The 57671-nt window shown below is 52.4% G+C and carries 49 protein-coding genes, 1 tRNA gene and 2 pseudogenes (2 of these 52 cut by a window edge); 12 read left to right on the plus strand and 40 right to left on the minus strand.

Going from position 1 to position 57671, the window contains the following annotated elements; genetic code table 11:
- A protein-coding gene (locus WKJ03_RS00255; protein WP_337840145.1) for a TIGR02647 family protein crosses the window boundary here: on the minus strand, positions 1-65 show its beginning. 169 nt of this gene lie to the left of the window's left edge; only the first 65 of its 234 coding nucleotides appear in the window; the start codon lies at positions 63-65; its stop codon lies off the left edge, out of view.
- A 162-nt stretch (positions 66-227) separates the two neighbouring features.
- On the opposite strand from WKJ03_RS00255, the gene WKJ03_RS00260 reads away from it, so the two are divergent.
- Positions 228-1160, plus strand: a complete 933-nt coding sequence (locus WKJ03_RS00260; RefSeq protein WP_337840146.1) for a GGDEF domain-containing protein — start codon at positions 228-230, stop codon at positions 1158-1160.
- Positions 1161-1201: 41 nt separating this feature from the next.
- Here WKJ03_RS00260 and htpX read toward each other — a convergent pair whose 3' ends face one another.
- From htpX to bioB, 5 genes are all read right to left on the minus strand, one after another.
- Positions 1202-2071 (minus strand): protease HtpX, encoded by an 870-nt coding sequence (htpX, locus tag WKJ03_RS00265; RefSeq protein WP_337840147.1) that lies wholly within the window; start codon positions 2069-2071, stop codon positions 1202-1204.
- Positions 2072-2229: 158 nt separating this feature from the next.
- The gene (gene bioD / locus WKJ03_RS00270) at positions 2230-2913 is read right to left on the minus strand and encodes a dethiobiotin synthase (protein WP_337840148.1); all 684 of its coding nucleotides are present in this window, start codon (positions 2911-2913) and stop codon (positions 2230-2232) included.
- Positions 2910-3683, minus strand: a complete 774-nt coding sequence (locus WKJ03_RS00275; protein WP_337840149.1) for a methyltransferase domain-containing protein — start codon at positions 3681-3683, stop codon at positions 2910-2912. The genes bioD and WKJ03_RS00275 overlap by 4 nt, the downstream gene beginning before the upstream one ends.
- Positions 3684-3688: 5 nt before the next feature.
- Complete coding sequence (locus WKJ03_RS00280; RefSeq protein ID WP_337840150.1) at positions 3689-4840, minus strand: 8-amino-7-oxononanoate synthase; 1152 nt, start codon at positions 4838-4840, stop codon at positions 3689-3691.
- On the minus strand, positions 4840-5886 hold the full coding sequence (gene bioB / locus WKJ03_RS00285) for a biotin synthase BioB (protein ID WP_337840151.1): 1047 nt from the start codon (positions 5884-5886) through the stop codon (positions 4840-4842). The genes WKJ03_RS00280 and bioB overlap by 1 nt, the downstream gene beginning before the upstream one ends.
- A gap of 117 nt (positions 5887-6003) precedes the next feature.
- Here bioB and bioA point away from each other — a divergent pair, with 117 nt between their 5' ends.
- Complete coding sequence (gene bioA, locus WKJ03_RS00290) at positions 6004-7311, plus strand: adenosylmethionine--8-amino-7-oxononanoate transaminase (RefSeq protein ID WP_337840152.1); 1308 nt, start codon at positions 6004-6006, stop codon at positions 7309-7311.
- Here bioA and WKJ03_RS00295 read toward each other — a convergent pair.
- Positions 7297-7677 (minus strand): hypothetical protein, encoded by a 381-nt coding sequence (locus WKJ03_RS00295; protein ID WP_337840153.1) that lies wholly within the window; start codon positions 7675-7677, stop codon positions 7297-7299. The genes bioA and WKJ03_RS00295 overlap by 15 nt on opposite strands.
- 97 nt (positions 7678-7774) lie before the next feature.
- On the opposite strand from WKJ03_RS00295, the gene asnS reads away from it, so the two are divergent.
- Both asnS and WKJ03_RS00305 read left to right on the plus strand, forming a co-directional pair.
- On the plus strand, positions 7775-9175 hold the full coding sequence (gene asnS, locus WKJ03_RS00300; protein WP_337840154.1) for an asparagine--tRNA ligase: 1401 nt from the start codon (positions 7775-7777) through the stop codon (positions 9173-9175).
- 161 nt (positions 9176-9336) lie between these two features.
- Positions 9337-9690, plus strand: coding sequence for a hypothetical protein (locus WKJ03_RS00305; RefSeq protein ID WP_337840155.1), 354 nt, complete (start codon positions 9337-9339; stop codon positions 9688-9690).
- A gap of 37 nt (positions 9691-9727) precedes the next feature.
- Here WKJ03_RS00305 and WKJ03_RS00310 read toward each other — a convergent pair whose 3' ends face one another.
- From WKJ03_RS00310 to WKJ03_RS00325, 4 genes are all read right to left on the minus strand, one after another.
- The gene (locus WKJ03_RS00310) at positions 9728-10291 is read right to left on the minus strand and encodes an NAD(P)H nitroreductase (RefSeq protein ID WP_337840156.1); all 564 of its coding nucleotides are present in this window, start codon (positions 10289-10291) and stop codon (positions 9728-9730) included.
- A 106-nt stretch (positions 10292-10397) separates the two neighbouring features.
- Entirely contained in the window at positions 10398-11801 is a 1404-nt protein-coding gene (locus tag WKJ03_RS00315) for a glycogen synthase (protein ID WP_337840157.1), read from the minus strand.
- Complete coding sequence (glgC, locus tag WKJ03_RS00320) at positions 11801-13033, minus strand: glucose-1-phosphate adenylyltransferase (protein ID WP_337840158.1); 1233 nt, start codon at positions 13031-13033, stop codon at positions 11801-11803. The genes WKJ03_RS00315 and glgC overlap by 1 nt, the downstream gene beginning before the upstream one ends.
- 304 nt (positions 13034-13337) lie before the next feature.
- Positions 13338-15374, minus strand: coding sequence for an NADPH-dependent 2,4-dienoyl-CoA reductase (locus tag WKJ03_RS00325; RefSeq protein ID WP_337840159.1), 2037 nt, complete (start codon positions 15372-15374; stop codon positions 13338-13340).
- 177 nt (positions 15375-15551) lie between these two features.
- Here WKJ03_RS00325 and sppA point away from each other — a divergent pair, with 177 nt between their 5' ends.
- Entirely contained in the window at positions 15552-17435 is a 1884-nt protein-coding gene (gene sppA / locus WKJ03_RS00330; protein ID WP_337840160.1) for a signal peptide peptidase SppA, read from the plus strand.
- A 100-nt stretch (positions 17436-17535) separates the two neighbouring features.
- Here the strand turns inward: sppA and WKJ03_RS00335 are convergent.
- Positions 17536-17626, minus strand: a tRNA-Ser gene (locus WKJ03_RS00335).
- A 170-nt stretch (positions 17627-17796) separates the two neighbouring features.
- Between WKJ03_RS00335 and WKJ03_RS00340 the strand changes: the two genes are divergently transcribed.
- The 5 genes from WKJ03_RS00340 to WKJ03_RS00360 all read left to right on the plus strand — a co-directional run bounded on the left by WKJ03_RS00340 (position 17797) and on the right by WKJ03_RS00360 (position 19810).
- A complete protein-coding gene (locus WKJ03_RS00340) occupies positions 17797-18465 on the plus strand; it encodes a Bax inhibitor-1/YccA family protein (RefSeq protein WP_337840161.1) in 669 nt (222 codons plus the stop codon).
- 71 nt (positions 18466-18536) lie between these two features.
- Positions 18537-18881: a DsrE family protein gene (locus WKJ03_RS00345; protein ID WP_337840162.1), complete on the plus strand. Its 345-nt coding sequence runs from the start codon at positions 18537-18539 to the stop codon at positions 18879-18881.
- Positions 18881-19234, plus strand: coding sequence for a sulfurtransferase complex subunit TusC (tusC, locus tag WKJ03_RS00350; RefSeq protein WP_337840163.1), 354 nt, complete (start codon positions 18881-18883; stop codon positions 19232-19234). The genes WKJ03_RS00345 and tusC overlap by 1 nt, the downstream gene beginning before the upstream one ends.
- Before the next feature lies 1 nt (position 19235).
- Positions 19236-19487: a DsrH/TusB family sulfur metabolism protein gene (locus WKJ03_RS00355; RefSeq protein ID WP_337840164.1), complete on the plus strand. Its 252-nt coding sequence runs from the start codon at positions 19236-19238 to the stop codon at positions 19485-19487.
- Positions 19475-19810, plus strand: coding sequence for a TusE/DsrC/DsvC family sulfur relay protein (locus WKJ03_RS00360; RefSeq protein WP_337840165.1), 336 nt, complete (start codon positions 19475-19477; stop codon positions 19808-19810). The genes WKJ03_RS00355 and WKJ03_RS00360 overlap by 13 nt, the downstream gene beginning before the upstream one ends.
- A gap of 109 nt (positions 19811-19919) precedes the next feature.
- On the opposite strand, the gene WKJ03_RS00365 is transcribed toward WKJ03_RS00360, so the two are convergent.
- The 8 genes and pseudogenes from WKJ03_RS00365 to lrp all read right to left on the minus strand — a co-directional run bounded on the left by WKJ03_RS00365 (position 19920) and on the right by lrp (position 27086).
- Complete coding sequence (locus tag WKJ03_RS00365; RefSeq protein WP_337840166.1) at positions 19920-20123, minus strand: hypothetical protein; 204 nt, start codon at positions 20121-20123, stop codon at positions 19920-19922.
- Complete coding sequence (gene serS, locus WKJ03_RS00370) at positions 20123-21427, minus strand: serine--tRNA ligase (protein ID WP_337840167.1); 1305 nt, start codon at positions 21425-21427, stop codon at positions 20123-20125. The genes WKJ03_RS00365 and serS overlap by 1 nt, the downstream gene beginning before the upstream one ends.
- 6 nt (positions 21428-21433) lie before the next feature.
- Positions 21434-21808 (minus strand): fluoride efflux transporter CrcB, encoded by a 375-nt coding sequence (gene crcB / locus WKJ03_RS00375; protein ID WP_337840168.1) that lies wholly within the window; start codon positions 21806-21808, stop codon positions 21434-21436.
- Positions 21801-23132, minus strand: coding sequence for a replication-associated recombination protein A (locus tag WKJ03_RS00380; RefSeq protein WP_337840169.1), 1332 nt, complete (start codon positions 23130-23132; stop codon positions 21801-21803). The genes crcB and WKJ03_RS00380 overlap by 8 nt, the downstream gene beginning before the upstream one ends.
- Positions 23129-23740: an outer membrane lipoprotein chaperone LolA gene (lolA, locus tag WKJ03_RS00385; RefSeq protein WP_337840170.1), complete on the minus strand. Its 612-nt coding sequence runs from the start codon at positions 23738-23740 to the stop codon at positions 23129-23131. The genes WKJ03_RS00380 and lolA overlap by 4 nt, the downstream gene beginning before the upstream one ends.
- 30 nt (positions 23741-23770) lie before the next feature.
- Positions 23771-25267, minus strand: a pseudogene (locus tag WKJ03_RS00390) (DNA translocase FtsK); the annotation flags it as partial.
- A 702-nt stretch (positions 25268-25969) separates the two neighbouring features.
- A pseudogene (locus WKJ03_RS00395) lies at positions 25970-26476 on the minus strand (DNA translocase FtsK 4TM domain-containing protein); the annotation flags it as partial.
- A 124-nt stretch (positions 26477-26600) separates the two neighbouring features.
- Positions 26601-27086 carry a leucine-responsive transcriptional regulator Lrp gene (gene lrp / locus WKJ03_RS00400; RefSeq protein WP_337840171.1) on the minus strand — a complete coding sequence of 162 codons (486 nt, stop codon included), beginning with the start codon at positions 27084-27086 and terminating at the stop codon, positions 26601-26603.
- A 135-nt stretch (positions 27087-27221) separates the two neighbouring features.
- Between lrp and ald the strand changes: the two genes are divergently transcribed.
- Positions 27222-28343 carry an alanine dehydrogenase gene (gene ald / locus WKJ03_RS00405; RefSeq protein ID WP_337840172.1) on the plus strand — a complete coding sequence of 374 codons (1122 nt, stop codon included), beginning with the start codon at positions 27222-27224 and terminating at the stop codon, positions 28341-28343.
- A 64-nt stretch (positions 28344-28407) separates the two neighbouring features.
- Positions 28408-28866 carry a DUF192 domain-containing protein gene (locus tag WKJ03_RS00410; protein ID WP_337840173.1) on the plus strand — a complete coding sequence of 153 codons (459 nt, stop codon included), beginning with the start codon at positions 28408-28410 and terminating at the stop codon, positions 28864-28866.
- Here the strand turns inward: WKJ03_RS00410 and WKJ03_RS00415 are convergent.
- From WKJ03_RS00415 to WKJ03_RS00510, 20 genes are all read right to left on the minus strand, one after another.
- Entirely contained in the window at positions 28857-29108 is a 252-nt protein-coding gene (locus WKJ03_RS00415; RefSeq protein ID WP_337840174.1) for a DUF2960 family protein, read from the minus strand. The genes WKJ03_RS00410 and WKJ03_RS00415 overlap by 10 nt on opposite strands.
- Positions 29086-30219, minus strand: a complete 1134-nt coding sequence (locus WKJ03_RS00420; RefSeq protein ID WP_337840175.1) for a 1-acyl-sn-glycerol-3-phosphate acyltransferase — start codon at positions 30217-30219, stop codon at positions 29086-29088. Before WKJ03_RS00420 ends, WKJ03_RS00415 begins: the two co-directional genes overlap by 23 nt.
- Positions 30220-30306: 87 nt before the next feature.
- Positions 30307-30837, minus strand: coding sequence for a hypothetical protein (locus WKJ03_RS00425; RefSeq protein ID WP_337840176.1), 531 nt, complete (start codon positions 30835-30837; stop codon positions 30307-30309).
- A gap of 101 nt (positions 30838-30938) precedes the next feature.
- Positions 30939-31949, minus strand: a complete 1011-nt coding sequence (gene pyrD / locus WKJ03_RS00430; RefSeq protein WP_337840177.1) for a quinone-dependent dihydroorotate dehydrogenase — start codon at positions 31947-31949, stop codon at positions 30939-30941.
- A gap of 102 nt (positions 31950-32051) precedes the next feature.
- The gene (locus WKJ03_RS00435) at positions 32052-36890 is read right to left on the minus strand and encodes an NAD-glutamate dehydrogenase (RefSeq protein ID WP_337840178.1); all 4839 of its coding nucleotides are present in this window, start codon (positions 36888-36890) and stop codon (positions 32052-32054) included.
- A gap of 237 nt (positions 36891-37127) precedes the next feature.
- Positions 37128-39455 (minus strand): MMPL family transporter, encoded by a 2328-nt coding sequence (locus tag WKJ03_RS00440; RefSeq protein WP_337840179.1) that lies wholly within the window; start codon positions 39453-39455, stop codon positions 37128-37130.
- Between the two features lie 5 nt (positions 39456-39460).
- Positions 39461-40483, minus strand: coding sequence for a YCF48-related protein (locus WKJ03_RS00445; protein ID WP_337840180.1), 1023 nt, complete (start codon positions 40481-40483; stop codon positions 39461-39463).
- A 75-nt stretch (positions 40484-40558) separates the two neighbouring features.
- Positions 40559-41920 (minus strand): DUF1329 domain-containing protein, encoded by a 1362-nt coding sequence (locus WKJ03_RS00450; RefSeq protein WP_337840181.1) that lies wholly within the window; start codon positions 41918-41920, stop codon positions 40559-40561.
- A 19-nt stretch (positions 41921-41939) separates the two neighbouring features.
- Positions 41940-44072: a DUF1302 domain-containing protein gene (locus WKJ03_RS00455; protein ID WP_337840182.1), complete on the minus strand. Its 2133-nt coding sequence runs from the start codon at positions 44070-44072 to the stop codon at positions 41940-41942.
- A gap of 304 nt (positions 44073-44376) precedes the next feature.
- Entirely contained in the window at positions 44377-44598 is a 222-nt protein-coding gene (locus WKJ03_RS00460) for a DUF2835 family protein (RefSeq protein ID WP_337840183.1), read from the minus strand.
- Positions 44599-47178, minus strand: a complete 2580-nt coding sequence (gene pepN / locus WKJ03_RS00465; RefSeq protein WP_337840184.1) for an aminopeptidase N — start codon at positions 47176-47178, stop codon at positions 44599-44601.
- An 88-nt stretch (positions 47179-47266) separates the two neighbouring features.
- Positions 47267-48748 (minus strand): Na+/H+ antiporter NhaC, encoded by a 1482-nt coding sequence (gene nhaC, locus WKJ03_RS00470; protein WP_337840185.1) that lies wholly within the window; start codon positions 48746-48748, stop codon positions 47267-47269.
- 82 nt (positions 48749-48830) lie between these two features.
- A complete protein-coding gene (prc, locus tag WKJ03_RS00475) occupies positions 48831-50858 on the minus strand; it encodes a carboxy terminal-processing peptidase (RefSeq protein ID WP_337840186.1) in 2028 nt (675 codons plus the stop codon).
- 17 nt (positions 50859-50875) lie between these two features.
- Positions 50876-51589: an RNA chaperone ProQ gene (gene proQ, locus WKJ03_RS00480; RefSeq protein WP_337840187.1), complete on the minus strand. Its 714-nt coding sequence runs from the start codon at positions 51587-51589 to the stop codon at positions 50876-50878.
- A 6-nt stretch (positions 51590-51595) separates the two neighbouring features.
- Entirely contained in the window at positions 51596-51910 is a 315-nt protein-coding gene (locus WKJ03_RS00485) for a hypothetical protein (RefSeq protein WP_337840188.1), read from the minus strand.
- Positions 51907-52380: a GAF domain-containing protein gene (locus WKJ03_RS00490; protein WP_337840189.1), complete on the minus strand. Its 474-nt coding sequence runs from the start codon at positions 52378-52380 to the stop codon at positions 51907-51909. Before WKJ03_RS00490 ends, WKJ03_RS00485 begins: the two co-directional genes overlap by 4 nt.
- Before the next feature lie 103 nt (positions 52381-52483).
- Positions 52484-53164, minus strand: a complete 681-nt coding sequence (locus WKJ03_RS00495; protein WP_337840190.1) for an SIMPL domain-containing protein — start codon at positions 53162-53164, stop codon at positions 52484-52486.
- 62 nt (positions 53165-53226) lie between these two features.
- Positions 53227-55047 (minus strand): M1 family metallopeptidase, encoded by a 1821-nt coding sequence (locus tag WKJ03_RS00500; protein WP_337840191.1) that lies wholly within the window; start codon positions 55045-55047, stop codon positions 53227-53229.
- Complete coding sequence (locus tag WKJ03_RS00505; RefSeq protein ID WP_337840192.1) at positions 55047-56882, minus strand: protein kinase; 1836 nt, start codon at positions 56880-56882, stop codon at positions 55047-55049. Before WKJ03_RS00505 ends, WKJ03_RS00500 begins: the two co-directional genes overlap by 1 nt.
- A 77-nt stretch (positions 56883-56959) precedes the next feature.
- On the minus strand, positions 56960-57671 hold the 3' portion of the coding sequence (locus WKJ03_RS00510) for a dihydrolipoyllysine-residue acetyltransferase (protein WP_337840193.1). It continues 830 nt past the right edge of the window; 712 of the gene's 1542 nt are visible here — the last part of the coding sequence; the start codon falls outside the window, past its right edge — the gene reads right to left on this strand; the stop codon is at positions 56960-56962.

Raw genomic sequence — 57671 nt, forward strand, 5'->3', positions numbered from 1 at the left:
GAGGTGTCGAGATTAAACAAATTCAAAATGCGGATTTCGTCATTCAGTTCTGCGCTGACAGCCATAGTCGTCTCCTTGTTATTCTGGTTTGAAGTTAGCCCAGACCGCACGAAAGTGCCAGTGCCTGTCCCCTTGCGACCAGTTACAACACAATATGGTTTACTTATTTTCATTTTGCGGTATTTTTAACCACCTTCTATAGTTGCAGGGCAAGGAGGCTCGCAACAGTGGCCAGTACTTTTCAATTCAGCCAGCAACAATGGCTGGTCAGTTTCTTTCAGCACCTGTCCAATCCGGCATTTATTTTGCTGGACGATTCAGCACATCAATTGCAATTGGTGTCAGCAAATCCGGCGTTCCTGCAACTGCTGCCCGAACCTGTCAGTTTACCTGCTTCGCTGGCTGATATCCGTCTGCCATCCGACTGGGCGGACGATCTGAAAAAGCAACTTTCAGAGCTGGCTGAAGGCTGCAGCTGCACATTGCAATTGAAGATCCGCCAGCATGAGCTTGAACGCTGCTTTGTGCTGTCGTTACAGCTCAGTATCATTGAGCAGCAACGTCTGTATTTTGCTTTGCTCACCGACATCACCCAGTGGCAGCAGCAGTGCCGCCAACTGCAGCAAAAGCTCTCGGACATTGAACGACTGAAAAACAGGATCCGTGAGCAGGCCATACGGGATCCGCTGACAAACCTGTTTAACCGCCGTTTCCTCAACGAATTTATGGAGCGCGAACTGGCTTTGGCCCGGCGAAATCAAAAACCGCTGAGTTTGGTGATGCTGGATTTGGATCACTTTAAGCAACTGAATGACCAGTTTGGTCACCAGACAGGCGACCAGATCATTGAGTTGGTTGCCCGGCATTTACTGCGTCAAAGCAGACGCAGCGATATCCTGTTCCGTTATGGTGGTGAGGAATTTTTAATTTTGTTGCCCAATACCACCGAAGTTCAGGCAGGTCACCTGGCGGAAAGCTGGCGGGCCCAGATTGAACAGTCGCAGATTTTTGCCGCTGAGCAGCCGCTCACAGTGACCATTTCTGCCGGCGTGGCTTGTTACCCTGAACATGGCACTACGGCTTTTAACCTTATTCAGGCGGCGGATCAGGCACTCTATCAGGCCAAAGCCGCAGGCCGAAACCGAGTGATCACCCTCTAGACCAGAAGGCTCAATAGCCGCCTTCTGATCCGGACCAGGCATTAAGCGATGTACTGGCCACGTAAAGCTGCAATGCGCTTTTCCAGTGGTGGGTGGCTTAAAAACAGCTCAGAAGCCGCAGGTTTACTGGCAATACCAAAGGCCATCATCGACCCTTCCAACCGGCTTTCGTGGTTGTTCCGCAGACGCTCCAGTGCCGCAATCATTTTGCCTGTGCCGGCCAGGCGGGCAGCACCAGCGTCAGCTCTGTATTCCCGCTGGCGGGAAAACCACATCACAATCAGGCTGGCCAGCACCCCAAAGGCCATTTCCAGTACCAATACCGTCAGCATGTAGACCACACCGTTGCTGCTTTGGCCTTCCCCTCTGTTGCCAGAAATAGCGCCAGCTATCAAGCGGGCAAAGAAAATCACAAAAGTGTTAACCACGCCCTGAATTAAGGTCAGCGTCACCATATCACCATTAGCAATATGAGAAACTTCATGCGCCAGCACAGCCTCAACTTCGTCTTCACGCATATTGCGTAACAACCCTGTGCTGACCGCCACCAGCGCATTGTTGCGGCTTGGGCCTGTGGCAAAGGCATTCATTTCCGGGGAATCGTACAGAGCGACTTCTGGCATAGCGATGCCGGCCTGTTGTGCCTGGCGGCGCACCGTTTGCAGCAGCCATTGTTCAGTCGCATTCCGTGGCTGTGTTATCACCATGGCTCCCGTCGAGCGTTTGGCCATCCACTTCGACATCAAAAGTGAGATAAAGGATCCACCAAAACCAAACACAGCGGCAAACACCAACAAACCACTGATACTGCGGCTGTCGATGCCCAACAGGGCGAAGACGATGCTCAGTACCACACTCAGTACCAGCATCACCGCCAGGTTCGTGGCTAAAAACAACATAATCCGTTTCATACTCACCTCGTTTACTCAGCTACAACTTTGAGTCAGGCAGGGCCGAAACCCGCATTCAGGTCCCGGGCTGTCACTGCTACTATAGGGGTTAAAGAGGCGAATTCAATGGCGATGCGGCAGGCATTTGTAAGAAAAGATAACTGGTGAAAAAACCAAGTTTAACGACAAGACTGACGATAGTTCAGCACTGCATCAGCCAGTTGTAGTTGCAAATCCGGGCTGACACCAGTGGCAGCATAAGGCAACACCGCCAGACAAGGGGCCAGAATTCGTTGCTGTAATGTCGCAATATTTTCGTCCAGACATAACATATCCGGGTCAATGCAGTTGGCTATCCAGCCCAGCAGTGGCACGCCGGCTTGTTGCAACGCATTCACCGTCAGCAGCGCGTGATTCAGACACCCCAGCTTCATGCCAACCACCAGGATCACCGGCCAGCCCTGCGCTGCAACCCAATCCGACAGACAGGCATCAGCAGTCACCGGCAACATCCAGCCTCCCGCGCCTTCTATCAGCATCAGATCCGCCTGATAAGCATCCACTCGGGCGACTGCATCCGTCAGCTGTTTCTTGCTCAGTTGCTGCCCCAGATGAGCAGCCGCCAGATGCGGCGCTATCGCCTCAGGTAAACAAACCGGATTCACCTCGTGATAACTCAGTGGCACAGTGCTGGCCTGCTGCAGCGCCAGGGCGTCGGTATTCTGCCCCTGACTATTTACCCCGGCCGCAAAAGGTTTTAAGCCCAAGGCTTTCAGCTGGCGTTGCTGCAATCCGCCCAATAAAGCGGTGGTGCAATAGGTCTTACCGGCATCTGTGTCCGTGCCTGTGACAAAAATTTTCATAAGCGCCGCATCCTGAGATAGAGCAACTGATAACTGGCCAGCAGCAGGCCCTGTTGCCGCGGATACTGCAACTCCAGTTGCTGCCAGAAGCCTTTGCCAGTCAGGCCCTGCCGCTTCTGCCCCAGTACCGTATTGGCGCCCAGACCTTTCAGCTCCCGGGCCAAAGCCCGCACATCCGGGTAAGGCAACTGCACCAGCTCAGCAACCAGTTCCAGCTCTATGCCTGAATCACGAAAACCTGGCTGCAAGGCGGAAAAATACGCCAAAGGTAAAAACTCATTGGTATGGCGATAGGGATCAAGCCCCGCCCAGGCATGCTCCAACTCAGCCAAGGTGCCCTGCAGCAAAGTGCTCAGCACAGCGACCGCACCAGGTTTTAACGCCTGCGCCACTTGCTGCAACACCAGTTCAGGCTTGGGGCACCACTGCAGCATCAGGCTGGAATAAAGCCCGTCCAGGCTGCCGTGTTGAAAAGGCAGTTGGCTGGCATCGGCCTGCACCGCATCCACGCCCTGAGCTCTTGCCTGCGCCAGCATGGGCCAGCTTAAATCGAGCGCTAACAATTGGCTGCAACGTTGCTGCAACAGCGCTTTGTACCACAAGGGGCCAGTGCCTAAATCAACCAACAGCGACTGATACTCCGGTAACAAAGCCAGCAGCTGATGAGCGGCGTGGCGTTGCAGCCGGGCGTGTTGGGTGTAACTGGTCACAGCGCTCCCAAACTGCGCCGCGACGAGTTCGGCTTTACTGAACGCAGAAAGTTTTGGCATTGCCGTCACCACAAACTCCTTAACGTCTTGATCAAATGATAAATATCCTCAGTCTGATGCAAGGCAGATAAAGTCACACGTAACCTGGCGCCGTGCCGTGGCACCGTCGGAGGCCGGATGGCTGATAACCAAATCCCCCGCTGCTTTAGCTGCTCACTGAGCATTAAAGCTTTTTCAGTGTCACCAACCAGCACAGGCTGAATGGCGGTAGCCGATGGCAGCAGCGGCAATTCAGCCTCAGTGGCCAGTCGGCGGAATAACTCACTATGCTGTTGCAGCTTGTCACGGCGCCACTGCTCTTTTCTGCACAGATCAATGGCGGTGCACAGGGCCCAACACAAAGCCGGCGATAAGGATGTACTGTAAATATAATGCCGGCCAAACTGGCGCAGATAATCAATCAGCAGTGTTGAGCCCGCCACAAAAGCCCCCTGTCCAGCCAACGCCTTGCCAAAATTTGCCATCAGCGCACTGATCCCGGCCACGTTGCCGCCCTGAGCCGCCCAGCTGCCACGACCTTCGGGCCCTGACTGACCCAGACCGTGAGCGTCATCCAGAATCAGTTCCGCCTGATGCGACGCACAGAGCGCTGTCAGCCGACTCCAGTCCGGACTGTCACCATCCATGCTGAACACCCCTTCAGTGACCACCCAACTGTTGCTGTGCTGACGAAGTTTGCTGTCAAGGGCGGACCAGTCCTGATGCGAAAAGCGGCTGTAGCTGCAGGGTGCTGTCAGGGCCGCATCAATCAGTGAGGCATGGCAGAGCTTGTCCAGCAACAGATGGTCTTGTTTGTCTGGCAAGGTATGCAGTAACAGCTGGTTGGCAGCAAAACCTGAGGAAAGTAACAGCACATCCTCGACCTGCAACCAGTCACACAGCTTATCCGTCAGCGCCTGATGGGCATAATGAAAACCGGTCAGCACAGGTGAACCTGAACTGCCACTGCCAAACCGCAACGCGCCTTCAGACAGCGCCGCTTTTAGCTGGTCAGATTGTGCCAGCCCCAGGTAATCATTGCCGGAAAAGTTCAGGTATTGCTGACCAGCCACCTGCACCAGCCGCCCCTGATACTGTTCAATCAGGGTTGGCTGGCGGTACAGTTGCTGTTGTCTGCGCTGTTCAATCGCCTGACGAAAACGGCGGCTGGCGTGCATCAGAGTGCTGCGTGAAACAAAGACGGCGTCTGCTGCTCTTTAATGGCGTCAGCCAGCGCCGCTTCATGCGCCTCATCCGACACATCATGGCGCTGCTCCGGCACCAGTCCCAGCTTGGCGAATAACAGCCTATCGGCATCCGCTTCCGGGTTTTCTGTGGTCAGCAGCTTATCACCGTAAAAAATAGAGTTGGCACCAGCCATAAAACACAAAGCCTGCATTTGTTCATTCATCCGAGAGCGGCCAGCCGATAAACGTACATGGCTTTTCGGCAGTAAAATTCGGGCTACCGCTATGGTGCGGATAAAGACAAATGGGTCCAGATCGTCCACATTATCCAGCGGAGTGCCCTGCACTTTGACCAGCATATTGATGGGCACACTTTCGGGGTGTTCCGGCAAATTCGCCAGCTGCCGTAACAGACCGGCTCTGTCGGTGGCACTCTCGCCCATACCGACAATACCACCACAGCAGACTTTCATCCCGGCATCCCGCACATGCTGCAAGGTGTCCAGCCGGTCCTGGTAAGTACGGGTGGTAATAATTTCGCCATAGAACTCTGGTGAGGTGTCGAGGTTATGGTTGTAATAATCCAGACCCGCCTGCTTTAACTCCACCGCCTGGCTGGCATCCAGTTTACCCAGCGTCATGCAGGTCTCCAGCCCCATCTCTTTGACGCCTTTGACCATTTCCATCAGAAAGGGCATGTCCCTTTGTTTTGGGTTACTCCAGGCGGCCCCCATACAAAAACGGGTCGCCCCTTTGTCTTTGGCGGCTCTGGCCTGAGTCAGCACCTTTTCCACTTCCAGCAGCCGCTCGCGTTCCAGACCCGTATTGTAATGGCCGCTCTGCGGACAGTATTTACAGTCTTCGGCGCAGGCACCGGTTTTGATCGATAACAAGGTGCTGACCTGGACTTCATTAGGTTTGAAGTGTTGACGGTGCACCGTCTGCGCCTGAAACAACAGATCATTAAAAGGCAATGCAAATAAAGCCTGCACCTCGGCCAAAGACCAATCGTGACGTACGGAAGCGACAGCTGACATAAGTTTCCCTGACTGAAAAAAGGCCTGTTTGTCGGGCCTGAAATTTTCCGTTAGTCTATAGACCCCGCTTACCCTGTCAACGCCAACCAGTTTACAAAGTTTACTTCAGGTTATTTTATGAGCAACACTATCGAATTCGACCGCGAACACCTGTGGCACCCTTACACCTCGCTGGCCAGCCCCTTGCCTGTCTACCCGGTCGCCAAAGCGTCCGGCGTCCGGATCCAGCTGGAGGATGGCCGAAGTCTGATCGATGGCACCAGCTCCTGGTGGGCCGCTGTGCACGGTTACAATCACCCGACGCTGAATGCCGCGTTAACGGCGCAGGCCAGCCAGTTCAGCCACGTGATGTTTGGAGGTTTTACCCATCAAAGTGCAGTGCAGCTTGGCCGTTTGTTGCTGTCGATGGTCCCCCAGGGTTTAACGAAAATTTTTTACGCTGACAGTGGTTCCATTGCCGTGGAAGTGGCGCTGAAAATGGCGCTGCAGTTCTGGCTGGGGCAAGGCCAACCCGAAAAAACGCGTATCCTGGCACTGCGTAAGGCCTACCACGGCGATACCTTCGCCGCCATGTCAGTGTGTGATCCTGTGGATGGCATGCATAGCCTGTTTCAGGGCCAACTGGCCAAACAACTCTTTGCACCCGCTCCACAAAGCCGCTTTGACGGCCCTTTTCTGGAACAGGATGCTGCGGCGCTGCGTCAATTGTTTGCTGCACACCATCAAGAACTGGCGGCCTTTATTCTGGAACCTGTGCTGCAGGGCGCCGGTGGTATGCGTTTTTATCATCCCGACTACCTGCGGCTGGCCCGTCAACTCTGTGACCAGTACCAGGTGTTGCTGATAGCCGATGAAATAGCCACAGGCTTTGGCCGCACCGGTCGGCTGTTTGCCTGCCATCACGCCAACATCAGTCCGGATATTTTATGTTTGGGCAAGGCGCTGTCCGGCGGTTACCTGAGCCTCGCCGCCACCCTGTGCAATGACAAGGTGGCCCAGGGCATCAGCCATGGTGAGGTACCCGCGCTGATGCATGGCCCCACTTATATGGCCAATGCCCTGGCTTGTGCTGTCGCCTGTGCCAGCGTCAGCCTTATTCAGCAGGGTCAGTGGCAGGCGCAGGTGCAGGCTATCGAGAACCAGCTGAAAAGCGGACTGGCGCCCTGCACTTCGTACCCAGGGGTCCGGGAAGTGCGGGTACTGGGTGCAATTGGGGTGGTGGAAATGCTGCATCCGCTGGATGTGGCTCTGGTGCAAAAACGTTGTGTGGCGCTGGGTGTCTGGGTACGGCCTTTTGGCAATCTGTTGTACCTGATGCCTCCTTTTGTGATCCAGCCGGACGAACTGGCGATCCTGACAGACGCCGTCTGCCAGTTGAGCAAAGCACCAGACTGGAGCCAGTCCGTGGTGTTACCTGGTGCTTAAACCAGATAACAACCAAATTGCCACCGCACTGAACAGCACCAGCAGGTAGAGATTCAGCCGAACACTGTCAGTGTGGCGCCGGTTCCGGCGCCAGTGCAGAACTAAGCTGATCAGGCTTAGCAACAGGCAGGCGATAAAAAGTGGAGTGCTGTACGCCAGCAATGCCTGATCCCAGTATGGGTCTACCGGAATTTTCCAATACCGTACCAGGCCCGAATTAAAATCCGGTTCCGCCAGATGCGCCAAAGCCAGGGCACCAGACAACAGGATCCAACAGCACAAATTCAGCCAGGACAGCAGCCTCAACCACAGATCCGGCCCATGCCTTCTGTTGCTGAGTTCAGTGTTCGTCTGGTCTTCCGTCATTTTGAATCCTCCGTACAACTTTTACTTGTGTTCAGGCCTTGCCTGCGTATCATGTTGCCTTTTAACATTTTGACAAAGGCAAGTTGGAGCAAGTTGCATGACGCATGCAGTAATTAAAGATGTGCTTGCTGGTCAGTATGAACTGGGCAGTACAGTGACAGTCAAGGGCTGGATCCGCACCAAACGCGATTCCAAAGCTGGTATTTCCTTTTTAGCCGTGCACGACGGCAGCTGCTTTGATGCAGTGCAGGCCGTTGCTCCGGCTGAACTGACGAATTACGAATCAGAAATCAAAAAGCTGACGACCGCCTGTTCTGTGATAGTCACAGGTGTGATTGCCCGTTCTGAAGGCCAGGGTCAGGCGTTTGAAATTCAGGCCAGCCAGGTCGAGGTGGTGGGCTGGGTAGAAAACCCGGACACTTACCCTATGGCACCGAAACGCCACAGCATGGAGTACCTGCGTGAACAGGCTCACCTGCGCCCTCGCACCAATGTGATTGGCGCTGTGGCCCGTGTCCGTCATTGCCTGGCCCAGGCCATTCACCGCTTTTTCCATGAGCAAGGTTTTTATTGGGTCAGCACGCCGCTGATCACCGGGGCTGATGCGGAAGGTGCCGGTGAAATGTTCCGTGTCAGCACGCTGGATTTGGAAAACCTGCCACGCACGGACAAAGGCGATATCGATTTCTCTAAAGATTTCTTTGGCAAAGAAACCTTTCTGACCGTGTCTGGCCAGTTAAATGGTGAAACCTACGCCTGCGCACTGTCAAAGATATATACGTTCGGTCCCACTTTCCGGGCAGAAAATTCACACACCAGCCGCCATTTGGCTGAGTTCTGGATGATTGAACCTGAAGTGGCGTTTGCCGAACTGAAGGACATAGCGCAGCTGGCCGAAGATTTGCTGAAGTACGTGTTTAAAGCTGTGCTGGCCGAGCGGGCCGATGACATGGCGTTTTTCGCCGAACGTATTGACAGCGACGCCATCAGCCGGCTGGAAAAAGTGATTGATTCTTCCTTTGTACGAATGGATTACACCGACGCCATTGAGATCCTGAAAAATTGCGGCAAAGAGTTTGAATACCCGGTGGAATGGGGTGTGGACCTGCAATCTGAGCATGAACGTTACCTGGCCGAAGTGCATGTGGGCGCGCCTATCATCATGCAAAACTACCCTAAGGACATCAAAGCCTTCTATATGCGTCTGAATGAAGATGGCAAAACTGTTGCCGCTATGGACGTATTGGCGCCTGGCATTGGCGAAATTATCGGTGGCAGTCAGCGTGAAGAACGTCTGGACCAGTTCGACAAACGTCTGGATGAGATGGGTTTGCACAAAGAAGACTACAGCTGGTACCGCGATCTGCGCCGTTACGGCACTGTGCCTCATGCTGGTTTTGGTTTAGGTTTTGAGCGTCTGGTGTCTTATGTCACTGGCGTTGGCAACGTGCGGGATGTGATTGCATTCCCTCGTACTCCTGGTAACGCCGAGTTTTGATAGGCGGAACTGACAAACCAAGCCCCTGTTTCCAGGGGCTTTTTTTTAACTGTACTGCAGCGGCAACCCAAGTTTTTTTCATTTCCCCAATTGACAAACAAGTAAACATATTTTTTACTTTTGTTGCCATTTTGGCAAATTTCAATCTAAAGGGATCTTCAATGAAAAAAGTCTTATTACCTCTGCTGGTTTTGAGTGGTGCCGCCAGTGCGGCCACGATGGAATGCATGGTGGATACTGCAGCTTATGATGAGTGGCAGGTGGGGTATTGTTCAGCCATGGAATTCACCTTTGATAACAATACCAATCTGGCGTTATGGCGCATCACAGGCGTCACCAAAACTGTTTCTCAGGTTATTTGGTCGGATGCCACTTCGGGCTGTGCGGCCACAGCCTTGAGCTGCAATAAACAAATCCGGCCTTATCAGGAACATTTGGGGAAAGCGACCATTTTATATTCAGACGGAACCTGGGAGCAGGTGCAGGCAACAGCGCACTTTGAAACTGGTTTTTAGTGGCAGTCAGGCTCCGGTCGGAGCCTGCTTTTTGAGGTCAGCCCTGAAAATCCTGAAAAAAACCTTCCGGGCTTAATGGCTGACGCGGCGGCACATCCAAAGCGCAGGTGCCCAGGTACAGATAACCGACAATTTCATCATCTTCACCCAGTTCCAGCGCCTGTTTAACAAACTCATACTGGGTGTAGGCACCACTGCGCCAGATCCCACCAAAACCCAGCGCAAAAGCCGCCTGCTGCATAGCCATCACAGCACAGGCAGCAGATTGGATCTGTTCAGAAAAAGGCACCTTCGGGTGTTCCACGCATTTAGCGATACAGGCAATCACCATAGGCGCCCGCAGTGGCAACTGACGCGCTCGCTCCACCACTTCATCCGACACCGAAGGGTCGTCCTCCAGCGCCGCTTCGGCAAAGATATCGCCCAGTTTCTGCAGTGCCTGCCGGCCATTAAACACCACAAAACGCCAAGGTCTCAAATGACCATGATCGGGTACCTGCAAGGCGGCCTGCTTAATCAGCTGCAAATCTTCCCCCGCCGGTGCAGGTTCGGTCAGGCGTGGTGAAGAATAACGAGTGGTTAATAGGGTCACAGCATCCATAATTCGACTCCGGCTCAGCGATCTAAATGCAGCGTAAGGCTAACAGACTTCGTTTTCCGACGACAACAGCTTTCTCTGGGTCCTTGACTGACCGCTTATCTGCTACTCAATTCAGCAGCTGCTGATACAGCGCCAGATAGGCCCTGGCGGCACTGCCCCAGTCAAAATTCTGCTGCATCCCTCTTTTACGGATTTGCAGAAACTTTTCCTTTTGCTGATAAAGCGCCATCGCCTGTTGCAATGCCTGAAGCACAGCTTCAGGTTTGGGCTCGTTAAAACGAATGCCCGTAGGTTGAGGCTGGTCCAGTCCCTGCACCGTATCCTTCAGGCCGCCTGTTGCCCTCACCAGCGGCAAAGTGCCATATTTCAGGCTATACAACTGATTCAAACCACAGGGCTCAAACAAAGATGGCATCAGGAAAAAATCACCAGCCGCCTCCAGTAAGTGAGATAAGGCCTCATCAAAACCATGAATAAACCGCAGCTGATGCGGATACTTCAGTGCCAGCTGCTGCAAGCTATCCACGTACAGCGGTTCGCCTGTGCCCATCAACACCACATAAGCCTGAGCAGAGGTTAACCATTGCTCTAGCGCCGGGATCAGATAGTCATAGCCTTTTTGCCCGGTCAGGCGGCTGACACTGACAAACAGCGGCCAGTCGGTGTCTGGCAGCTTGCAGTGACGCAACAGCTGCTGCTTACAGTGCAATTTGCCAGTCAGATCGACAGGGCTGAAATGGTGAGTCAGGTAGGGGTCAATAGCCGGGTCCCAGATTTGGTCGTCTACCCCATTGAGAATACCGCTGAAATCCTGCCGTCGTTGCTGATACAACTGGCTTAAACCATTGGCAGCCGGTTCTTCCAGCAGCTCAGCCGCATAGCCCTGGCTGACGGTGACCAGTTTGTCGGCATAAACCAAACCACAAGCAAGCAGGCTTGGCCTCAGCTGAGGCAAGCCCCAGCTTAATTCGTTGGCATAAAGCTCAGCCATGGATAACGGCTGCTGATAAGCCCCATTGTGCACTGTGAACACAAAACGGCAATTGGGCAACGCCGCCGCATAAAGGGTTTTCAGATAACAGGCAGCGGCACCGGTTTGCCAGTCATGACCATGGATCAGATCCGGTTTCCAGTCCTGTTCCAGGCACCATTGCAAAGCAGCTTTGCAAAAGAAACTGAAACGGCGCGCATTATCCGGATAGCCATGCAGGCCGTCATCATAAGGCCGCTCTCGACCAAAGAGTTCATGATGCTCCAGCAGATAGAGCGGCACTTCCTGCGCCGCAACCTGACGTACGGCACAGCCCATGGCCTCACCAGCCAGACTGAAATACACAGACTGCCAGTCAGGCGTCAGCGCTACATCGTACAAAGCACCATAACGTGGCAGCATCACCCGGACATCCACCCCGGACTTTTGCAAGGCAACCGCCAAAGCCCGGGTTGCGTCGGCCAGACCCCCTGTTTTGATCAGACCTTCGTATTCACTGCACAAAAACAACACGCGCATTAATCAAACCCTATGACTGCCCCTTTAGGTATTACAATAACCCCTTCGGATGAAACATGAAAACGCTGTTTATCCAGTACTTCATCCTCACCAATCACTGTACCTGGCGCTATTTTGACATCTTTGTCGATAATGGCGTGCCGAATACGGCAGCCACGGCCAATATCGTTGTTCCCCATCAGCACGGATTTCTCCACGTACGCATGGCTGTGGATATGGGTGTTGTAGCCAAGAATAGAGTGGTACACGATGGACCCGCTGACGATACAACCTGCAGCCACCATCGAGCTGATGGCCTGCCCTGTCCGGTTCGCTTCATCATGCACAAACTTGGCGGGTGGCATCGGCGGCGTGTAGCTGCGCAGCGGCCAGTGTTTGTTGTACATATTCAGCGGTGGCTCCACCGCTATCAGGTCCATATTGGCTTCGTAGTAGGAATCGATGGTGCCGACGTCACGCCAGTAACCTTTGGATTCGTCTTTTTCACCACGAATTAAATTACTTGAAAAGTCATACACATACACATCACCAGACGGATACAGCTCAGGAATAATGTTGTGGCCGAAATCGTGCTTGGAATCTATTTTGACGGCGTCTTCATTGAGCACATCCACCAGAGTTTTGGCTTCGAAAATATAATTCCCCATTGACGCCAGTACATAACCAGGCCGGCCAGGAATGGTTTTAGGGTTTTGCCTGGGTTTTTCTTCAAAGCCAATCATTTTACCCGTGGCATCCACTTCAATGATGCCAAATTCATGCGCCTGTGATACAGGTACAGGAATAGCTGCCACCGTCAGGCGGGCCCCCAACTGACGATGGAAATCCAACATCTGCCGCACATCCATTTTGTAAATATGGTCGCCCCCAAACACACAGACATGCTCAGGGTCCAGACCATGGATCAGGTGAATATTCTGATACACTGCATCCGCGGTGCCCAGATACCAGTGTTTACCTGTTTGCATCTGAGCCGGAATAGGGTCGATAAATCTGTTGGTCAGGCCAGTCACCCGCCAGGCCCGGCTTAAGTGCTTCATCAGTGAATGTGACTTAAACTGAGTGATGACAAAAATTTGCAGCAGATCAGAATTCACGAAGTTATTCAGCACAAAATCGATAATGCGGTAATTTCCGCCAAAAGGCACTGCAGGTTTGGCTCTAACCCCAGTTAACGGTGCCAGCCGGGTTCCTTCTCCCCCGGCCAGTATCATGGTAAGTACACCTGACATCGAACACTCCCCTGTATGATAGTCTTATTCTGCTAAGCAAGGCTGAGGCCAGCTTGTGGGGATACGGCACAAATTCCCTGCCCCCGCCAGTTTCATAACGCTCACAGCGTCAAAGTCTGTGACCTGAACGATCACTTCAGCACCAATTTGGTGCAAGCCCTGCACAGTGCACCAACTGAACGCCTGTTGTTCTTTGCATTCGTATGCATGAGACAGAGTAAGGGATATCAGGCAAAAAAAAACAGGGGGTAACCCCTGTTTTGTAAAAATAATGTGCTCAAGCCAGATTACAGTCTTTGTTGCATTATAAACGGGCAGCCAGTTCAGCGCCTTGCCGGATCGCTCGTTTGGCGTCCAGTTCCGCTGCCACGTCAGCCCCACCAATCAGGTGCACAGACAAGCCACTGTCTTTGAGCTGTTCAAACAAAGTGCGTTCACTTTCCTGGCCGGCACACACCACCACGTTGTCCACCGCCAAGCAACGTTGCTGCCCGTCCAGCGTGATCCAAAGCCCGTTATCGTCCACCTTGTCGTACTGCACTGCACTGAACATTTCCACATTTTTCTTTTTCAGTGAACTGCGGTGGATCCAGCCAGTGGTCTTACCCAGACCCGCCCCCACTTTGCTGCTTTTACGCTGCAGCAGAAAGACTTTACGTGGTGCAGCTTCAACCACCGGCTCAGCCAGCAGGGCCCCACGCTGCTGATAGGTTTTATCAATACCCCAGTCTTTCAGCCAATGCTCAGGCTGCAAAGTCAATGACTCAGGTTCCGTCAGGTATTCCGCCACATCAAAGCCGATACCACCGGCCCCGATAATGGCGACATTCTGTCCGACCGGCGCATGATCACGCAGGACATTCAGGTAACTCAGTACTTTAGGGTGGTCACTGCCTTCCAGCTGCAGTTGCCGCGCTTTAATGCCTGTCGCAATGACTATTTCATCAAACCCGGCTTGCTGCAAACTCTCTGAAGTCTGCTCCTTGCCTAATTCCAGCTTCACCTGATGCAGTTTCAGCATTTGTGCAAAGTAACGCAGCGTCTGATGAAATTCTTCTTTGCCCGGTACCTGTTTGGCATAGTTAAACTGACCACCGATTTCTGTCGCTTTGTCAAATAAGGTGACCTGATGGCCTTTACTGGCGGCATAAACACTGAATGCCAGGCCAGCGGGCCCGGCTCCAACCACAGCGATTTTTTTCACTGTGCTGGCTTTGCCGAAATTCAGCTCGGTTTCGTAACAGGCTCGGGGATTGACCAGGCAACTTGCCCGTTTATTTTTAAAGATATGGTCCAGACAGGCCTGATTACAGGCAATGCAGGTATTGATCAGGTGCGACTGTCCGGCTGCGGCTTTGTTGACAAACTCTGCGTCTGCCAGGAAAGGCCGTGCCATACAGACCAAGTCCGCCTGACCGCTGGCCAGGATGGTTTCGGCCACTTCAGGTGTGTTGATGCGGTTGGTGGCGATCACCGGAATACCCACTTGTGAACGGACCTGTTCGGTGATCCAGCTAAAGGCGGCACGGGGCACCATGGTGCCTATGGTCGGCACCCGGGCTTCGTGCCAGCCAATGCCGGTATTGATGAGCGTCGCACCCGCCTGTTCAACCCATTTGGCCAACTGCACCACTTCGTCATAGCTGGAGCCTTGCTCTACCAAATCCAGCATCGACAAGCGGTAAATAATAATAAAATCCGGGCCACAAGCTTCACGCACCGCCTTAACCACTTCCAGCGGCACACGGCAGCGGTTTTCATAACTACCGCCCCATTGGTCCGTTCTGTGATTGGTTCTGCTACAAATAAACTGGTTTAGCAAATAGCCTTCAGAACCCATAATCTCCACGCCGTCATAACCGGCTTTTTTCGCCAGCCTGGCTGAATGGGCAAAATCGCGGATGGTACTGCGAATGGCGGAATCAGACATAGCCTTGGGCTTAAAAGGCGTGATAGGTGACTGGATTGCACTGGGTGCCACACTGAATGGATGATAGCCATAACGGCCGGCATGCAATAACTGCAGACAAATTTTGCCACCATGCTGATGCACGGCCTGCGTTACCTGCTTGTGTTTAGCGGCCTGCCACCACCAGGTCAGTTGACTGCCAAAAGGCACCAGATTGCCACGAAAGTTCGGGCTGATACCGCCGGTAATGATCAGGCCAACGCCGCCTTTGGCCCGTTCAGCGTAAAAAGCTGCAAGTTTACGAAAACCCTGTTTTTCTTCTTCCAGACCCGTATGCATGGAGCCCATGATCACGCGGTTGCGCAGTTGTGTGAAACCTAAATCCAGGGGTGCTAATAAATGTGGATACGCCACGGCCTTCTCTCTGGTCATACCTGTTGAATGGGGTGAATGTAGCTGTTTTGCCATTGCTGCGCAAGCACTGCCGAGGATCGGCACAAGTTGCTGGCCACAAGATGACACACATTTGGTTACAAATTCCATCTGAGCTTTATGCCGACATTGGTTAGCATGGAGGATAGACAGGATTTTTATTGAAGGAATGGTTCTATGTCTGAACAAAAACAAGGTTTTATCCGCAGGTTCTTTGGCGCCATCTGGCGCGGCATCAGTGCGCTTCGTCACTTCACATTTAACGTGATTTTTCTGCTGATCCTGGTGTTCATCCTGACTTCCATCTTTTCCGGTGGCGATAAAGTTGAAATTGCACCCAGTTCTGCGCTGGTGCTGAACCTGGAAGGTGACCTGGTAGAAGAAAAAACCTACATCGATCCCCTGGATGCGGCCATCAGTGAAGGTATGGGAGGTGAACCCGAAAACCCAGAGGTTCTGGTCAGTGATGTGGTGAAAACCATTGATGCCGCTGGCAAAGATCAGCGGATCAAAGCCATAGTTCTGGATTTATCCGCGTTGCGCTCAGGTTCAATGGACAAGCTGACGGCCATTGGCACTGCCCTGTTGACCTTTAAACAGGCAGGCAAAAAAGTTTTTGCCACCGGCGACTATTACAGCCAGAACCAGTATTTCCTGGCCTCTTATGCTGACAGTATCAACCTGAATCCAATGGGCACGGTGTTATTAGAGGGTTTTGGCAGCTATCCGATGTACTACAAATCGGCACTGGAAAAACTGAAAGTGACGACCCATGTATTCCGCGTTGGTACCTATAAATCCGCAGTGGAGCCTTTTATCCGTGATGATATGTCAGACGAAGCCAAAGAGGCCAACCGGGCCTGGTTGACCGAGCTCTGGACAGGTTACAAAGCCCAGGTGGCAGAACGCCGTGGTTTTGACCATGGCAGCTTTGACGAAACTGTGTTGGGTTTGTATCAGAAGCTGCAGGCGGTGTCCGGTGATATGACCCAATATGCCCTGGACGCCAGACTGGTTGACACAGTAAAAACCCGCGAAGAATTCCGTCAGGACCTGATTGCGCTGGTTGGTGAAAACTCAAAGCACAGCTTTAACCAGGTGAATTTCGATGACTATGCAGACCAAGTGCTGATGCCGGCTTTTGACAACCCTATGATGGATAAAGTCGCTGTTGTGGTCGCACGTGGCACTATAGTCGATGGCAACGCCAAAGCAGGCACTATAGGGGGGGACAGCACCGCCGCCCTGCTGCGTCGTGCCCGTCTGGATGACAAAGTCAAAGCCGTGGTGCTGCGTATTGACAGCGGCGGCGGCAGTGCCTTTGCCTCTGAGGTCATAGGTCAGGAAATTAAACTGCTCAAAGCCGCTGGCAAACCTGTGATTGCCTCCATGGGAGCGGTCGCCGCCTCAGGTGGTTACTGGATAGCGGCACCTGCCAATGAGATCTGGGCCGCCCCCACCACCATCACCGGTTCTATCGGCATTTTTGGTCTGTTCCATACCCTGGAAAACGCCATGCCGGTGTTGGGCCTGAACACCGATGGAGTCGGCACTACGGAGCTGGCCGGTTTGAGTGCTGGCTTACCGCTGTTTAAAGGCCTGAGCGCTGATATGGCCAATATCTTCCAGTTGCTGATTAACAAAGGTTATGACGACTTTATCAGCATGGTGGCAGAGCATCGCGGCATGACCAAAGAGGCGGTAGACAAAGTGGCTCAGGGCCGGGTCTGGACCGGCACCAAAGCACTGGAGTTAGGGCTGGTTGATAAACTGGGCAGTTTTGATGATGCCATTGCTGCAGCAGCGGAAAAAGCAGGCCTGAGTCATTACGATGTTTCGGTCATTGAGCAAGAGCTGAGCCCCAGCGAACAGCTGATGAAGGATTTATTTGCCTCAGACGCGATGACTGCATTGTTGCCTCAGACAGAGTCGAACATGGCCTTTGCTCCACTGCTGCAGCGGCTCAGCGCACAGATCAAAGCAGATTTCGCCACGCTGAAAGAGTTTAACGACCCGAAAGGAATGTATTCGGTGTGCTTTAGCTGCAACGCTGTGCAGTAAAGCGCAACTCAGACACAAACCCGCTGCGGCGGGTTTGTTGTAGTGATTGCAGAAAAGCAAAAAGCCGCTTCACTTTCGCTAAGCGGCTTTTTTGAATAAGTGGCGGAGGGAGAGAGATTCGAACTCTCGGAAGGCTATTAACCTTCGCCGGTTTTCAAGACCGGTGCATTAAACCGCTCTGCCATCCCTCCGGCGCCGCGTATATTAATCAGATCAGCGTGGAAAGTAAAAGTTTTTTTTCACTTTAAAGAAAATAAGATAACTGTATGAATTGATTTGCAAAGTACCGGCTGGTTCTTTCTGAACTTCCCAAGTAAGATAAGGTCAGAGCAACTAACAGTCTCATAGAGGGGGAAAGTCTATGTCTTATCAACCATCAATGCACAGCAGCACCTACAGTCAGGTTGGTGAAACCAACAAGGTTCTGCGTAACACCTACTTTTTATTGGCAATGACACTGGCCTTTTCGGCCTTGACTGCCGGCATCGCTATGGCGATGAACTTCGGCTTTGGCGTGGCACTGGTGTTGTCACTGGTCGGTTTAGGTCTGGTGTTTGTGGTACAACGTAAAGCAGACAGCGCCAGCGGCATCTTCTGGACCTTCGCCTTTACCGGCGTGATGGGTGCTTCTATTGGCCCTCTGCTGAACCGCTTTGCCGCTATGGCCAATGGTCCCGAACTGATTATGCAGGCGATGGGCCTGACCGCCGTCGCGTTTTTTGCCTTGTCAGCCATTGCGCTGTCCAGCCGAAGAAACTTCAGCTTTATGGGCAACTTCCTGTTTGTTGGCCTGATTGTGGTGATTGTTGCCGGTTTGGCCAATCTGTTCTTCCAGATCCCAGCCCTGCATCTGGCCATCAATGCGGCTGTAGTGCTGATTATGTCGGGTCTGATTTTATTCGACACCAGCCGTATTGTGCATGGCGGCGAAACCAACTACATCCGCGCCACAGTCAGCCTGTATCTGAACGTATTTAACCTGTTTACGTCCTTACTGCAGTTATTGGGCATTATGGGCAACGACGACTAAAACTTTCGGCTCTGCTGTGATTTTTGTACAATGCCCCGCTTAGCCGGGGCATTGCTTTTTTTGGAGGCAACATGATTGCTGTATTGCTGCAGTCTGCTGTATTGCAGGGGCAAGGTTTTGCGTCAGCTTTGCGCTTTTTAGAGCATTGTGTGGCTCAAGGTAAACAGGTCGATTCCGTATTTTTGTACCGTGACGCGGTGTGGGCTGCCAGTGCAGCCATTGATTTACCGTCAGACGAGCCGGATTTAGCTGCGCTGTTGCGCCAATGCTGTGCACAGCAGCAAATCCCCTTGTTGTATTGCGTGACTGCCGCCGAAAAACGGGGGGTCACTGCAGTGGCCGAACCTTGTATCGCGGCTGGCCTTGCCGAATTCGCCATGCGGTTATCGCAAGTCAAACAACTGGTGCAGTTCTGATGAAAATTGCCATAGTTCATACCAAAGCGCCTTTTGACGGTGCTTATGCCCGGGAGACTCAAGACCTGGTGCTGGCGCTGGCTGCCGTCGATTACGAGCTGAGCCTGGTGTTTTGCGATGACGCTGTCTACCAGTTAATGCCTGGTCAGGACAGCACTGCGGTACAGATCAAAGATTTGCGGCCACGTCAGAAATTGTTTGAACTCTATGACATCGACAGGCTGTATGTTTGTGCCGAATCATTGCGCCAGCGTCAGCTGACTGCCGAGCAGCTGCAAGGCCCGGTGCAACTGCTGGAAGGCCCGCAGCTGAACCAATTGCTGGCATCACAGCAGCATCTGATAGGAGCCTGAGATGCTGGTGATCCTGCAGCAAAACAGAATACCAGCCTGCCTGAGCTGGCTGACCGCAGAAGACCAGGTGCTGTTACGTCATGAGGCGGTCTATTTGCAGTCGCAGCTGAGCCATTGTGCAGCGTCTGTGTTGGTCAGCAATACGGATCTTGCCGTCAGGGGTATGCAGCCCTCTGACTCTGTGCAAAGCTGCGAAGATCCGCAAATTCACCAATTGGTGCTGGAGAACCCATTAAGTTTATGTCTGAGCTGAGTATTGAAGGGGTTAGTTACCCGCTGGATAAACACGGTTACCTGGCCGATTTGAGCCTGTGGAACGAGCAGTTGGCGTTGGCCTTTGCTGCACTGGAGCAGATAGAGATGACTGATGCGCACTGGGAAGTGGTGCATTTTGTTCGCAACTTTTACCAGCAATACCAGACCTCACCAGCCATTCGGTTACTGGTGAAAAGCATGGGGGAAAAACTGGGGCCGGACAAAGGCAACAGCAAGTATCTGTTTTTATTGTTTCCGGAAGGACCAGCCAAACAAGCCACCCGTATTGCAGGTTTACCCAAACCGGCCAAGTGCCTGTAAACACATCGCCGAAAAATGCTCCTGCTATTTCGGCATACCGTACATCCTGTACATCGCCGGACAGTGCTCCTGCCATTTCGGCATACCGTACATCCTGTACATAAAGCTGCTAACGCAGCTTTTTATACATTGTCATGGCGGCATCCAGGCTGATCACCAGCACCAATACCGCCATCGAAATCAAAATAATCCAATACAACCAGCGCAACAGTATTTTGGTTGTGCTGGGCCTGACTTTACGCACCACTTTATGCTGAGGCAGTGGCCTCTGACCCGAGGCCAGCCACAGCACCAGGTGCAGAACAATCGCCATCACCCCAAGGAACCCAGGCTGATATGGGTTTTACCCCCCATATAAGGCCGCAGCACTTCAGGGATCAGCACGGAGCCATCGGCTTGCTGGTAGTTTTCCAGCACGGCGACCAGGGTGCGGCCCACAGCTAAACCCGAACCGTTCAGCGTGTGCAGCAGCTCCGGCTTTTTGCCTTCTTCCGGGCGGAAACGGGCTTGCATACGGCGCGCCTGGAAATCCCACATATTGCTGCACGACGAAATTTCGCGGTAGGTATTCTGTGCCGGTAACCAGACTTCCAAATCGTAGGTCTTGCAGGCACCAAAGCCCATATCGCCGGTGCACAGCAACATCACGCGGTAGGGTAACCCCAGCAGTTGCAGTACTTTTTCAGCGTGGCCTGTCATTTGCTCCAGCGCTTCAAAAGATTTTTCCGGATGCACCAGTTGCACCATTTCGACTTTATCAAACTGGTGCTGGCGAATAAGGCCGCGGGTGTCGCGGCCATAGGAGCCCGCTTCACTACGAAAACAGGGTGTATGCGCCGTCATTTTTATGGGCAATTCAGCCAGATCAAAAATCACATCCCGCGCCAGGTTGGTTAATGGCACTTCAGAGGTTGGGATCAGTGACATGCCCTGACCTTCTTCAGTCGCAGGTTTTGTGTGAAACAGATCGGCACCAAATTTCGGTAACTGGCCTGTGCCAAACAGCGAATCGGAGTTCACCAGATAAGGCACATACATTTCGGTGTAACCATGCTGCTCTGTATGCAGGTCCAGCATAAATTGCGCTAAAGCCCGGTGCAGGCGGGCGATTTGACCACGCATCACGACAAAACGGGAACCGGCAATTTTTACCGCATTCTCAAAATCCAGGCCTTGGTCCAGCGCTTCGCCAAGTGCGACATGGTCTTTTACATCAAAATCAAAACTGCGGACTTCGCCCCAACTGCGGACCAGTTGGTTGCCTGTTTCGTCCTTGCCAGTTGGCACCGATTCATGCGGCAGGTTTGGAATGGCCTGCACAATAGCGTCCAGCTGCGCCATCACAGTGTCCAACTGTTGTTTGGCAAGATCCAGTTCAGCGCCTAAGCCGTCCACTTCGGCCAACAGCGGAGCTATATCCTCTCCCCTGGCTTTGGCCTGACCTATGGACTTGGATTTGGTGTTACGCAGGTTTTGTAGATCCTGGGTTTTCACCTGCAGATCACGGCGCTGTTGTTCCAGCTGTTCAATGGCCGCAACATCCAGCGCGAAGCCACGGTCGGCCAGACGGGCGGCAGTCTGGGCCAGTTCAGAGCGTAAAAATTTTGCATCTAACATAATGATTTACTTCATAGTACCCAGCTTTACACCCAGCCAGGCTAAGGTTAAACATAACACCAGATTCAGTACAACATTCAGCACCGCCTTCGGCAGTTCGCCTTGTTGAACTAACAGAATGGTGTCCAGCGAAAAAGTGGAAAAGGTGGTAAAAGCACCAAGAAACCCAATACCAATCAGAGCCTTCCAAGGACTTACCGCCAGATGTTCGGTCAGAAACAGGCCGTACAGAACCCCCAGCACAAAAGACCCCAGAATATTAACCAGCAAAGTCGCAAAAGGAAATGCTTTGCCCAAAAGATGCAGGATAAATTCACCCAGGCCGTAACGGCAGCAAGCCCCCAAAGCACCACCAATGGCGACAGCGAGGTAACTATTCATCGGCATCCCTCCTTGATTCAGCATCTAACTGGCGTAAATACGCCAGCTTGTCCTGCAATTGTTTTTCCAGACCACGGTCGCTGGGCTGATAAAAACAAAGCCCGGCCATTTCATCAGGTAAATAGCGTTCGCCTGCCGCATAAGCACCGGGCTCATGATGGGCATAGCGGTAATCCTGACCATGGCCTTGTTGTTTTGCCAGCTTGGTTGGCGCATTACGCAAATGATTGGGCACCTCAAAGGACGGCTGCTGCTGCACAAACTGACGCATCTGATTAAAAGCGGTGTACACCGCATTACTTTTGGGCGCCAGCGCCAGATAAATAGCAGCCTGGGCTATGGCCCGCTCGCCTTCGGCCGGCCCCACCCGGGTGAAAGTGTCCCAGGCGTCCAGCGCCAGTGTCAGAGCCCGCGGGTCGGCATTGCCTATGTCTTCACTGGCAATGGCCAACAAACGCCGCGCCACATACAAAGGGTCACCGCCCCCTTCCAGAATACGGCAATACCAATACAAAGCGCCGTCCGGGTTCGAGCCACGCACCGATTTATGGAAAGCAGAAATCAGGTCGTAATACAAATCGCCCTGCTGATCAAAGCCAGGCAACTGCCGTGGCACCAGTTGCTGCAATAAGGCGGCGTCCACTGTGCGCATGCCATCCGTCTGGGGTGCCGACTCTACCGACTGCTCCAGCAAATTCAACAAACGTCTGGCGTCACCATCAGCGAGTCGCAGCAATAAGCGGCTGGCATCCTCAGTCAGTGCCACCTGTTGATGCTGCGCGGCAAAATGTGCCAGGGCCCGTTCTGTCACCCGCAGCAAATCCTCTTCTGTCAGCTTTTTCAGAATGCAGACCCGCGCCCGCGACAACATGGCGTTATTCAGCGCAAAAGCCGGGTTTTCGGTGGTGGCACCAATAAAAATAATGGTGCCATCTTCAATGTGCGGCAAAAACGCATCCTGCTGCGCTTTGTTAAAGCGATGCACTTCGTCAACAAACAACAAGGTGCGCTGGTTTTGTGCCAGCCGCTGCCTGGCCGCCTGGATTTCTTCGCGGATTTCTTTCACGCCTGCTGTCACCGCCGACAAGCGGGCAATACTGGCTTTGGCATAAAGCGCAATCAGCTCCGCCAGCGTGGTTTTGCCTGTGCCTGGCGGCCCCCACAGGATCAAGGATGAAATACGGCCAGCTTCAATGGCCTTACGCAGTGGGGTACCGGGCCCGAGTAAATGCGACTGGCCGACATAGTCGGCCAGGCTTTGTGGCCTCAGCAATGCCGCTAAAGGCCGGATTTCGTCGTGAAAATTAAATCCGAGACTGGTCACTTTTTACGTTGATCATCCACTTCGGCCGTTTTCGGAATGCTGAACTGAAACAGCTCCTGTGCCAGCGGCGTGTTGTATTGCACCAGAGTGAATTCAAAATCACTTTGCTGGCCGTTGCTGTCCAGCACTGTCATTTGTGACAAGGCCAGGCCGGAAAACTTCAGGCTGAGTTTTTTCACCGCGTTGTTCGGGTCTTTCGGCACTATATCAAACTGCTCGTTTTGCCCTGTCACCTGGTACTGCGCCCATAACTTCGGGTCGTGTGAGGTTAACAACACAAAAGGCGTTTTTTGCACCTGCTCTTTCGCATCATAAATACTGACCTGGTCCAGCACCTCCGCATAAAACCACAAGGTGGTGCCATCACCAATAAAGAGGTTGGGTTCAGGCGTCTGGGTTTCAAAACGAAACAGTGACGGTTGTTTCAGTGACAGCATGCCTTCACCCTGCTGGATCAGCTTTTTATTGGCATCCACCACAGTCTGGTTAAAGCTGGACTGAAAACTGGTCAGGCGCGCCAGCTTGTTTTGCAGCGCCGCCGCCTGGTCAGCCAGCAGTTGAAACGAACTGACACCACACAAAGCCACACTTAACAGCAAATACTTCATTTTTTCCTCAATGAGCCCTCTGGCTCTTTATTACATTCTTGGTGGCGGTGGTGCTAACACTTCGCGGTTGCCGTTATGACCGGCACCACTGACGATGCCACTCATTTCCATCTGTTCAACCAGACGGGCCGCGCGATTATAGCCAATCCGGAAGCGGCGTTGAACACTGGACACCGACACTTTGCGTGCTTCAGTGACAAAAGCCACCGCCTGGTCAAATAACGGGTCGGATTCAGCGTCATCGCCTTCCAAGGTTTCACCCGGCAACAGGCTGTCTTCGGTGGGTTCGCCATTCAGAATTTCGGCAATGTAGTTCGGGGTGCCGCGTTTTTTCCAGTCCGACACCACATTGTGCACTTCATGGTCATCAACAAAGGCGCCGTGTACTCGGGTGGGGACACCTGAGCCTGGTGGCAGATACAGCATGTCGCCCTGACCGAGCAGGCTTTCAGCACCTTGTTGGTCCAAAATGGTACGCGAGTCAATTTTTGACGACACCTGAAAGGCAATACGGGTGGGGATATTGGCCTTGATCAGACCGGTGATCACGTCCACCGATGGCCGCTGTGTCGCCAGCACCAGGTGAATACCGGCCGCCCGCGCTTTTTGCGCAATACGGGCGATCAGCTCTTCCACCTTTTTACCGACAATCATCATCATGTCAGCGAATTCGTCAATAACGACGACGATAGCAGGTAATTTATCCAGTACAGGCGGCTCAGAACGCATATCGTCCGATGGCTTCCACAACGGGTCTTTAATCGGCGTGCTGGCGTCTTGTGCATCCTGAATTTTTTGGTTGTAGCCTTTTAAGTTGCGTACCCCCAAAGCGGACATCAGCTTGTAACGGCGTTCCATTTCACCGACACACCAGCGCAGGCCATTGGCCGCTTCTTTCATATCGGTAACCACTTCGGTCAACAAATGCGGAATGCCTTCATACACCGACAACTCAAGCATTTTCGGGTCAATCATAAGGAAACGCACATCTTCCGGCGTTGATTTGTACAGCAGACTACAAATCATCACGTTCACACCCACCGATTTCCCCGACCCCGTGGTACCTGCCACCAGTAAGTGTGGCATGCGGGCTAAATCGGCCACCACGGACTTACCGGCAATGTCTTTGCCCAGCACCATGGTCAAAGGCGATTTGGACTGGGTAAACACCTCATCACCTATCACTTCTGACAACCGGACAATTTCGCGGTGCTGGTTTGGCAATTCCAAACCTATGTAAGACTTGCCAGGAATGACTTCCACCACCCGCACACTGATGGCGGACAAGGAACGGGCTAAATCTTTTGACAGACCGGTGATTTTACTGACTTTGACCCCTGGCGCTAAATCCAGCTCAAACCGGGTGACCACAGGACCTGGGTAAACCCCAACCACTTTGGCCTCAACACCAAAGTCCAGCAGTTTCACTTCCACCAGCCGCGAAACCCGTTCCAAATCCGCCGGTTCAATCGGATTGGTGGCTTTATCCGGTCTGTCCAGCAACGCAAGAGAGGGTAAATCCTCGGCACTGAAGCCGGCTTTGCGGGGCAGCGGACTGTCGTCTTCGTCATCCTCTTCTGACTGCACCTCGTCATAGTTTTGCTGCTGCAAAGCGGCAAAACGCTGCTCAAGCTGCGACAAGCGCTGCGCATCCAGCTGTTCATCGGCCGCGCTGAAGGTCAGATCATCATCCGCCAGCGTATCCACAGCGACAAAAGCACTGGATTGCGTTTGCTCATCCAGCGGACTGAAAGGCAAAGGCGCCACGTCGTCCTGCGCTGCAAAATAGCCGCGTTTGGGAGCCGTCACAGGCTCAGTCCAGGGCAGGTCAAAATCATCGTCGTCAGCGCCGGTCAGGCGCACCTGGGGGGCTTCTTGCACAGCAACAGGTGTCAACACAACAGCGTCCTGAATGGCCGTCGCTGACAGGCTGACCTCCCCCAAGGAGGGTTCCATTCTGGCACTGACATTGGGCATGTCCCCACCCAGCTCATGCTCAGACGTTATGCTGTCCGGTTGCCCGGCCGAAACACAGCGCACGGTGGCAGGTTCAGCGGCAGTGTTAGCCACTGCGTCTGCTGATAATAACGCAGCACCGGCCTGGCTAATTTCAGGACCCGGGCCAGCGAAGGTGTCTGACTGATACTTACGGCTTAACCACTGATTGAGTTTGGCTGGCAACCGCACGAGCCCACTCAGTGCGGCCCAGACCAAAGCGCCCAGTTCATCCGCCACAGTCACCCAGGAGATGCCGGTGGCCATGGTCAGGCCTGTACTCAAGCCGCACAGCAGTAACAAGGTAGTGCCAATAAAGTTGAAGTTTGGCAATAGCATGTCGGCCACCACATCACCGACCACACCACCGGATGAAAAGTAATAAATGTCATTAAAGTTGATACTGCTTATTGCACTGGCTGCCAAGACAGTCAGCACCAGCCCCAGCAGGCGCAGCCCCAGGATCATAAAATCCATCTGCAGCAGACTTTGAGCCCGGCGCAGTACCAGAAAGCCGCCTAATGCCACCAGTGGAGGCACCAGAAAAGCTATCCAGCCAAAACAAAATAACAGGATGTCGGCAAACCAGGCGCCTTTAGGACCCGCGTAATTGCGGATCTCGGCCTGATAACCGGCTTGGGACCAACTGGGGTCTGCCGGGTCAAACGATAGCAGCGCCAACAACACAAAAGCCGCAAAACCGAAGCACAGGATCAAGCCCACTTCAGACAGTCGTTGCATGGCATTTAACGAAAACAGTACCTGGGCGCGCACCCTGATGGCCTCATTCAACACAAATTTATTCCATTTACTTCTTAGAATTCTACAGTTTAAAGATACCAGAGACAGCTTTGGCTTGCACCCATTACGTCACTGCAACAAAGCTGGTCTGCTTTACTTCTTCCATCACCACATAAGTGCGGCTTTCCCGCACACTGGGCAGTCTGAGTAAGGTTTCGCCCAGGAGTTCACGATAAGCCGCCATATTGGCAACCCTGGTCTTCAGTAAAAAATCAAAACTGCCAGACACTAAGTGACACTCCTGGATCTCGTGGAGCTTTTGCACCGCTTTGCTGAACTCATCAAAATCTTCCGGTGAGGTTTTGCTCAGGGTGATTTCAACAAACACCAACAACTGAGCCCCCACCTTATTCGGGTCCACCAAGGCGGTGTAGCCCAGAATGTAGCCCTCCGCCTCCAGCTTACGCACCCGCTCCAGGCAAGGAGTGGCGCTGAGCCCTACCCTCTTCGCCAGCTCCACATTGGCTAAGCGACCATCGTGTTGCAGTTCTGTCAGAATTTTTCGGTCGATCCGGTCAAGCTTCTTGACACTTTTACTGGTCTCATACATAGCAGATAAAAATATGTTTATGGAGATGAATGCAGGATTAATAACTTAGATGAAGCCTAAAAACAACAGGTAATTCTGCATATCTCACTCTATACTAGCCAAAAATTTTACCAACCCCTACAGAGGCGGATAATTATGATTATTGGTGTACCAAAAGAGATCAAAAACCACGAGTACCGTGTCGGTATGACCCCGTCCAGCGTGCGTGAACTGGTTGCACACGGCCATCAGGTGTTTGTCGAACATAACGCCGGCTCCGGTATTGGTTTTGGTGACGATGCTTACCAGGCCGCTGGCGCAGAAGTGCTGGCTACCGCCGCAGAAGTTTTTGCCAAGGCCGAAATGATTGTCAAAGTAAAAGAGCCTCAGGCTGTAGAACGTGCCATGCTGCGCGAAGGCCAGATCCTGTTTACTTACCTGCACCTGGCACCGGACCTGCCGCAAACTGAAGACTTAATCAAATCCAAAGCCATTTGTATCGCTTACGAAACCGTCACTGACAACCGCGGTGGCTTGCCATTGCTGGCGCCAATGTCTGAAGTGGCCGGACGTATGTCCATTCAGGCCGGTGCCCGCGCACTGGAAAAATCCTGTGCCGGTCGTGGCATGCTGTTGGGCGGCGTGCCAGGGGTAGAACCAGCCAAAGTGGTGATCATCGGTGGTGGTATGGTCGGCACCAACGCCGCACAAATGGCCGTGGGGATGGGAGCGGACGTCACAGTGCTGGACCGCAGCGTTGACGTGTTACGCCGTATTGACGCTCAGTTTGGTGGCACAGTGAAAGCTGTGTATTCCACCGCTGATGCGCTGGAGAAACATGTACTGGCGGCTGATTTAGTGATTGGCGGTGTGTTGATCCCTGGTGCTGCAGCGCCAAAACTGGTGACTGCGGATCATATCAAGCGGATGAAACCGGGTTCCGCCATTGTGGATGTGGCCATCGATCAGGGCGGCTGTGTGGAGACGTCCCGTGCGACCACCCACGCTGAGCCAACCTACATTGTGGATGACGTGGTGCACTACTGTGTGGCCAACATGCCAGGTGCGGTCCCTCTGACCTCTACTTTTGCGCTGAACAATGCCACCCTGCCATTTATTATCCGTCTGGCGAATAAAGGCTACAAACAAGCCTTACTGGACGATGCACACTTACTCAATGGTCTGAACGCGATCAATGGTCAGGTGGTTAATCAGCACGTTGCTGACGCGCTGTCTCTGCCATACACTGACCCACGTCAGGCACTGGCCGCAGTCTAAGCGTTCAGTTTTATTCAGGAAAAGCCGGACTTTTTGGTCCGGCTTTTTTATTGGAGGATTTCCCATGTCACGTGCATTACTTCTGCTGACTCTGCTGTGCAGTTCGGCTTGTCAGGCGCAACAGAGCCCGTCAGCTCCGCTGCGGTTTGACAAAGAGTGGTTGCAGGTCGGTTCACAGCAGATTGAAGTGGAACTGGCCATCAGCCCAGAGCAACGGGCACAAGGCCTGATGGACAGGCCCAATGTGCAGACAGGCATGTTGTTTATCGGTGACAGAGTGCGGCCTATGGCATTCTGGATGCATAACACACCGTCCGCTCTTGATTTGGCTTACATCAAAGCCGACTGGACCATTGAACAGGTGATTGCACTGGAGCCTTTTGATAAAACCAGCCGCCCTTCCGCCGGACCTGTGCTGGGAGCGCTGGAAATGCCGCAGGGCTGGTTTAAAGCACACGGGATTCAGGCCGGTGACCGTATTCAACGTTGTGGTGAAACTGCCTGTGGTCAGGCTCAGGATTGAGCCTCCTCTTTCAGTAAGACCACATCGGTAAACCCTAAAGCGGCAAAGGCATTGCGGCGGTAATCTTTCAATGCCCCTTTGCCTTTGGCGGTCATCGCCACCTGTTGCTCCATCTTGCGAAAGGCCGTCAGATCCACCCCTTCGGCAGCCGCTGCGGCTTCAAAAGCGTCATGGTACTTGTCATAACTGAAGGGCTGCTGTTTCAGCACCCCTTTGTACTTATACTGCAAGGTTCTGGCCATAAGTTTCCCGTTGTTTAATTGCAGGTGCGGCATACATTTGTTCAACATAAGGACGTAAACCCGCAGGCAACGCAGCCAGTTTTTGCTGGTACTGTTGTTGGTCCGCCGCAGCAATTGAACGATCCGCCAGGCCAGCCGCCAGATAATTCACCGGGAAAAGTTTATAACCTGCCCAGATCTGCCGGTCGATTTCGTCTGCCACTTGTTCAGGTGTGGCAAAATCCCCCTGAAGCGGTGTGCCAAAATGCACATGTATGCGGCCTTTCTGTCCGGTAATACCACGCACTATGCTTTGAATATCCTCAAATTCTGCCTTTTGGTACTGACCTGTACTCCCCAGTTGATACAACTCATTGGCTTTGGCTTCATCCAGTGGGTCAAATTCATAGGACAAACAAACCGGGACCAGCTTTAATCCCTGAATATACGCAGCAAATTCTTCACCACGTTTTTTCCCTTCGATAAAAAACATTTTCAGAATAGCGTCATCCGTTTGGTCCAGGCCATCTTTGGCCCGACCTTCTTTTTGCGCTATCCAGATGGAATGCCCGGTTTCCAGGGAATGTTTGATATAGGCCGACAATTGGCTCAGAGCTTTGAGCATTTCGCGCGGCGCCTTGACCGAGCGTTTGACAATAAAACTTTTATTCAGCTTCATCAGCTCTGTGGCACAAGGCATTTTCAGTAAGTTGTCGCCAATGGCAATCCGCACCGTGTCCATGCCTTTTTGGTGCAGACACCAGTTGACCAGCGCCGGGTCCATTGCAATATCACGGTGGTTTGATACAAATAAATAAGATTGTTTCGGATCCAGGTGCTCAAGGCCGGACACTGTCATGCCACTGGAGCTTTGCCTCAGGCTTTGCTCCAGAAAGTCGGCAACCAGATGCTGAACATCCGCCACTGTTTTTAAACCACTGGCTTTACGTTTTAATAACCACCGCAGAAAGGGTGTAAATAAATAACGTACTGTTTTTGGCCAGCTGGCCAGACGGTAATTCAGAATAGCGTGTAAGAAGTCCTGATCATCCAACAGGCGGCTGATGGCCCCCTGCACTTCGTCATCATGATAAGGACGGATTTCCAGAAAAGGATCCGATTGAGTAGACACTAATGATTCATCCAGCACAAAAAAAGAAGCTGTATTCTACCTACAGCAGCCGTGCTGGCTAGTCCGATCAGGCAAAATACCCCGAAACTAAGCGGACAACAGATAGGCCGATCCTGAACTGAATGGGCTTAACCGGTTCGCCAGCACTCTGACATGACTGAGCGGAGAAAGTTCTTTGCCGGTCAGGGTTTGTACAGATTCCAGCAACAGGCAGTCTGCAGTCTGGCCTTCAGTGGCAAACAGCAACGCCTTCGCCTGACTTTGCCCTGCCAGCATAACCAGACTGTAATCCGCCAGAACGCGGGATGCGGTGCCGAAATGAAAATAATGGCTTTTTTGCACTGCCGCTGCAGCAAAATGCCGTATAACCATCAAACGCAATGCGCATTGCATCGCAAGGGCGTCAGGCACCAGGCTTTCCAGCTGTTCCAGTTGTTCCATCAACAAGCCGGCATGTTCAAGCGTCAAGGCCGCAACGCTTCCTTGAGTCACCGGACTATGGCGCAGTTGCTTTTGGCACAGGCCAGAGCAAAGCACAGTGGACTCATCCAGACAGAGTTGCAAGGTGCCTTGTTGCGGACAAAATTGCCAGCGCCAGTTGGGGTTGATAAACAGCATTCAGAGCATCCTTATTCAGTGATTGCTGTTTGTTCTACCCCAGCCTTTGTGGCTTGCCAAAGAATATTTGGTGCTAAGTTTGCAGGATCAAAAACTGATCCTTATAAGCTTTCCACGATCTCTTTAATCAACTGCGGACCTCGGTAAATAAAGTTGCTGTAAACCTGCAACAAGTTCGCTCCTGCTGCCAGTTTTTCCTGAGCCGCAGCCGCCGAATCAATACCTCCGACGCCGATGATAGGCAGCTTCGGACCCAGCGCCACACGCAGCTGCCGGATGATTTCTGTGCTTTTTTGCTGCACAGGTAAACCGCTTAATCCCCCCATTTCCTGGCCATGTTTTAAATGGGCAACCGCTGTTTTGTCCAGCGTTGTGTTGGTGGCGATCACACCATCCATTTTGCTGGCCAGCAAAGTTTCGGCCACTTGCTGCACAGCCACAGGATCCATATCCGGTGCAATTTTGACAAAGACAGGGACGTATTTGTCTTGCTGTGCCTGCAAATCCAACTGTTCATTTTTGACCGCTTGCAGCAAGTCCAGCAAGGCATCACCAAATTGCAGATCGCGCAGACCCGGTGTATTGGGCGACGAAATATTGACCGTGATGTAACTGGCATGGGCATAGACTTTGCGCATACATTCAATGTAATCGTCTTTGCCTTTTTCGTTGGGCGTATCTTTGTTTTTGCCGATATTAATACCAAGCACACCTTTGTAACTGGCCTTTTTCACGTTCTCGACCAGATAATCAACACCTTTGTTGTTAAAGCCCATCCGGTTAATAATGGCATGGGCTTCAGGCAAACGGAATAAGCGGGGTTTGTCATTGCCAGCCTGAGGCCGTGGCGTCACAGTGCCAACTTCAATAAAACCAAACCCCATCTGACCAAAGGCATCAATGCAGTCGGCATTTTTATCCAAACCAGCCGCCAGCCCCACCGGATTATCAAAATGCAGCCCGGCCACTGTCACAGGTTTCTTCGGTAAAGTTTGGCGCCATAACAAAGAGGCTGGCGTATTTTTCAGATGCTTCAGACTGCCCAGAGCCAGATGGTGAGAGAACTCGGCGTCGGTACAAAACATCAAAGAGCGGGCTAAAGAATAAAACATAATGGGCTGGCTTCTCATGGTTGCTGCGGCTTGGCGCAGTGATACAAGTTCAGGCAAAAAAATACCCCGGTGAAAACCGGGGTATTTTAGCCACTTCTGTGATTATTTCACAGGATCACAGTGATGGCTCAACAACATCAGCTCGCGCAGTGCCACAGAGAACTTGGCGAACTCATGGCTCTTGGTGGTTTTGAACTCAGCCAGCATCAGGCGCCAACGGGCCAATACCCCTTCGTGAGCACTGATCCATTGGCTGATCACGGCATCGGCGTCACAAGCCCCACCACAACTGCGTACAACCACAGCGGATAAGGCGCGTTGCTGCCAGTCCAGCTCTTCACGGTAGGAAGCGCGGGCCAGCGCCTGCCAGTGGTTGGTGACCGGCTGTTGAGTGATTTGTTCCAGGAACCAGTGCAAGTCCAGACGGTCGCCCAGCTTGAAGTAAATCTCGGCGGTCAACAGCAAATCGTTGTTTTCCGCTGCTGCCACCTGGGCAATATCCATAATGGAGAACAGGCTGCTCAGCTGGGCCATATAACGGGCCAGTGGTGCAGGAATGCTTTGCTCGACCAGTTTGTCCGCATTGGCGGCAATTTGTTCGGCTTCCACTGGCGCCATCAGACGGTGCAGGTGTTCGGACACCGCCTGATAGGCAGGTTTGAAAAACTCCACCGTTTGCTGAATATCCAGCGCTTTGTTGCGATGACGCAGGAACCAGCGTGTGGTACGACGCATGGTGCGGCGTAACTGGTGTAACAGGCGGATTTGCACATCAGCGGCAATCTTGTTGTCCAGCTCTTCAATCTGCGCCGCTACAGCTTCCGCATCAAACAGGTCACGGGCAATGGTGTAACACAACGCGACTTCACCAATGGACGAACCTGTTTCTTCCATCATACGGTGGGCAAAGTTCGCCCCCATGTCGTTGACCAGCATATTAGCCAGCTTAGTGGCAATAATTTCGGCTTTCAGCGGGTGAGTTTCCATCTCTGCGGCAAACTGGTCCTGCAATACCTGCGGGAAGGCTTTGAACAGGTGACGTTTGAAGTAACTGTTCTCATAGATCTCAGGCAGAACCAGCCACTCTTTCAGTACCATTTTGCCGTAGGCGGTCAGAATGGCCATTTCAGGACGGGTCAGGCCCTGACCTTTGGCGGTGCGTTCTGCCAGCGCATCATCAGAGGGCAGGAACTCCAGCTCCCGGTTCAGTTTGCCGTCTTTTTCCAGCGCATGGATAAAACGGGTGTATTCCTTCATCTGCTCAGCGCCCAGCACCATAGAGACAGAAATACTCTGGGTCTGACGGTAACAGTCGTTGATCACAATGTCAGCCACGTCATTGGTCATGCTGTACAGCAGCTCATTGCGCTGCTTCAGCGTCATATCGCCGCTGGCGACCAGCGCATTCAGCAGAATTTTGATATTCACTTCATTGTCTGAACAGTCCACACCACCGACGTTGTCGATAAAGTCGGTGTTAATCCGGCCTCCATGCATGGCGTATTCAATACGGCCACGTTGGGTGGTCCCCAGATTACCGCCCTCCCCGATCATTTTGGCTTTGACGTCTTTGCCATTGACGCGCAATGGTTCTGATGCCCGGTCACCCACTTCGGCATGGCTTTCGTCTGTCGCTTTGACATAAGTGCCGATACCACCGTTCCATATCAGATCCACCTGCATCATCAGAGCGGCGCGGATAAACTCGTTTGGCGTCAGGCTGCTGGCTGTAGTGCCCAGCATCTGCTGCATTTGTGGCGTCAGCTTAATGGCTTTGGCACTGCGGGAGAAAACGCCGCCGCCTTCGGAAATCAGCGACTTATCGTAATCATCCCAAGTGGAGGTTGGCAGGTTAAACAGGCGCTGACGCTCGACAAAAGATGTGGCCGACACTGGATTCGGGTCGACAAAAATATGCATATGGTTAAAGGCGACCTGCAGGCGGATATGTTCGGATAACAGCATGCCGTTACCAAACACATCACCGGCCATATCACCAATACCCACCACGGTAAAATCTGTGGTCTGGCAGTCAATGCCAATTTCGCGGAAGTGACGTTTCACCGACTCCCAGCCACCACGGGCGGTAATGCCCATGCCCTTGTGGTCGTAGCCGTTGGAGCCGCCAGAAGCAAAGGCATCGCCTAACCAGTGGTTGTATTCCAGCGAAATGCCGTTGGCGATATCGGAGAAGGTGGCGGTGCCTTTGTCGGCCGCGACCACCAGGTAGGGGTCATCTTCGTCCAGACGCACCACCGACTTGGGCGGCACAATTTGTCCTGAAACGATATTGTCGGTCACATCCAGCAAGCCACGGATAAAGGTGCGGTAACAGTTTTTACCTTCTGCCAGCCAGGCATCACGGCCACCTGTGGTGGGTAATTTCTTACAGACAAAACCACCTTTGGCACCAACCGGGACTATCACGGTGTTTTTCACCTGTTGGGCTTTGACCAAACCCAGCACTTCGGTACGGAAATCCTCACGGCGGTCTGACCAACGCAGGCCTCCACGGGCTACTTTGCCGAAGCGCAGGTGCACCCCTTCCACTTTGGGGGAGTAGACAAAGATCTCAAAGAATGGCAAGGGCAATGGCATATCCGGGATTTGCGCCGGACGGACTTTGAATGAAATGTATGGCTTCTGCGAACCATCTTCCGCATTCTGGAAGTAGTTGGTGCGCACAATGGCCTGAATAATGGACAGGAAACGACGGAAAATACGGTCATCGTCCAGGTTGGCTACTTGCTCCAGCTGCGCCAGGATCTCAGTTTCAATGCCCGCAATCTGCTCAGCAGAGGCAGCAGCTTCCGGGTCAAACTTACTGTTAAACAAGGTCACCAGTAAACGCGCCAGCTGCGGGTAACGGGCAAAGGCAGACTCGACATAAGCCTGGCTGAAGGTGCCACCAATCTGACGTTTGTATTTGGCAAAGGCTCGCAGCAATGAGGCTTCACGGCCTGTCAGACCGGCGCCCAGGATGAGACGGTTAAAGCCGTCATCTTCCAGATCACTGTTCCAGACTTTGGCGAATGATTCCTGGAACGACAGTTGCGCCGTTTCAAAATCGGCCGGCATTTCACCGTTCACTTCCATCGAGAAGTTCAAAATCCAGCTGACACTGCCGTCCGGGCAACGCACGGCGTATGGCGTTTCGCCAATGACCCGCAGGCCAAAGTTTTCCAGAATTGGCAGAACGTCCGATAAATGAATGGGATGATCTTTGTGGAACAGATTCAACCGCACTGCTTTGCTGTCATCCCGCTCTTCCTGCGGTTTATAAAACAGCATATCCAGCTTGTGTTCGTCGTTCAGCGCTTCCAGCTTCTGGATATCCACCAGCGCGTCGTTTGGCAGCATTTCGTCTTTGTAAGCCCGCGGGAAGGCGTTCAGATACTTACGTGACAACTCACGGCCCCGGGCTTCGCCATAATGGGCCAACAATGCGGTTTCCAGCTTGTCTTCCCAGGTGCGGGCCGCTTCCACTAAATTACGTTCAATTTCTTTCACATTAAACTCGATACTGTTGTCGTTGATCCGGACAAAATAATGAGTCCGGGCCAAAACGGATTCAGAGAAGTAGGTGGTGAATTCAACAGGTTCTGTGCTGCCTAAGGATTGCGCCAGAATAGCCTGGGTTTCTTTACGCAACTGCGTGTTGTAACGCTCACGCGGTACATAGACCATGGCAGAAACAAAGCGCCCAAAGGCATCTTTACGCACAAAGAGACGGGTCATATCCCGCTCCTGCATTTGCAGCACACCGGTTGACACATCCAGTAAATCGTCCACTGTGGCCTGGATCAGCTCATCGCGCGGGTAGGTTTCCAGAATATTCAGCAGCGCTTTGTAGGCATGGGTGCCCACAGCAAAACCAGACTTGGCCATCACTTTGGCCAGCTTACTTTTCAGCAATGGAATATCGGCGGCGCTGTTGTTGTACAAAGAGGAAGAATACAGACCGATAAAACGGTCTTCACCTATCACCTGACCTTTGTCGTCAAACTTCTTCACACCGACATAGTCGATATAAGCCGGTCTGTGCACACGGGATTTATTGTTGGTTTTGGTCAGGATCAGCAACGACGAATTCAATGCCTGTTTACGGGCCTGAGCCGGCAATTCGGACAACATCAGATCACGGGATACTGAGCGGCGCATCAGGCCCATAGCGCCTTCATTGACGCCTTCAATTTTATGGTCCCCCTCCACCGCTTTAATACGGTATTCGCGGTAGCCAAGAAAAGTGAAGTTGTCTTTCACCATCCAGTTTAAAAATTCCAGCGTTTGATTCAGTTCTTCCGGCTCACTGTGACTGGCCTGTTGTGGTAAATCGGCAATCACCTGCTTCAGCTTTTCACGCACCGGACGCCAGTCCTGTACCGCCAGAGACAGATCTTCCATCACCGACTGCAATTCAGCCTTTAACGCATCGATAGCCGTTTTGTCGGTCATCCGGTCAATTTCAATATGAAACACCGTTTGTTCAGTGCTGGCGTTGCCGATAGTGCCCAATTTATGGAACTGAGTGATATCGCCATTGTCACCCCGAACGGTTTGCAGCGGATAATGCAATAACAGGTGTGACGTAATGGTCTGCCGGTTCAGTGCCATCCGCACAGAGTCCACTAAAAACGGGCTGTCTTTCACCACGATTTCGACGATAGTGTGCCGGGATTCCCAGCCATGTTTGGCAATTTCCGGGTTAAACACCCGGATCAGCGCTTTATCGTCCGTGTGGCCATTCAGGCTTTGCCACAGACTCAGCGCGGCGCCATATAAATCGCTGTCATTGCGTCCGAATAAATCTTCATGCGACATGTCGCCGTACAGGGTAAAAGCAAACTTCTCGACCAGGTCAACCTGGTCTTTCACTTTGGAGCGGATCAGCTTACTTACGTTTTGGAGTAATACAGAGGGTTGACCGTCTATGAGTGCCATTTTGTAATCCTTGTTTGAAACCTCAGTGCCAGACACCGGGTTTTCTTTACTTGCAGAGCGTGTCAGGTGCGAAGTTTATTGACTATTATCCGCCTTTTCGAGCTTTATTTATAGCTTTTGTTCTGGTTGGTCCAGCAAAGAAATGGCTGATTTGACAAAGTATTCATCTGCGTTAAATAGAAAATGGCCCTAAGGCCATTTTCGTGTTTAATCATGCAAAAATTGAATGTGCAGATTTTAACCGACAGTTTTGTTTTTCCGCCAGAACAAGGCAGCCAGGGCCGGTAACACCAGTACAGCCCCCAGCATATTCACCAGGAACATAAAGGTCAGCAGTATGCCCATATCCACCTGGAACTTCAGTGCGGAGAAGACCCAGGTGCTGACACCAATCGCCAAGGTCAGACCGGTAAACAGCACGGCACTGCCGGTTTCCTGCAGGGCTGTAAAGTAGGCCTGACGTAACGAGGTGCCATTTCGTAACAGCTGCGTCATGTTTGACAGAATATAAATGCCGTAATCCACACCAATACCAACGCCCAGCGCGATCACCGGCAAGGTCGACACTGTCAGGCCTATTTCCAGATGGGTCATCAATGCGGTTGCCAGCATCGACACCACGTAAAGCGGAACAATGACAGCCACAGTGGCCCGGACAGAGCGGAAGCTGAGCAGACACAATAACACCACAGCGCCGTACACCCACCACATCATCGGGGTCTGAGCCGCTGACACCGCTTCATTGGTCGCTGCCATCACCCCGACAGGGCCAGAAGCCAGTTTAAATTTAAGGTTGTCGGTTTCAAGCTCTGCGCCAACCCTTTTGGCTTCAGCCACTACGTTTTCGATGGTCTCCGCTTTATGGTCCTGCAGAAACAGGATGACCGGCATCACGGAACAATCGGTGTTTAACAGCCCTGTGCTGGTCTCAACCCGGCTGGAGGCCTGCACCAGACTTTCGGTGGTGCGTGGCAATACCCGCCATTTCATATTGCCTTCGTTGTATGCCGCATTAATGGTTTTGGACACCGAAGACAAGGACACCGCGGACTGTACACCAGGTACATTTTCCATTTGCCATTGGAACTGATCAATGCGCTCCATCACGTCATGGAAAGTGCAGCCATTGGCAGGTGCTTCGACCATCACATTGATATAGTCCACTGAGATGGCGTAGCGGTCGGTGATCAGGAAGGTATCCTGGTTATACACCGAGTCTTCATGCAATGCAGGCGCTCCGGCATGCAAATCACCAATCTTCAGCTGGCTGCTTTGTTGCCAGCCATAGGCAAACAAGGCAGCAGTAATGGCCAGGATCAAGGCGGCATATTTGGGTGTGGCACAAGCCGACATGGCATGCCAGAACCTGTCAATGCCCGGGTGAGGCTGACGGATTTTCTGCTGGTACTTGTCGCTGAACCGGATGTAGGACATCAGCACCGGCAGCAAAAACAGGTTGGTCAGGATAATGACCCCAACCCCGAGACTGGCGGCTATGGCCAGTTCACGGATCACACCGATATCGATAATCAGCAGAGTCAGAAAACCTACAGTGTCAGACAGCAAGGCGACACCACCAGGGATCAGCAGTTTGCGAAAGCTGGCCTGGGCCGCAGATTTGGCGTCCAGCCCGGACGCAACAAATTTGCCTGTGGCATTGATCATTTGCACACCATGGCTGACGCCGATGGCGAACACCAGGAATGGCACCAGAATAGACATTGGGTCTATACCAAAACCAGCGGTACTGAGCAGACCCATTTGCCAGATCACCGCTATCAGTGAACAGGCAATAGGCAACAGCGTCAACATGACCGAACTGCTGAACAGGTACACCATGACACTGGTAATGGCAATGGCCACTGCAAAAAACAGCAACACGCCTTTGGCACCGTCCGCCACGTCGCCCACCATTTTGGCAAAACCAATGATATGAATGCTGGTGTTGTCGTCCTGATACTGAGCCCGCACCTGCTGCTCCAGCTGGCTGGCAAAGGCAATGGTATCCAGCTTTTGTTGGGTGTCCGGGTCGACTTCCAGCAACTGCGCCGTAATCATGGCGCAGCTGAAATCATCGGCCACCATACGGCCAACAATACCGGCTTTTTCGATATTGGCTTTCACTTCGGCCAGGCCGGCTTCGCTAGGCGTAAACTCTGCCGGTATCACAGGGCCCCCGGCAAAACCGTCTTCCACCACTTCTACAAAGCGGGTTGAGGGGCTGAACAGTGATTTAACCAGACTGCGGTCAACACCAGGCAGGTAATAGACCTGGTCATGCACTTTTTTAAAGGTGGTAAAAAAATTTTCGTTAAAAATAGAGCCATGGCTGTCGCAGACCGAAACCAGAATATTGTTGGCACCACCAAAATCTTTGGCGTGCTTCATATAGGTCTGCATATAACTGTGCTGCAGCGGAATGTTTTTGGTAAAGGCCGCATCCAGTTTAATCTGGCTGGCTTTAAACAATAACACCAGGGTGGCCAGCACAAACAGCAGGATCACCGGTATTCTGTGGCGGAACAGGGCCTGTTCACAACGATTGACGATACTATTCAGACTCATAAGGCTTAGTCTTCTTTAACAGGGGTAAAACGCAAACCAGCTTCCGTCACCTGAACCAGTTGCTGGCCTATCACCAGCGCATTCAGTATGGCTTTGCTGTCCTGGGTGGCTGTTTTGACAAAGGTCACTCCGTCGTCCGAGCTTTTCAGTAAAGTACCGGCATTGCCGGTCAGGTACAGATGACCGGCATCATCCGAAAATGCGCTGTTCAGGGTCGCCTGCGATGGCAGACTGATGGCCTGCCAGCTCTGGCCTTCGTCAGTACTGCGAAAGGCATGACCACGTAAACCCACAGCAATCAGACTGCCCTTGGCGGTTTTGGTAATACCAAACAGGGATCCGTTGTAAAACTCGCTCTGACGCACCCAGCTTTTACCAAAATCCTGGCTGGTGGCAAAAAAGCCAGCCTCACCCACCAGATACAAAGTGCCCTGATGTAAATAGACCCGGTTAAAGTGCGGCAGAATCGAGGCTTTCTCCGCTTCATAGCCTTCAGGGTCCGTTTCTTTTAATTCCTGCAGAAATTCACGATCTTCATCACCAACCAGTTCTTCGTGGAACTCAGCCAGCCAGCTGTTGCCGCCATCCGTGGTGCGGAAAAACATGCCATAAGCGCCCAGAGCTATGCCATGGCTTGAGTTTTCAAACAAAATATCAAACAAAGGTTTATCAGTTTCGGGTTTGTACTGCTGCAACAGCCAGCTCTTGCCAGCATCTTTGGTGGCAATAATGCTGGCATCATGCCCCACGGCCCAGCCATGCTGCGGATCGGCAAAATACACCGAGGTTAATAAGCTCTGCAGCGGTGTGGCCGCCTGAGCCCAGTCAGCGCCATTGGCGCTCGTCAGCACATGGCCTCTGTCGCCCACGGCTACATACAGCCGGTCAGAAACCTTCACCAGGTCGGTCAATAAGGAATGTTGGGCCAATGGCAGCTGGTACGCTGGCTGCGCCTGAGTCGGACCGCTTTCTGCCGCCTGAGCGGACAGACTCAGCACAACGGCAAAGGAGAATGTTGTTAACTTCATTAGAGTTTTCACTCAGTATCTGTTCTGAAACAAAAACGGTTGGCGCAAGCCAACCGTTTCTCTTAGGGCTGCGAATCAGCGGGTGCCTTCACGGCGCAGCGCGGCCGGCGTAAAGTCGTTGTCCGTCAGCTTGACACCAAAGTCATACATCTTGTCTTCGTTGTCCAGACCAATTGCCAGATAACGGCGAGTGTTCAGGTCATGGTAGACTTCCAGTGTACTCCAGTGTGTTGGCACTTCGTAGTAGTTCAGGCCATGCGCCACAGCCACACGGTACAACTCACCGCGGTTGTCATACAGGTCTGCCACATGGATTTGCCAGCTGTCTTCATCAATAAAGAACACCCGCTTGCCATACACATGGCTGGTGCCCTGCTTCAGCGAGGCTTCCACCACCCAAACCCGGTGTTTTTCCCACCGTACATACTCTGGGTTGATATGACCAGGTTTGATCAGGTCAGCGTACTTCACATCTTTGCTGTGCATTTTGTAGCTGTTGTATGGGATCAACAATTCCTGCTTGCCCACCAGCTTCCAGTCATAACGGTTGGGTGAACCGTTAAACATATCGAAGTCGTCTGTGGTACGCAGGCCGTCGGACGCGGTGCCTGGCGCATCATAGGCCACGTTAGGCGCGCGGCGGACCCGACGTTGGCCAGTGTTATAAGTCCAGGCCTGACGAGGTGTTTTGATCTGGTCCATGGTTTCATGAACCAGCAAGGCTGTACCGGCCAGACGGGCTGGCGTAGTCACTGCCTGCTTAAAGCGGAACAGAATGTTCTCTTTTTGCAGCGCGTCGACTGTGGCATCCGGCGCTGAATACTTGAACATGATCTGCTCATCAAAACCTATGGTGACAAAATCACCTGAAGCGGTTGGTGCCACCTGACCACCGTTGCGGCTGGCAGCCACACCACGGTAACGCAATAAATGGTTCCAAATGGCTTCCAGGCCGTTTTGCGGCACCGGGAACGGAATACCTATAGCGGCATTCACAATACCGTTACCACCTTCAACCAGCTCAGCTGTCGATGCAATTTTTTTAGTGGCATCATAGACATACTGAGGGAATGATGCAGTACGCCGGGTCTGATACACATGCATTTTATAGCTGTCCGGGTAACTTTCGAACAGACGGATTTGACCAGGGCTTAACAAGGCTTTGTATTGATTGACATTGGACTTATCAATAGTAAACAGCACTTTGTCACCTGAAAACGGATCCGGATGGTGGTCCCCCACTTTGTAGCCAGCCGGAGCAGCTTTGATACCACCGTCCCAGGCCGGGATGCTGCCATCCGCATTGCCTGCTTTTTCCGCCCCCAGCGGCGTCAGGTCAGCACCTAAACGCGCGACCTGATCCGCTGGAAGTTTTGCCATAGCGCCACAGCTCAACACAAAAGCTATGGTCGACGCGACCAGGGTAATTTTTTTCATAGGTCTATATCCCCGTCCCTTAAATAGAATACTTGATGTTAAACGATACAAAATCGCGGTCTGCAGTGTTGTTGGTCGTGCCTACCCCACCCCAGAACGCGTTGTAAGAAAACTCCGCTGACCACTGATTCAGGTAATCAAAACCAATGGTGTAACCGACAGATTTTTTGTCTTTGGAGAACATAAACAGCGGATCCGGTGTAATACCGTTCACGTCATGCGAAAACACCAGTTTGTGGTTCATATTCACACCGGCAAAGACGTTGTTAAAGTCGGCTTTGGCCAGTAAACGATAGCCCCAGGCTGAAGCAGTCGGAAACGGATTGGTCTCGGCGCCGTTCGAAAGGGCTGTATGCAAGCCATCTTTGTTCACCAGCGGCCCTCCGTTGATGGTCCCCAGCAATGGACCGCCACTGCGGTCTGTGTTTGGACCATTCAGACGCAGCACGGAAGGATCTGGCATATCGTGAATTTTGATGCCACCCACTTCGGCCAGCATACTGAAGTTGTCGGCAAACAGCAGAGGACCAAACAAGTGCGTCATGGTTACCTGTGCCTGGGTGGTGTCCGTCAGAATATAGCCTTGGGCAAACTCCCCCGGCATGACTTTATTGCCATCGGCACGACCCACCTGACTGATGCCTTCCAGTTCCGGACGTAAACCGGCGTTCGCCAGTTGCTCTGGCATACCGGCATACAGAATTTCCACGTCATCAATTTGCAGTGGTTCATCTTTACGGTGTGCCAGCTCACCCGCCACAGAGGTCGTGCCCACTGTGGTGTTAAAGCTCAAACCATATAATTTGATATCTTCCGGGTACTGGATCAGCGCTTTTGAGAATACGTCCATGCCAGCAATATTGTCGGCGGTAATGTTACCGGCATTCTGTTGCAGATAGACCAGGGACTGGACCACGCCACGATCAGCAGGGCCCACGGTAAAGTCAGAGGCAATACCGGAGATCAACGGAGTACGGCTGTGATAATTCATGTAGTACAGCGCAAACTCTGTGTCATTCAGTTCAGGCGAAAAGTATTCGAATTTCACCCCATACTGACCACCGTCTTCCGGTTCAATCTCACCGGCTGAACCTTGTGGACGCAAAGTCACTTTGGTGGAATAGGCAAGCATGGCGCTGACCACCGCAGATTTTTGTGCAGCAGTGGCATTTGGATTGCCCAGCACCTGCAGCATGCTACCTGCCTGAGTGGACAAGGCATTCATTTCCTGCACCAGGAAATCCAGATCAATATCCGGGTTACCGGCAAAACCTAACTGCACGTTCTGGGCATAACCGCCTTTACCGGCAAAGTCATTGGTGGAGAAATAGCTGCCAGGCACAGGCAGATAGCTGTTCTGCCATTCGTACTGATAAAAGACTTCGGCAGACAAATTCTCAGTCAAACCTAAAGATGCCCAGGCCATCCCCACCGGAATAAAGGCTTCTTTCAAATCGGCGCCAGGCGTACGTAAGGTGCCTACATCCACGGGGGTAATGTTAATACCATGGGGGATAAAGGTGCTTTCACCCCAGCTCAATACTTGTTGACCGATACGGACAGACAGCGGGTTAGCACCATCGTTTAATGCAAAATTGCCATACACATAAGCATCCAGTAAGCGGATGTCACGGCACGCCAGTTCGCGGGCGTCTTTATCGGCACAGGGGTCTACTTTGTTGCCTGACAGCGGATTGGTGTAAGCCCCATCTTTATCCATCAGCGCTTTATCGTAGAAATAGGTAAAGCGGCTGAAGAAACCTAAATCATCTTTGGCAATGGACAACTCATGGGTGCCACGAAACACCTCAGAGAACATATCGCCTTTATCAAAATTCAGGTTACCGGCGTCACCATTGCTGGAATAAGAACCAGGCTGCGCCCAAATCTCCGCGGCGGTGTAGACAGGGTTACCAAAGGCGGTATAACCAGACCAGTTAAAACGCGGGTGGTTGACCTTACTGATGGTGTCGAAATTACGGTCTTCAGCACGCCAGCTGGCTCCGTACGAAAAGGTTGAGTCAAACACAACATCGACATCATTAAAATTGAATGTGGCGGCCTGAGCGGAGCCTGCGGTTAACGCAAACAACGCCGAAGCAACGCCGGCTGCTAATCTGTGTTTAGCAAAGGCAAGTTGCTGTTTTTTCATTGGTTAGTCTCCCCCCTGTCCCTGCAGGTCTTTGTTCTTTTTTATTTATCAGGCCAGCCAACTGCTCGGAGCTCAGCCCATTTCAAGGAAATCATTGCATCATTTTGATCAGGGTGCAAGGCTTGCCACAGAGCAAATCCTTTGATTTCTATTCAGTTTTTCATCACTGCCCATGGTGACTGTCGTTGCACCAGTTTGAGTCATCTGGTTTTTACTGCCACAACCGAGCTAACTTAATGAAAACACAGGCTAAAGTATGAAAAATCGAGGGGGTTGTTTTAATCCCTTGTTTAAAGTAATAGCTCTAATTAATTTTCTGTAACTGCTCAAACTTGCCATCGTCGCTCAGTGTTAATACAAAGTACCCCTGCAGCCCCTCATGTTGCATATAAGGACGAAAATGACGCAGCGGTAACTGCACTGTCTGCCCGTTGGAGGCATAGACCACCACATCGGTGATCCTGCCCTGATAAAAGGCCAGACACTGGGCTTTATCCAACAGCAATGGAAAACGGTACTGTGGCATTTAGTGGCTCAGGCTTTTACTCAGTTTTTCATACAAATCATTGCTTAAGCCCGGGCGAGCCGACATTGCGGACAGCAATGCCCTGAGCTGCCCGGCCCTGCCAGGCTCAAAGCGATGCCAGGACAATAAAGGCGTCACCAGCCGTGCTGCCAACTGCGGGTTGATGGGATCCAGTTTCAGAATGACGTCGCTGAGAACCTGATACCCCGAGCCATCAGCGGCATGAAATATCGCCGGGTTTTGCTGGGCAAAAGCCATAAATACCGCTCTGACCCGGTTTGGATTCTGCCAGCTGAACTGCGGATGTGAAGTCAGTTGCTGTAATTCAGCCAAGGTCTTTGCAGCTGGCAGGCTGGCTTTGAGCGCAAACCATTTGTCCAGAACCAGGACATCCTGACGCCAGCGCCGCTCAAATTCTGCCATCAGCGGGTCAAACAAGGGATGCTGCGCATTCCGGCAGGCTTTCAGTACCGCCAACTGATCAGTCAGGTTATCAGCACCTTGATAGGCCTGCGGTAACAGGGCGGCTCCCTCTGCCTGCATAGCCAGATAATCCAGACATAAGGCCCTGAACGCACGCTCTGCCACTTGATGTTGTTGGTAGGCATAAGCTGTGCTGGTCAGTTGCTGATAACACTGCAGCCATTCTGCAGCTAATTGGTCTGAGAGCTGACGGCGGATCTGGTGCAGCGCATCCAACAAGGCATCAACAGGCACAGGTTGGTACTGTTCAGCCAGCAATTCAAAGGAAGGGGGCGTCAGAAGTTCGGCGATAAAAGCCAAATCTCCCTGCGGCTGGCGCAATAACTCACGGTACAGATTCAAAAGTTCGATAGGAACGGTCAGCACTTGCGCCCTTTGCACCGACTGCCGAATTAAGTCACTCCAAATCTGCTGCATGGCATCCCAACGGGCGACACCGTCTTCTGCACTTTTCACCACGGTCAGCAGCTGGTGCAGACTTTGATTGTACTGCAGGCGTACAGGTGCAGAAAAATCGGCCAGAACCACCACCACGGGCTCTTGAGCCGCGTGAAATACACTACTTTGCTGATAGTCTGTCACTTCCACCAGATGTGTCTCCTGGTGCTCTGGCCATAACAGCTCTATACGCACTGGCAGTAGCAGATTGCGTTTTTCCTGCTGGTCAGCCGTCGGTGCAGTGTGCTGGCAAAATTGCAGTTCGAGCTGCTGCAATTCAGGGTGGAAGATTGAATTCACCTGCAGTACCGGCGTGCCAGACTGACTGTACCAGCGGCGGAACAGGCTCAGATCACGGCCATTGGCATCCTGCATGGCACTGACAAAATCATCACAGGTGACCGCCTGCCCGTCATGCCGGGCAAAATACAGATCCATGCCCTGACGGAAGCCGTCTTGCCCAAGCAATGTATGTAACATCCGGATCACTTCTGCGCCTTTGTCATAGACAGTCACTGTGTAGAAGTTATTCATCTCCAGCACCTGCTGTGGCCGGATCGGATGTGCCATTGGGCCTGCATCTTCAGCAAACTGATGAGTACGGATAGTTTTGACGGCGTCGATGCGGCTCAAGGTAGCCGAGGCCATATCCGCACTGAATTGCTGGTCACGAAACACCGTCAGACCTTCTTTCAGGCTCAGCTGAAACCAATCGCGGCAGGTTACCCTGTTGCCGGTCCAGTTGTGGAAATACTCATGACCGATAATAGATTCGATATTGTATAAATCAGTGTCTGTGGCTGACTGAGGGTCCGCCAGCACATACTTGCTGTTAAACACATTCAGGCCTTTGTTTTCCATCGCCCCCATATTAAAAAAGTCGACCGCCACCACCATGTAGATATCCAGGTCGTATTCCAGACCATAGGTCTGTTCATCCCAACGCATGGCCCGTTTTAAGGCTTCAAGCGCAAACTCGGCGCGAGCCGCATTGCCTTTGTCGACATAAAACTCCAGCGCAACTCTGCGACCCGATCGTGTGATGTATTCCCCTTTCAGGCAGTCGAAATCCCCGGCCACCAGTGCAAACAAATAACAGGGTTTAGGGAAAGGATCGACCCAGGTTACCTGGACGCGGCCATCAGTTAGCTCCCGCTCTGCGACTTTATTGCCATTGGACAATAAGGCCGGGTAGCTCTGTGGATTGGCACTAATATGGGTGGTAAACCGCGCCATCACATCTGGCCTGTCCAGGTAATAACAAATTCGGCGGAAGCCTTCGGCTTCACATTGGGTGCAAAATGCCCCATTCGACAAGTACAGACCTTCGAGTGCTGTATTTGCTGCTGGGTTAATCCGAACCTGTAACTCCAGTTCCGCCTGGGCAGGCATCGCAAAAATTGTTAACGACTCGTCCGTCACCTCATACTGCTGAGCAGCCAAAGGCTGACCATCCAGTGTGATGGCAACAAGCTCAAGGTGCTGACCATCCAGGACCAACTGATTGGCGCCTTTTTTTTGCGCTTTCACCTGATAACGGGCGGTCACCAGGGAGCACTGTGGCTCCAGCTCAAACCAGAGTTCGACATCTGTGATTGTAAACTGCGGGGCTTGGTAATCAGCCAGTCGTTTGGCCTGGCGTGTGGTGGTCTGAGTCATGGCTGTCGTATCCACTGGTTAAATCTGAATGAAGTCTGTCCAATGCTAGGAGTAAAAAGAAGGCCAGTAAACTGGCCTGCTGTTGCTGTTATTTGTTTTGCACCGCGGCTGTGTAGGGGGTGTCCGGCGGAGTCAGTTTCAGCACTTTAATGCCCAGGTAGGCATAAATCACCGCCAGTACCGGGTTAATCAGGTTAAAAAACGCATAGGCGGCATAATCCAGCGGATTCACATTCAGCACACCGTGCATATAAGCACCGCAGGTATTCCAGGGGATCAGCGGGCTGGTAATGGTGCCCCCGTCTTCCAGCGTCCTGGACAAATTCACCGGTGCCAGACCACGGCGTTCATACTCTTCCTTAAACATCCGGCCCGGCATCACAATGGACATGTACTGATCGGCCGTCAGAATATTGGTGGCAAAACAGGTGGCGATGGTGCTGGTGATCAATGACCCTGTGCTCTTGGCCCAGACCAGAATGCCCTGAATAAATTTACGCAGTAAACCTATATGCTCCAGCACAGCACCAAACATCATGGCCGAGAAGATCAGCCAGCAGGTATTCAGCATTTTTACCATGCCACCACCATTCAACAATTTGTCCAGTTCGGCATTGCCGGTTTCAATCACAAAACCACCATGCAAGGTGGTCCAAACCACCTTTAGTTGTGCCAGTATTGGGTTCAGACTGCTGTCCGCCATTTTTGCCATCAGCTCAGGCTGAAACACCACAGCCCAAACGGCCCCCAGCAACGCACCGATAAAAACAGTTGGAAAAGCCGGTACTTTTTTGACGGCCATCACCATCAGCACCAACAGTGGTACCAGCATCAGCGGGCTGATCTCAAAATGCTGCTGCAAGGTTTCGCTGATAGCGCGAATAGTTGAATCGTCAGCGTTGCCTTCTGAATTAAAGCCGACAACAGAGAACAGGATCAGTGCCAACACCATACTGGGCACGGTCGTCCAGGTCATGTGGCGGATATGATCAAATAAGTTGGAGCCGGCCACTGCCGGTGCCAGATTGGTGGTTTCACTGACCGGTGACATTTTGTCGCCAAAATAAGCACCTGACACAATAGCACCGGCTGTTACAGCAGGTGACATCCCAAGCCCCGATGCCACCCCAATTAAGGCTACACCAATGGTGGCCGCCGTAGTCCAACTGGAGCCGATCGCCAACGCGACCACAGCACACAACAAACAACTGGCGGCATAAAACCAGGACGGGTCCAGAATTTGTAAGCCGTAGTAAATCAATGAAGGCACGGTGCCGGATAATAACCAGGTGCCGATCAAAGCGCCGACCGAAAATAAAATCAACAAAGCCCCCAAAGACAACGAAATGCCTTTGACCATAGCCTGCTCTATTTCGGTCCAGCTGTAGCCATTTTTCAGGCCAATAATGACCCCCACGGCTGCGGCCACAAAAAGTGCGATCTGGTTTGGACCGTATGACGAATCACTGCCGTACAAAAAGACCGACAGGCCCAATAAAAATACCAACACCACAAGGGGCAGGCTGGCATCGAGAAAACTGGGTTCTTTGACTGAGGTGTTGTGTTCCATGGTATGTCCCGACTGGCTTGGGCCAGTTCTTTGGTTTCATTCTATTGATAAAAAAGGCGGTGTTTACACCGCCTTTTTTTATTCAGCGTGATTCGGCTCGTTTGGCCATCTGACCCAGACTGAGCAAATCAATGGTGATTTGCGCCGTCTCTTCCAGCAATGGGTCCAATTTTTCCAGAACTTCAGGCACATCGTCCAGCGTTTTTACCGCTGGTAACTTCAGGCGGGCCAGACGCTCATTTACCCTTTTTAAATCTTTTGCCGAATTTTCTTCTTTGCGGGCCAGCCGCTCTTTTTCATTCAACGAAATGGTTTTTTCGTCTTTCTCTTTGTTATAGAGCGCAATATCTTCCATCAGATAGGCGTATTCAGGAGTTTTGCTGAAGCGTTCTTCGTGTTTACGCAGCAGCACAGGCACAGCTTTGCGGATCTCATTGGAGGCATTGTACTGAGCCGCAGGAATACTGTCCCAAGGCAAGGCATTCTCTTCTTTGCTTTCGCCCCACTCGCCCGGCTCAATAGGTGACGGGAACACAATGTCCGGAGTCACGCCTTTATGCTGCGTACTGCCGCCATTAATGCGGTAAAACTTGGCAATGGTGAATTGCACTGACCCCAGTGACTCTTCGAACATGTCATAGACACGACCCAAACCTCTGTGCTGCTGCACAGTACCTTTACCAAAAGTATGTTCACCGACAATCAGGGCCCGGCCATAATCCTGCATCGCGGCTGCAAAAATCTCAGAAGCCGATGCACTGTACCTGTCCACCATCACGGTGAGCGGGCCATCATAATACACCGATGGGTCCTGATCCTGGCTGATGCCAATACGGTTGCCGGCTTCACGGATTTGCACCACAGGGCCACGTTCAATAAAAAGCCCGCTCAGTGAAATAGCTTCAGGCAAAGAACCACCGCCATTGCCACGCAAGTCAATGATGACGCCATCCACTTTGTCTTGTTTCAGCTTGGCCAGTTCTTTTTTAACATCTTCAGTCAGATTGTTGTAAAAACTGGGAATGTTGATCACGCCAATTTTCTTACCGAGCGGCGCCAGTTTAGGGTCCAGCACTTCGGCTTTGGCGGCGCGGTCTTCCAGCCGGATTTTGTCGCGGACAATAGTCACCTGTGCTGGCGTGCCTGTGGTCGCATCCCCACCTGGCAGCACCTGCAACCGCACTGTCGAGCCTTTCGGGCCTTTGATCAGATCCACGACGTCGTCGAGGCGCCAGCCCACTACATCCACAAATTCTTCATCGCCCTGTGCCACACCAATAATACGGTCTTTGACTTTCACTTTTTTGCTCAAGTCAGCCGGACCACCAGGCACCAGACTCATAATCACAGTGAAATCATCGTCAGCCTGCAGCACCGCACCTATGCCTTCCAGCGACAGGTTCATTTCCTGCTGGAAGCGCTCAGCGTTACGGGGTGACAGATAGGACGTATGGGCTTCGATACTGCGCGCATAAGCGTTCATCACGATTTGGAAGACATCTTCACTTTCGGTCTGAACCAGGCGTTTTTTTGCATTTTCATAACGCTTTTTCAGCAGCTTTTTCGTTTCTGCATCATCTTTGCCGGCCAGTTTCAGGTTCAGTGCATCGTACTTCACCTTTTGCCGCCACAACTCATTCAGATGAGCCAAATCAGTCGCCCAAGGCGAATCCTCGCGCTCAAATTCATAAGCGTCTTTTTGGGTAAAATCAAAGGGGCTGTCCAGCAGCGTCATGGCATAATCAAAACGCTCCATCCGGCGTTTCAGTGCCAGATTAAACATCTCGTAAGCAATAGCAAAATCGCCAGACGCCATCGCATCGTCAAATTTAGTCCGGTATTTTTCAAAGCCGTCAATATCCGACTTCAATAACACATTTTTGAAAAAATCCAGGCTTTTCAGATAGCGGTCAAAGACTTTGGACGACAGCTGATCATCCATCCGAACCCCAAGGTAGTGCTCACGGCTAAAGTAGTTGCTGACCCGCTTTGAAGCTGTGGCGTGTTGGGGTTCCTGTTTCAGTTCAGGGGTTGGATCTATCACAGGTGCTGCAATCACAGCCCCCGACATCAGCATCACCAGAGCTGCCACAGCGGATAATCTATTCATGAGTCTCTCGTATTTGGTTACAGGCGGAACAATTTATCGCCGGTGGTTTTAATCACCATGCCTGAGTTCAGTTGTACCACAACGTCATTTTTTGAGATTTCAACAACAGTTGCAGGAACCGGCTTCTGACCAACCTTCAGCTGCACAGCAGCACCAGCTTGTAATGAGGCAAAATCCACCGCCATAAGTTCAATTTCTGGTTTGGATTCAACCGCTTTGGCCTTGTGCTCAGACCTTTGTGATTGTGCGCTTTTTGACTTGGTTTTGGCAGCAGCTTTTTTGTAACCAGCTTTGTCAGCACCTTGGGTTTTACGTTGTTCTTTTTGCTGTTCGCGCTGTTTGGCCCGCTCTTCGGCCTGACGGGCCTTGCGGCTTTCGGCGGCTTTGGCTTTGCTTTGTTCCAGCGTCTGAGCGGCATGCTGAGCCTGTTGTTCGTCAATCAGCTCACCCGCCTGACCATCCAGATCCACCCGCGCGACACCCAGTTTCACACCGGACAGGTAACGCCAGCTGGACGTGTACATACGTAACGCATGACGGATCTGCGTTTTACTGATGCCATCTTCTTCGGTCAGACGCTCAGTTAAATCCTGAAAAATACCAATTTTCAGAGGTTTAGCTTCACCCGTCAGATTAAAACACAGCGGAAATTTTTCGCTGAGCTGAGCCAGCACTTGCTTTACATCCTTGCCAGCGCTCTGAGCCGGGTTTTGTTCAATCGCAGTTGTCATGCAAAATTACTCTTCTTCATCATCTTCGGCAGGATCGTCTGGATCCACACCTTCTTCTAATCGTTGGTCTACATAGGCCAGAGCCCAGTCTACCAGTTCGTCTTCATCTGCTTCCAGCAGCACATAACCACCGCGCAGTTCGTTCCAGACACTGTGCATCAACTCGTCAATCACAGCCAGCGGACTGTCCTCTGGCAACTGTTGCCAGACGGCATGGAACACGGCATTGATTTTATCTGCGACCAGCTCTTCTTCCCCTTCCCAGTCCCCGACATCGCCGGGACTGAGCAGGTAGTCATGCACACTGGTTAAATCTTTCATAAAGTAGCGGCCAGGTGCAGTTCAAACACAGCCACCAGTTGCTCCAGCCCCTGTTGGTCCTCTGCATCAAAACGTGCCAGGCTGGGGCTGTCGATATCCAGCACCGCAATAATGTCGCCGCGCAGGCGCACAGGCAGCACAATTTCTGAATTGCTGGCAGCGTCGCAGGCAATATGGCCAGGAAATTCGTGCACATCTTTCACCAATTGCACCTGACCGCTCGACACTGCAGTGCCACAAACGCCTTTACCCACGGGGATACGCACACAGGCAGGCTTGCCCATAAAAGGCCCCAGCACCAGGGTGTCGCCTCTTAAAATATAAAAGCCTGACCAATTCAGATCAGGCATTTCATTAAATAACAATGAACTCAGGTTGGCCATATTGGCGACCAGATCAGGTTCATCTTCTATCAGTGCTTTGGCCTGCTGGACCAACAACGCATAAAATTCAGCTTTGCTTTCGCTCATGAACTCTTTTACTACCCAGACTTCAAAGGCCCTTACATTACTTGGTTTAACGGCAAATTTAAACCTCTGGGCAGAAAAGTTTATGCTCCCTGGTCCCGTGGCATCAAGGTTTGGTCATTTCAAACTCAACCGACACTTCAGCACGGATATCGGTCTGACCAAAGGCCACTTCCGCACTGTCGGCCATCGCTTTGGTCATGCGCATGACAGGAGCTGGAGCATAGCCCTGCTCCTGAATGCGCTGCGCGCTGCCGAGTGTCATCTGGTTGGCTTTGGCCAGTAACTCTGCTTTGCTACGGGCATTGGCATAGGCATCCAACAAGGCCTGTTGATACAGCTTCGGTGCATCACTGACCAGAAACTCGGTCTGATTCAGCTGTGTCACCCCCAGATCGGCGGCTTTTTGCAACACAGTGCTGTACAGACTCAAGTCCTGCAAGGTGACGTTCACTTCCCGCGCCACCAGATAACGCTGCGGCAGCTTTTGTTCAGGGTCGTGCTGATAATCCGGCTGGATACGCAGCGGTGCATTACTGAAAAACTCCGGTTTAATCCCCAACTTAAGCAAGGCTTTACTCAGTTGGTCCGTTTGCTCGTCGACCTGAGTTTTGGCGGTACTGACCTGCTCCGATTTTTGCTGGATCAGCATCGTCAGCTTCACCGCATCGGGTTTAGCCTGCAGCACCGCAGACCCAGACACCGACACCAGCGGCGTTTGGGGTTCAACCGCCCACAAAGGGCATACAAACAACAGTGCACTCAGCACCAGAGGGTAGGTTTTCATTGATATTCTCCTTCAGTTCGTCAGGGGCAGTCTGGCAGGCGCTGACTGAACCTGACCTGAAATCAGAGCTTCAGTACCCGCTCGACGGCCACCTGAGTGAGTGGGTGATAGCCGCCCCTGGCTTGCTGGTAGATCTCAAGCGCCATGGCTTTACCACCCGGCATAGCGGCCAGTTGTTGATACAAAGGCACCACAAACTTGCGCCGCCCAACCTTCAGTAAAAAAGTTTTGATATGCGGCAATGCCTGCTGGTAATTGCGGCTGATGGCCTGCTTAAACCAGGCGGAGGCAATCTCGGCATTCTGGCTCTGACTCAGACCAAATTTCTGATCCAGCGCCGCCAGTTGCTCAGGGCGGACACTAGCAGACAGCTGATGAATAAAATGTAACCATTGGTGAATCGACCAGTCTTGTGTCTGCAATTTGCTCAGGTCACTACTTTGTTGCCACTGGCTGGCCTGCTGGTCAACCTGGGCAAAGGCATCGGACTCTGGCGCCACAAAAGTACTGGCAAGACCTGGCTGATTCAGCCACTCCAATACTTCACCAAAACTGACAGTGTCCGGCTGCTGCAATAAGGTCTGGCGCAAGTAACGTAAAAAGCGCTCGGTGTTCATGCTTTGAAAGGCGAAATTGGCGAAGTAGTGCTTCAGAAAGGCATCGAATTTTTCACGGCCAAAACGCTGCTCAAGAAACTGCAGCAGCAACATGCCTTTGACATAAGGCACCTGAGTAAAGGCTTCATCCGGATCCCGCCCTGTGTAATCGGTCACCAGTCGGGTGTCTGCCGGGTCCAGTGCCGCTAATTCAGCCTGCAGTTCCTGCACCGCCAGCTGGCGCTCGAGCAAAGCCCGGTCTTCACCAAAGACGGCGGCCATAATGCGGTTTTCTACATAATTGGTGAACCCTTCATTGAGCCAGAGCTCGTGCCAGCTGGCATTGGTCACCAGATTGCCCGACCAGGAATGCGCCAGCTCATGGGCAATCAGGCTGACCAGGCTTTTATCGCCAGCAATGACGGTCGGCGTAATAAAAGACAACCGCGGATTTTCCATGCCCCCAAACGGAAAGCTGGCCGGTAACACCAGAATGTCGTAACGGCCCCAGGCATAATCACCGTAAAGCTGCCCTGCCACCTGCATCATCTGTTCGGTGTCGGCAAACTCGGCGACAGCTTTGTCCAGCCAGGCGGCTTCCGCATAGACCCCGGTGCGATCCGACATGGCTTTAAACTGCAAGTCGCCGACCGCCAGCGCAATCAGATAAGCCGGGATTGGCTGAGGCATCTTAAACTGGTAATCCCCGTCCCGTTCAGTATTGGCACTGTTGTCAGCACCCATCACAGCGAGCAATGATTTGGGTGTATGGATACGGGCATTGAAGGTCAGCCGACGTTCCGGTGTGTCCTGCAAGGGGATCCAGCTGCGCGCATGAATGGACTGCGACTGGCTGAACAGGAAGGGCTGCTGCTTTTCTGTGGTCTGTTCAGCGCTGAGCCACTGCAGGCCCGACGCATTGGGGCTGGTCTGGTAATAGACCCGCACTTTGTTGTATTGCTGCTGGCAGGCAATAATCAACGCCTGACCGTGGTCGGCCTGTTTGGCGCCCAGCTGATACGGCAACAACTGCCAGCTTCCCTCGCTTGTTTGCCCCATAACGCGCCCAATGGTTAAATCACGGCTGTCCAGTACCAGTTCACGTGTATCCGGATGATGCCATTCCAGCTCCAGCTCGACAAAACCAGACAGTTGTTTTTTGGCAAAGTCGGCGGTCAGATCCAGATGCAGGTGTGGATGGGAGACCAAATCTGAATTACTGAAACTATGGGGGTCGGCTTTCACTGCAGCAGTTAAAAATATCAAGACAACAACAAGCAAACGCATCACTCAACTCCGGGTTGTACATAGGCCAGCGGGTTGGCCGGATAATAACAGACCTGTTGCTGGGCCTGATGACTGAAACGGCGGGTTTCTTTGTGTGGCAGTTTCATAAAACCGCCCACCCCTTCGCCCTGGATCAGCGGCACTTTGGCCAGAATATCGGCCAGCAACGACGCAAACTCCTGCTCTTTGCCCGGGTCGAGCAAACGAAAATAATTGTGTATTTTCATATAAAAGGCCGTCACTTCAAAAATAATACAGCCGGTGTGACGGATCAGGTTCAATGCCGCCAGGTCCGCCATAATGGCATCTGGCAACACCAGTTGTTCATCCGGATCTTTGCCGTCTTCAAAATAACTGTGCTGTGCACTGGGTTCATCTGGCAGGCTCTGTCCTACCTGATACTGAATTCTGGTACCGGCTGGCACCACAAAGGCCTGATCCATTTGGTCCCTGGCCAGGTGGATGGTCTGGCGCGCATCAAATAAACAGGCCTTAAACACCCCTACTTTGGCAATGGCCCTGGCCAGCTGCACCATATTGTTCACCGCCACCACAAAAGCCTGCTGCAGGCTGTCGTCAAACAGGTTCAGGCTTGAATCAATAAAGACCCCGTCCGCCCGCCAGTGAATAGCAAGGCCTCCTGTGACCGGGTAACGGCCCAAACGACTGACAGCCGCCACAAAGGCTTTTTCCGTTTCGCCCATGCCTTCAAGGTAATTTTTGTAGTAACGCTCCAGCTGCACATCGTCGACATACTGAATGCCTTCTTCGTCACTGTGTTCACGCAGGAAGGACTTGCGGGAGGAGTACACCACTGTATCCAACTCCGCCCTTTTTACCTCCACCCGTACCGGCAACTGAGCCGCGGTCGGCAATAAAGGCAAGTCAGGCGTCACCAGCTGCTTGAGCTGTGGCATGCGCTGCAGAAAATAATCGCCAGCCTGCGCCCTTAATTGCGGGTCGTCGGCCAGCAGGCTGTCAAGCAAGGTGGCAAACTCCACCGGTAAACCCAGGCTACGCGCCGGAATAGCCTTACGGCCAAAACGACAGGACTGGCCGGACGCCAGCGCATACAAAGTGCTGGCCACCCCCTGTTCGTCAAAACGTGGGCTGGATAAGGCGCCGCTGCGCTGCTCTGGTCCAATAAAATACACATCGCCCAAACGCGCATTGGTCGTTTGTAAATCGGAGGACATCAGCTGCATCACATTGTTGCAGATGTACTGTCCCTGCGCATCCAGCTGGGCAAACACCGACGAGCCCCAGTCGACCAGGCTGATTTGACCTGAGCTTTCGTCATAGACAATATTGGACGGTTTCACATCGCCATGCACCAAAGGCGCAGGCTCGCCATCTTTTTGATGCGACCGCAGCACCTGCAACAGGCTGGCAAGCTGAGCCGCAATATTGAGCAATAAACGCACCGGCAGGCGGCCATGACGCAGGCTGTAGTGTTCCAGGTCCATGCCTTTGGCACGGCCCATCATCAGAATGCCCTGCTTTTTCACCAACTGATAGGTCAGGTAAGGCGGTACATTCGGGTGCTGCAGCTGCGACAGCATATAGGCTTCATCGGCCAGCCGCTCCTGAATATGAGGTGGTAAATTAACCCGGCTGAATTTAAACACCACCTGGTTGTCTTTGCTGTCAAGGCCAGCAAAGACAAAGCCATACGCCCCTTTGCCAACCAGTTCGATCTGGCGATACCCCAGTTTTTCCAGCTCCGACATACAAAGCGCCACCCAGTCCTTTAACTTTTTCGCGTCATTGGCGTTGAGCAGATAAACCGACTGTTCTTCCGGTATATAAAAATTCCGTAACTGATGTTTTTCCATCGAATGCTTTGCTCTGGCGCAATAAAAAACCCTGCAATGGCAGGGTTTTAACAAAAATACCGGGTGGAAGCCAGCGCTTAACGCAGACTCAGTAACATCGAAGCCGGTTGCTCCAGGTAGCTCTTCCACAAATTGGTGAAACGGGCAATGGTGCCCCCATCAATAACGCGGTGATCGCCGGACCAGCTGATTTGCATCAGGGAACGGGCTTCCACTTCGCCTTTGGCATTAAAACGCGGCAGTTGCTGGGTTTTGCCCAGCGCCACAATGGCCACTTCCGGTTTATTGATAATGGGGGTCGCCACAGTACCGCCAATGGCACCAATATTGGAAATGGTGATGGTGCCGCCTTTTAAATCGGCCGGACTGACACGGCCTTCGCGCGCCGCCTCGGTCAGTTTGGTCAGTTCAGTGGCAATCTGCAGAATGGACTTGTCCTGACAGCCTTTGATATTCGGCACCAGCAGACCGACTTTGGAATCCACCGCAATACCAATATTGTGGTCGTCAAAATAGGTCAGCTCGGTACAGTCGGCGTTCACCTGACTGTTTAAAATCGGGAACTGCTGCAGCGCGAGCGACATGGCCTTCATAAAAAACGGCATCATGGTCAGTTTCACGCCTTGTTTGGCGTACTGATCTTTCAGCTGCAGGCGCAGCGCAATCAGGTCGGTCAGGTCGATTTCTTCGCAGTACGTAAAATGCGGAATGGTCGACACCGATTCCATCATCTGCCGTGCCATCGCCGCTTTCACGCCTTTGATTGGCTCTTTGCGGCTGCCACCTGCG

The sequence above is a fragment of the Rheinheimera sp. genome (assembly GCF_037442525.1).
Lineage (GTDB): Bacteria > Pseudomonadota > Gammaproteobacteria > Enterobacterales > Alteromonadaceae > Pararheinheimera.

Bases quoted from the DNA above. Each gene is read 5' to 3' on its own strand.
- bioA (WP_337840152.1), top strand. From the start codon at position 6,004: ATGAGCAACACTATCGAATTCGACCGCGAACACCTGTGGCACCCTTAC.
- WKJ03_RS00295 (WP_337840153.1), bottom strand. From the start codon at position 7,677: ATGACGGAAGACCAGACGAACACTGAACTCAGCAACAGAAGGCATGGG.
- serS (WP_337840167.1), bottom strand. From the start codon at position 21,427: ATGTTAGATGCAAAATTTTTACGCTCTGAACTGGCCCAGACTGCCGCC.
- WKJ03_RS00445 (WP_337840180.1), bottom strand. From the start codon at position 40,483: ATGAAGTTAACAACATTCTCCTTTGCCGTTGTGCTGAGTCTGTCCGCT.
- WKJ03_RS00455 (WP_337840182.1), bottom strand. From the start codon at position 44,072: ATGAAAAAACAGCAACTTGCCTTTGCTAAACACAGATTAGCAGCCGGC.
- WKJ03_RS00310 (WP_337840156.1), bottom strand. From the start codon at position 10,291: ATGGATGCTGTGACCCTATTAACCACTCGTTATTCTTCACCACGCCTG.
- WKJ03_RS00425 (WP_337840176.1), bottom strand. From the start codon at position 30,837: ATGCTGTTTATCAACCCCAACTGGCGCTGGCAATTTTGTCCGCAACAA.
- WKJ03_RS00485 (WP_337840188.1), bottom strand. From the start codon at position 51,910: ATGAAAGATTTAACCAGTGTGCATGACTACCTGCTCAGTCCCGGCGAT.
- WKJ03_RS00505 (WP_337840192.1), bottom strand. From the start codon at position 56,882: ATGGAAAAACATCAGTTACGGAATTTTTATATACCGGAAGAACAGTCG.
- WKJ03_RS00275 (WP_337840149.1), bottom strand. From the start codon at position 3,683: ATGCCAAAACTTTCTGCGTTCAGTAAAGCCGAACTCGTCGCGGCGCAG.
- WKJ03_RS00340 (WP_337840161.1), top strand. From the start codon at position 17,797: ATGTCTTATCAACCATCAATGCACAGCAGCACCTACAGTCAGGTTGGT.
- lolA (WP_337840170.1), bottom strand. From the start codon at position 23,740: ATGAAGTATTTGCTGTTAAGTGTGGCTTTGTGTGGTGTCAGTTCGTTT.
- WKJ03_RS00280 (WP_337840150.1), bottom strand. From the start codon at position 4,840: ATGCACGCCAGCCGCCGTTTTCGTCAGGCGATTGAACAGCGCAGACAA.
- bioD (WP_337840148.1), bottom strand. From the start codon at position 2,913: ATGAAAATTTTTGTCACAGGCACGGACACAGATGCCGGTAAGACCTAT.
- proQ (WP_337840187.1), bottom strand. From the start codon at position 51,589: ATGACAACTGCGATTGAACAAAACCCGGCTCAGAGCGCTGGCAAGGAT.
- WKJ03_RS00365 (WP_337840166.1), bottom strand. From the start codon at position 20,123: ATGGCGATTGTTCTGCACCTGGTGCTGTGGCTGGCCTCGGGTCAGAGG.
- WKJ03_RS00315 (WP_337840157.1), bottom strand. From the start codon at position 11,801: ATGCGCGTGTTGTTTTTGTGCAGTGAATACGAAGGTCTGATCAAAACA.
- htpX (WP_337840147.1), bottom strand. From the start codon at position 2,071: ATGAAACGGATTATGTTGTTTTTAGCCACGAACCTGGCGGTGATGCTG.
- bioB (WP_337840151.1), bottom strand. From the start codon at position 5,886: ATGTCAGCTGTCGCTTCCGTACGTCACGATTGGTCTTTGGCCGAGGTG.
- WKJ03_RS00440 (WP_337840179.1), bottom strand. From the start codon at position 39,455: ATGAGTCTGAATAGTATCGTCAATCGTTGTGAACAGGCCCTGTTCCGC.
- sppA (WP_337840160.1), top strand. From the start codon at position 15,552: ATGTCTGAACAAAAACAAGGTTTTATCCGCAGGTTCTTTGGCGCCATC.
- WKJ03_RS00450 (WP_337840181.1), bottom strand. From the start codon at position 41,920: ATGAAAAAAATTACCCTGGTCGCGTCGACCATAGCTTTTGTGTTGAGC.
- WKJ03_RS00355 (WP_337840164.1), top strand. From the start codon at position 19,236: ATGCTGGTGATCCTGCAGCAAAACAGAATACCAGCCTGCCTGAGCTGG.
- WKJ03_RS00490 (WP_337840189.1), bottom strand. From the start codon at position 52,380: ATGAGCGAAAGCAAAGCTGAATTTTATGCGTTGTTGGTCCAGCAGGCC.
- WKJ03_RS00305 (WP_337840155.1), top strand. From the start codon at position 9,337: ATGAAAAAAGTCTTATTACCTCTGCTGGTTTTGAGTGGTGCCGCCAGT.
- WKJ03_RS00495 (WP_337840190.1), bottom strand. From the start codon at position 53,164: ATGAAAACCTACCCTCTGGTGCTGAGTGCACTGTTGTTTGTATGCCCT.
- WKJ03_RS00460 (WP_337840183.1), bottom strand. From the start codon at position 44,598: ATGCCACAGTACCGTTTTCCATTGCTGTTGGATAAAGCCCAGTGTCTG.
- prc (WP_337840186.1), bottom strand. From the start codon at position 50,858: ATGAATAGATTATCCGCTGTGGCAGCTCTGGTGATGCTGATGTCGGGG.
- tusC (WP_337840163.1), top strand. From the start codon at position 18,881: ATGAAAATTGCCATAGTTCATACCAAAGCGCCTTTTGACGGTGCTTAT.
- pepN (WP_337840184.1), bottom strand. From the start codon at position 47,178: ATGACTCAGACCACCACACGCCAGGCCAAACGACTGGCTGATTACCAA.
- ald (WP_337840172.1), top strand. From the start codon at position 27,222: ATGATTATTGGTGTACCAAAAGAGATCAAAAACCACGAGTACCGTGTC.
- WKJ03_RS00345 (WP_337840162.1), top strand. From the start codon at position 18,537: ATGATTGCTGTATTGCTGCAGTCTGCTGTATTGCAGGGGCAAGGTTTT.
- WKJ03_RS00325 (WP_337840159.1), bottom strand. From the start codon at position 15,374: ATGACCAGAGAGAAGGCCGTGGCGTATCCACATTTATTAGCACCCCTG.
- WKJ03_RS00435 (WP_337840178.1), bottom strand. From the start codon at position 36,890: ATGGCACTCATAGACGGTCAACCCTCTGTATTACTCCAAAACGTAAGT.
- nhaC (WP_337840185.1), bottom strand. From the start codon at position 48,748: ATGGAACACAACACCTCAGTCAAAGAACCCAGTTTTCTCGATGCCAGC.
- crcB (WP_337840168.1), bottom strand. From the start codon at position 21,808: ATGAATAGTTACCTCGCTGTCGCCATTGGTGGTGCTTTGGGGGCTTGC.
- WKJ03_RS00410 (WP_337840173.1), top strand. From the start codon at position 28,408: ATGTCACGTGCATTACTTCTGCTGACTCTGCTGTGCAGTTCGGCTTGT.
- glgC (WP_337840158.1), bottom strand. From the start codon at position 13,033: ATGTCAGGTGTACTTACCATGATACTGGCCGGGGGAGAAGGAACCCGG.
- WKJ03_RS00360 (WP_337840165.1), top strand. From the start codon at position 19,475: ATGTCTGAGCTGAGTATTGAAGGGGTTAGTTACCCGCTGGATAAACAC.
- asnS (WP_337840154.1), top strand. From the start codon at position 7,775: ATGACGCATGCAGTAATTAAAGATGTGCTTGCTGGTCAGTATGAACTG.
- lrp (WP_337840171.1), bottom strand. From the start codon at position 27,086: ATGTATGAGACCAGTAAAAGTGTCAAGAAGCTTGACCGGATCGACCGA.
- WKJ03_RS00415 (WP_337840174.1), bottom strand. From the start codon at position 29,108: ATGGCCAGAACCTTGCAGTATAAGTACAAAGGGGTGCTGAAACAGCAG.
- WKJ03_RS00500 (WP_337840191.1), bottom strand. From the start codon at position 55,047: ATGCGTTTGCTTGTTGTTGTCTTGATATTTTTAACTGCTGCAGTGAAA.
- pyrD (WP_337840177.1), bottom strand. From the start codon at position 31,949: ATGTTTTATTCTTTAGCCCGCTCTTTGATGTTTTGTACCGACGCCGAG.